The organism is Roseateles sp. GW821-FHT09H10, assembly GCF_059415865.1.
Window position 1 is genome coordinate 388,131 of sequence record NZ_JBWKOB010000005.1, and the last position, 56,078, is coordinate 444,208.

Annotated in this window: 51 protein-coding genes (2 of these 51 cut by a window edge); 19 read left to right on the forward strand and 32 right to left on the reverse strand. The window is 68.5% G+C overall.

Translation table 11 applies throughout. The annotated features are described in order from the left end of the window. Together AC07OY_RS22970 and AC07OY_RS22975 are read left to right on the forward strand one after the other, a co-directional pair. Positions 1-440 carry the 3' end of a quinone-dependent dihydroorotate dehydrogenase gene (locus AC07OY_RS22970; protein WP_495044894.1) on the forward strand. Its footprint begins 601 nt before the window's first position, so only the last 440 of its 1,041 coding nucleotides appear in the window; its start codon lies off the left edge, out of view; it ends in the stop codon at positions 438-440. An 8-nt stretch (positions 441-448) separates the two neighbouring features. Continuing rightward, positions 449-946 (forward strand): outer membrane protein assembly factor BamE, encoded by a 498-nt coding sequence (locus AC07OY_RS22975; protein WP_495044895.1) that lies wholly within the window; start codon positions 449-451, stop codon positions 944-946. Between the two features lie 139 nt (positions 947-1,085). Here AC07OY_RS22975 and AC07OY_RS22980 read toward each other — a convergent pair whose 3' ends face one another. The 6 genes from AC07OY_RS22980 to AC07OY_RS23005 all read right to left on the reverse strand — a co-directional run bounded on the left by AC07OY_RS22980 (position 1,086) and on the right by AC07OY_RS23005 (position 8,462). Then, entirely contained in the window at positions 1,086-1,559 is a 474-nt protein-coding gene (locus AC07OY_RS22980) for an FxDxF family PEP-CTERM protein (RefSeq protein WP_495044896.1), read from the reverse strand. Between the two features lie 201 nt (positions 1,560-1,760). Continuing rightward, positions 1,761-4,097, reverse strand: coding sequence for a DNA topoisomerase IV subunit A (gene parC, locus AC07OY_RS22985; RefSeq protein ID WP_495044897.1), 2,337 nt, complete (start codon positions 4,095-4,097; stop codon positions 1,761-1,763). Beyond that, positions 4,094-4,747: a lytic transglycosylase domain-containing protein gene (locus AC07OY_RS22990; protein ID WP_495044898.1), complete on the reverse strand. Its 654-nt coding sequence runs from the start codon at positions 4,745-4,747 to the stop codon at positions 4,094-4,096. The genes parC and AC07OY_RS22990 overlap by 4 nt, the downstream gene beginning before the upstream one ends. Continuing rightward, positions 4,744-5,268 carry a GNAT family N-acetyltransferase gene (locus AC07OY_RS22995; protein WP_495044899.1) on the reverse strand — a complete coding sequence of 175 codons (525 nt, stop codon included), beginning with the start codon at positions 5,266-5,268 and terminating at the stop codon, positions 4,744-4,746. Before AC07OY_RS22995 ends, AC07OY_RS22990 begins: the two co-directional genes overlap by 4 nt. Continuing rightward, positions 5,265-6,296, reverse strand: a complete 1,032-nt coding sequence (locus tag AC07OY_RS23000) for a histone deacetylase family protein (protein ID WP_495044900.1) — start codon at positions 6,294-6,296, stop codon at positions 5,265-5,267. Before AC07OY_RS23000 ends, AC07OY_RS22995 begins: the two co-directional genes overlap by 4 nt. A gap of 171 nt (positions 6,297-6,467) precedes the next feature. After that, positions 6,468-8,462 (reverse strand): DNA topoisomerase IV subunit B, encoded by a 1,995-nt coding sequence (locus AC07OY_RS23005; RefSeq protein WP_495044901.1) that lies wholly within the window; start codon positions 8,460-8,462, stop codon positions 6,468-6,470. Positions 8,463-8,539: 77 nt separating this feature from the next. Between AC07OY_RS23005 and AC07OY_RS23010 the strand changes: the two genes are divergently transcribed. The 7 genes from AC07OY_RS23010 to AC07OY_RS23040 all read left to right on the forward strand — a co-directional run bounded on the left by AC07OY_RS23010 (position 8,540) and on the right by AC07OY_RS23040 (position 14,735). After that, positions 8,540-9,910 carry an amidohydrolase family protein gene (locus tag AC07OY_RS23010; protein ID WP_495044902.1) on the forward strand — a complete coding sequence of 457 codons (1,371 nt, stop codon included), beginning with the start codon at positions 8,540-8,542 and terminating at the stop codon, positions 9,908-9,910. A 13-nt stretch (positions 9,911-9,923) separates the two neighbouring features. Further along, a complete protein-coding gene (locus AC07OY_RS23015) occupies positions 9,924-11,141 on the forward strand; it encodes an MFS transporter (RefSeq protein ID WP_495044903.1) in 1,218 nt (405 codons plus the stop codon). Beyond that, on the forward strand, positions 11,138-11,263 hold the full coding sequence (locus tag AC07OY_RS23020) for a hypothetical protein (protein ID WP_495044904.1): 126 nt from the start codon (positions 11,138-11,140) through the stop codon (positions 11,261-11,263). The genes AC07OY_RS23015 and AC07OY_RS23020 overlap by 4 nt, the downstream gene beginning before the upstream one ends. Then, on the forward strand, positions 11,260-11,766 hold the full coding sequence (locus tag AC07OY_RS23025; protein WP_495044905.1) for a class I SAM-dependent methyltransferase: 507 nt from the start codon (positions 11,260-11,262) through the stop codon (positions 11,764-11,766). Before AC07OY_RS23020 ends, AC07OY_RS23025 begins: the two co-directional genes overlap by 4 nt. A gap of 30 nt (positions 11,767-11,796) precedes the next feature. After that, positions 11,797-12,678, forward strand: a complete 882-nt coding sequence (dapA, locus tag AC07OY_RS23030; RefSeq protein ID WP_495044906.1) for a 4-hydroxy-tetrahydrodipicolinate synthase — start codon at positions 11,797-11,799, stop codon at positions 12,676-12,678. 70 nt (positions 12,679-12,748) lie between these two features. Continuing rightward, positions 12,749-13,924: an NlpB/DapX family lipoprotein gene (gene bamC / locus AC07OY_RS23035; protein WP_495044907.1), complete on the forward strand. Its 1,176-nt coding sequence runs from the start codon at positions 12,749-12,751 to the stop codon at positions 13,922-13,924. A gap of 31 nt (positions 13,925-13,955) precedes the next feature. Then, positions 13,956-14,735, forward strand: coding sequence for an MBL fold metallo-hydrolase (locus tag AC07OY_RS23040; protein ID WP_495045056.1), 780 nt, complete (start codon positions 13,956-13,958; stop codon positions 14,733-14,735). Positions 14,736-14,863: 128 nt separating this feature from the next. On the opposite strand, the gene AC07OY_RS23045 is transcribed toward AC07OY_RS23040, so the two are convergent. The 3 genes from AC07OY_RS23045 to AC07OY_RS23055 form a co-directional block, all read right to left on the reverse strand. Further along, positions 14,864-15,067, reverse strand: a complete 204-nt coding sequence (locus AC07OY_RS23045; protein WP_477933732.1) for a hypothetical protein — start codon at positions 15,065-15,067, stop codon at positions 14,864-14,866. A 165-nt stretch (positions 15,068-15,232) separates the two neighbouring features. Beyond that, positions 15,233-15,727, reverse strand: a complete 495-nt coding sequence (locus AC07OY_RS23050; protein WP_495044908.1) for a hypothetical protein — start codon at positions 15,725-15,727, stop codon at positions 15,233-15,235. Continuing rightward, positions 15,724-16,839, reverse strand: a complete 1,116-nt coding sequence (locus AC07OY_RS23055; RefSeq protein WP_495044909.1) for a JmjC domain-containing protein — start codon at positions 16,837-16,839, stop codon at positions 15,724-15,726. Before AC07OY_RS23055 ends, AC07OY_RS23050 begins: the two co-directional genes overlap by 4 nt. A gap of 40 nt (positions 16,840-16,879) precedes the next feature. Between AC07OY_RS23055 and AC07OY_RS23060 the strand changes: the two genes are divergently transcribed. Further along, positions 16,880-17,398 carry an FKBP-type peptidyl-prolyl cis-trans isomerase gene (locus tag AC07OY_RS23060; RefSeq protein WP_495044910.1) on the forward strand — a complete coding sequence of 173 codons (519 nt, stop codon included), beginning with the start codon at positions 16,880-16,882 and terminating at the stop codon, positions 17,396-17,398. Between the two features lie 168 nt (positions 17,399-17,566). Here the strand turns inward: AC07OY_RS23060 and dut are convergent, their stop codons facing one another. The 12 genes from dut to AC07OY_RS23120 all read right to left on the reverse strand — a co-directional run bounded on the left by dut (position 17,567) and on the right by AC07OY_RS23120 (position 29,282). Continuing rightward, the gene (dut, locus tag AC07OY_RS23065) at positions 17,567-18,016 is read right to left on the reverse strand and encodes a dUTP diphosphatase (RefSeq protein WP_495044911.1); all 450 of its coding nucleotides are present in this window, start codon (positions 18,014-18,016) and stop codon (positions 17,567-17,569) included. Next, a complete protein-coding gene (gene coaBC, locus AC07OY_RS23070; RefSeq protein ID WP_495044912.1) occupies positions 18,016-19,224 on the reverse strand; it encodes a bifunctional phosphopantothenoylcysteine decarboxylase/phosphopantothenate--cysteine ligase CoaBC in 1,209 nt (402 codons plus the stop codon). Before coaBC ends, dut begins: the two co-directional genes overlap by 1 nt. After that, entirely contained in the window at positions 19,224-19,931 is a 708-nt protein-coding gene (trmB, locus tag AC07OY_RS23075; RefSeq protein ID WP_495044913.1) for a tRNA (guanosine(46)-N7)-methyltransferase TrmB, read from the reverse strand. Before trmB ends, coaBC begins: the two co-directional genes overlap by 1 nt. After that, complete coding sequence (gene deoA / locus AC07OY_RS23080; protein ID WP_495044914.1) at positions 19,931-21,241, reverse strand: thymidine phosphorylase; 1,311 nt, start codon at positions 21,239-21,241, stop codon at positions 19,931-19,933. Before deoA ends, trmB begins: the two co-directional genes overlap by 1 nt. A gap of 3 nt (positions 21,242-21,244) precedes the next feature. Continuing rightward, positions 21,245-22,009: a deoxyribose-phosphate aldolase gene (deoC, locus tag AC07OY_RS23085; protein WP_495044915.1), complete on the reverse strand. Its 765-nt coding sequence runs from the start codon at positions 22,007-22,009 to the stop codon at positions 21,245-21,247. Beyond that, entirely contained in the window at positions 22,006-22,842 is an 837-nt protein-coding gene (locus AC07OY_RS23090; protein WP_495044916.1) for a purine-nucleoside phosphorylase, read from the reverse strand. Before AC07OY_RS23090 ends, deoC begins: the two co-directional genes overlap by 4 nt. A gap of 8 nt (positions 22,843-22,850) precedes the next feature. After that, positions 22,851-23,267, reverse strand: coding sequence for a cytidine deaminase (gene cdd / locus AC07OY_RS23095; RefSeq protein ID WP_495044917.1), 417 nt, complete (start codon positions 23,265-23,267; stop codon positions 22,851-22,853). After that, on the reverse strand, positions 23,267-24,232 hold the full coding sequence (locus AC07OY_RS23100) for an ABC transporter permease (protein WP_495044918.1): 966 nt from the start codon (positions 24,230-24,232) through the stop codon (positions 23,267-23,269). Before AC07OY_RS23100 ends, cdd begins: the two co-directional genes overlap by 1 nt. Beyond that, the gene (locus AC07OY_RS23105) at positions 24,232-25,335 is read right to left on the reverse strand and encodes an ABC transporter permease (RefSeq protein ID WP_495044919.1); all 1,104 of its coding nucleotides are present in this window, start codon (positions 25,333-25,335) and stop codon (positions 24,232-24,234) included. The genes AC07OY_RS23100 and AC07OY_RS23105 overlap by 1 nt, the downstream gene beginning before the upstream one ends. Continuing rightward, a complete protein-coding gene (locus tag AC07OY_RS23110) occupies positions 25,332-26,864 on the reverse strand; it encodes an ABC transporter ATP-binding protein (protein ID WP_495044920.1) in 1,533 nt (510 codons plus the stop codon). The genes AC07OY_RS23105 and AC07OY_RS23110 overlap by 4 nt, the downstream gene beginning before the upstream one ends. 5 nt (positions 26,865-26,869) lie before the next feature. Continuing rightward, positions 26,870-27,844 (reverse strand): BMP family lipoprotein, encoded by a 975-nt coding sequence (locus AC07OY_RS23115; RefSeq protein ID WP_495044921.1) that lies wholly within the window; start codon positions 27,842-27,844, stop codon positions 26,870-26,872. Positions 27,845-27,932: 88 nt separating this feature from the next. Next, positions 27,933-29,282: an MATE family efflux transporter gene (locus AC07OY_RS23120; protein WP_495044922.1), complete on the reverse strand. Its 1,350-nt coding sequence runs from the start codon at positions 29,280-29,282 to the stop codon at positions 27,933-27,935. 50 nt (positions 29,283-29,332) lie between these two features. On the opposite strand from AC07OY_RS23120, the gene acnA reads away from it, so the two are divergent. The 7 genes from acnA (at position 29,333) to AC07OY_RS23155 (ending at position 38,425) form a co-directional block, all read left to right on the forward strand. Continuing rightward, the gene (acnA, locus tag AC07OY_RS23125; RefSeq protein ID WP_495044923.1) at positions 29,333-32,074 is read left to right on the forward strand and encodes an aconitate hydratase AcnA; all 2,742 of its coding nucleotides are present in this window, start codon (positions 29,333-29,335) and stop codon (positions 32,072-32,074) included. Between the two features lie 191 nt (positions 32,075-32,265). After that, positions 32,266-33,345, forward strand: a complete 1,080-nt coding sequence (locus tag AC07OY_RS23130; RefSeq protein WP_495044924.1) for a M35 family metalloendopeptidase — start codon at positions 32,266-32,268, stop codon at positions 33,343-33,345. 131 nt (positions 33,346-33,476) lie between these two features. After that, positions 33,477-33,983: a hypothetical protein gene (locus AC07OY_RS23135; RefSeq protein WP_495044925.1), complete on the forward strand. Its 507-nt coding sequence runs from the start codon at positions 33,477-33,479 to the stop codon at positions 33,981-33,983. A 76-nt stretch (positions 33,984-34,059) separates the two neighbouring features. Then, positions 34,060-35,163 (forward strand): acyltransferase family protein, encoded by a 1,104-nt coding sequence (locus tag AC07OY_RS23140; protein ID WP_495044926.1) that lies wholly within the window; start codon positions 34,060-34,062, stop codon positions 35,161-35,163. After that, positions 35,160-35,603, forward strand: a complete 444-nt coding sequence (locus tag AC07OY_RS23145) for a helix-turn-helix transcriptional regulator (protein WP_495044927.1) — start codon at positions 35,160-35,162, stop codon at positions 35,601-35,603. The genes AC07OY_RS23140 and AC07OY_RS23145 overlap by 4 nt, the downstream gene beginning before the upstream one ends. A 39-nt stretch (positions 35,604-35,642) precedes the next feature. After that, a complete protein-coding gene (locus AC07OY_RS23150) occupies positions 35,643-36,053 on the forward strand; it encodes a VOC family protein (protein WP_495044928.1) in 411 nt (136 codons plus the stop codon). Positions 36,054-36,055: 2 nt separating this feature from the next. Then, positions 36,056-38,425 carry an ATP-binding cassette domain-containing protein gene (locus tag AC07OY_RS23155; protein ID WP_495044929.1) on the forward strand — a complete coding sequence of 790 codons (2,370 nt, stop codon included), beginning with the start codon at positions 36,056-36,058 and terminating at the stop codon, positions 38,423-38,425. Here AC07OY_RS23155 and AC07OY_RS23160 read toward each other — a convergent pair. The 3 genes from AC07OY_RS23160 to AC07OY_RS23170 form a co-directional block, all read right to left on the reverse strand. Continuing rightward, entirely contained in the window at positions 38,403-40,061 is a 1,659-nt protein-coding gene (locus AC07OY_RS23160) for an ATP-binding protein (RefSeq protein ID WP_495044930.1), read from the reverse strand. The two genes, AC07OY_RS23155 and AC07OY_RS23160, sit on opposite strands and share 23 nt — an antisense overlap. A gap of 9 nt (positions 40,062-40,070) precedes the next feature. Then, complete coding sequence (locus AC07OY_RS23165; RefSeq protein WP_495044931.1) at positions 40,071-41,045, reverse strand: ABC transporter substrate binding protein; 975 nt, start codon at positions 41,043-41,045, stop codon at positions 40,071-40,073. Between the two features lie 63 nt (positions 41,046-41,108). Further along, the gene (locus AC07OY_RS23170) at positions 41,109-43,184 is read right to left on the reverse strand and encodes a TonB-dependent receptor plug domain-containing protein (RefSeq protein ID WP_495044932.1); all 2,076 of its coding nucleotides are present in this window, start codon (positions 43,182-43,184) and stop codon (positions 41,109-41,111) included. Between the two features lie 23 nt (positions 43,185-43,207). Here AC07OY_RS23170 and AC07OY_RS23175 point away from each other — a divergent pair, with 23 nt between their 5' ends. After that, the gene (locus tag AC07OY_RS23175; protein WP_495044933.1) at positions 43,208-45,535 is read left to right on the forward strand and encodes a TonB-dependent receptor plug domain-containing protein; all 2,328 of its coding nucleotides are present in this window, start codon (positions 43,208-43,210) and stop codon (positions 45,533-45,535) included. Between the two features lie 136 nt (positions 45,536-45,671). Further along, positions 45,672-47,783 carry a TonB-dependent receptor plug domain-containing protein gene (locus tag AC07OY_RS23180; RefSeq protein ID WP_495044934.1) on the forward strand — a complete coding sequence of 704 codons (2,112 nt, stop codon included), beginning with the start codon at positions 45,672-45,674 and terminating at the stop codon, positions 47,781-47,783. A 27-nt stretch (positions 47,784-47,810) separates the two neighbouring features. Here the strand turns inward: AC07OY_RS23180 and AC07OY_RS23185 are convergent, their stop codons facing one another. The 8 genes from AC07OY_RS23185 to AC07OY_RS23220 form a co-directional block, all read right to left on the reverse strand. Then, positions 47,811-48,629, reverse strand: a complete 819-nt coding sequence (locus AC07OY_RS23185) for a citrate/2-methylcitrate synthase (protein ID WP_495044935.1) — start codon at positions 48,627-48,629, stop codon at positions 47,811-47,813. Then, positions 48,626-49,450 carry a citrate synthase family protein gene (locus AC07OY_RS23190; protein ID WP_495044936.1) on the reverse strand — a complete coding sequence of 275 codons (825 nt, stop codon included), beginning with the start codon at positions 49,448-49,450 and terminating at the stop codon, positions 48,626-48,628. Before AC07OY_RS23190 ends, AC07OY_RS23185 begins: the two co-directional genes overlap by 4 nt. Further along, positions 49,447-51,213: a thiamine pyrophosphate-binding protein gene (locus tag AC07OY_RS23195; RefSeq protein ID WP_495044937.1), complete on the reverse strand. Its 1,767-nt coding sequence runs from the start codon at positions 51,211-51,213 to the stop codon at positions 49,447-49,449. The genes AC07OY_RS23190 and AC07OY_RS23195 overlap by 4 nt, the downstream gene beginning before the upstream one ends. A gap of 341 nt (positions 51,214-51,554) precedes the next feature. Continuing rightward, a complete protein-coding gene (locus tag AC07OY_RS23200; protein WP_495044938.1) occupies positions 51,555-52,796 on the reverse strand; it encodes a M20/M25/M40 family metallo-hydrolase in 1,242 nt (413 codons plus the stop codon). 9 nt (positions 52,797-52,805) lie between these two features. After that, positions 52,806-53,696: a DUF6929 family protein gene (locus AC07OY_RS23205; protein ID WP_495044939.1), complete on the reverse strand. Its 891-nt coding sequence runs from the start codon at positions 53,694-53,696 to the stop codon at positions 52,806-52,808. Between the two features lie 195 nt (positions 53,697-53,891). Further along, a complete protein-coding gene (locus tag AC07OY_RS23210; protein WP_495044940.1) occupies positions 53,892-54,371 on the reverse strand; it encodes a carboxymuconolactone decarboxylase family protein in 480 nt (159 codons plus the stop codon). 49 nt (positions 54,372-54,420) lie between these two features. Beyond that, positions 54,421-55,371 carry an RNA polymerase sigma factor SigJ gene (gene sigJ, locus AC07OY_RS23215; protein WP_495044941.1) on the reverse strand — a complete coding sequence of 317 codons (951 nt, stop codon included), beginning with the start codon at positions 55,369-55,371 and terminating at the stop codon, positions 54,421-54,423. A 57-nt stretch (positions 55,372-55,428) separates the two neighbouring features. After that, positions 55,429-56,078: the 3' portion of a glycoside hydrolase family 9 protein gene (locus tag AC07OY_RS23220; RefSeq protein ID WP_495044942.1), read on the reverse strand. 1,162 nt of this gene lie beyond the right edge of the window; 650 of the gene's 1,812 nt are visible here — the last part of the coding sequence; its start codon lies beyond the right edge, outside the window — the gene reads right to left on this strand; its stop codon occupies positions 55,429-55,431.

Consider the following 56,078-nt stretch of genomic DNA (forward strand, 5'->3'; position numbering starts at 1 on the left):
TCAGCGCCTTGCAGCAGCGCAAGCAGCAGCTCGACAGCCAGAGCGGCCGGCGCGTGCCGATGTTCGTCAAGATCGCGCCCGACCTGGAGGAAGACCAGGTCGCCGTCATCGCCCAGACGCTGAAGGCCAATGGCATCGACGGCGTCATCGCGACCAACACGACGATTGCCCGTGACAAGGTCCAGGGCCTGGCGCACGCCAACGAAATGGGCGGCCTGTCGGGCGCACCGGTCTTCGAGGCGAGCAACCGCGTCATCCGCCTGCTGCGTGCGGCCCTGCCGGCCGGCTATCCCATCATCGGCGTGGGCGGCGTCATGAGCGGCGCCGACGCGCGCGCCAAGGTCGAGGCGGGGGCCGATCTTGTGCAGATCTACACCGGCCTCATCTACAAGGGTCCGGCCCTGGCCAGCGAATGCGCGAGGGCCCTGGCCCAACGCTGAGATTTCAGATGCGCCTCGCCGCCCTCGCCCTCTGTACCGTGCTGCTCGCCGGCTGCGCGACGCCGGACCGCGACGCGCGGCTGCAGGCAGGCCAGAGCCGGGAAGCGGATGTGGTCGCGATCTACGGCCAGCCGGGGCGCGTCTGGCCCGAGGCTGACGGCGGCCGCACGCTGGAATATTCGACCCAGCCCATGGGCCGGCATGTCTACATGGTCCGCCTGGCAGCTGACGGCCGGCTGGCTGGCGTCGCGGACGGCCTCTCGCCCGCCGGCCGCGCCCGCATCCAGCCCGGCATGACGCCCGAACAGGTCAGCCGCCTGCTGGGCCGCGAGCGCACGCGCGTCTTCTTCCGCAACAGCGGCGAGGACGTCTGGGACTGGACCATCGAGCCCGACCAGGCCGGCTACGGCATGCGCTTCAATGTGCACTTCAAGGACGGTGTCGTCTTGCGCACCACGCAAAGCATGGTCTTCCCAAGCAGGCTCTTCCCAGGCTTTGACGACTAGGGCTGGTTCAGGCAGCGGGGGCCGTTGCTTTGAAGAGAAGCGCCCATGAAAAAGCCCTGGCGCCGTGAGGCGGCCAGGGCCGGGATGCCGTCCCCACTGCCAGCAAGCCCTCCTGGGCATGCTGGCAGCGGGGGCAGGATCAGTCGCGGCGACGGCGCGAGGCCAGGAAGCCGATGACGCCCAGACCGGCGCCCAGCAGGGCATAGGTCTCGGGTTCCGGCACCGGCGCCGTGGCCGAGGCAATCACGTACGAGGCATTGCCGACGGCACCGCCCAGCACGGAGTAGTAGTAGTTGCCGGCCGTCAGCGACACGGTGTTCGTGCCGCCGAAGGTCCAGGCGCCGATACCGACGTCGTCACCGCCGCCGATCACGCCGTCACCACCGGCGGAGTAGAGGCTGTAAGCCCCACCCACGACGGTGCCGAAGGACAGGACGCCGCTCGACACGCTGGCACTGCTGCCGAGCGAGAACGAGAAGGTGTCGAAGATCGCCCCGGTGACCGTGTTGCTGCCCAGTTCGAGCGGGTCATGGGCATTCCAGTTCCAAGACGCGGCTTGGCTGCTGAGTGCCGTTAGCGTCGCCACTGCGGCGACGATGGTTTTCAATTTCATTGCGTAGCTCCTGACTTGACGGTCAAGCACAACCGCCGGAATTCATTGTGCAGTGCAGCGAAGCCTCTCAGAGGCTTTGGATACCCTTCGGTTTAGGGAGGTCGCGGGGGCATCTTGTAGCAGGATGTAAACGATTCACCAGCGTCTGTCAGATGTGCACCAAGTCACGCCCGGGTGACACCATTGTCGAGCGCATGCACCTTATTCGGCCGTCAGGCGCGCCACCTTCTGCAGACCGTCGACAGCCTTGCCTTTTCGGGCACGCTTGCCGGCATGGGCCGCCAGGGACTGGTTCTTCAGCAACTCCTCGCGCGGCTTGCCGCCGCGGCCGCTGCCGTGGACCCGCAATTGGGTCGTGAAGCAGGCGACGGAGGCGATGCTGTCCTTGGCCTCCAGATCCATCAGCGTCAGGCCCTTGCCACCCTTGGGCTGGTGCTTGAGTTCCTCCAGCGGGAAGCTCAGCAGCCGCCCTTCGGCGCTCAGCACGCCCAGCTGGAGGGCGACCACGCCGTCAGGCACCACAGCCAGCAGGGGCGCTTCCCCCTCGTCCAGTGCCAGGAAGGTCTTGCCGGCCTTCTGGCGGCCGACCAGGTCGCCGATCTGGGCGATCAGGCCGTAACCCGTCGATCCGGCGAACACCAGGCGCTGGGCGGGCGCTCCCGCGACGTAGTGGGCGATCTGGCTGCCGGTCTCCAGCTCGATCATGGTCGTGATGGGCTGGCCGTCGCCCCGCCCGCCAGGCAGGGTCGACACCGGCACGGAATAGACCCGGCCATTGCTGCCCACGACGATCAGCGGGTCGACGCTGCGGCAGCGGAAGGCCCCCCACAGCGCATCACCGGCCTTGAAGGTCTGGGCAGCGACGTCCACCTCGTGGCCCTTCAGCGCCCTCACCCAGCCCTTCTGGCTGACGATGACGGTGACCGGCTCGTCAACGATCTTGACCTCGGCGACGACGCGCTTCTCGGCCTGGATCAGCGTGCGGCGGTCGTCGCCGTATTGCTTGGTGTCGGCCTCGATCTCCTTGATGACCGTGCGGCGCAGTGCGGCGGGCGAACCGAGGATGTCCTCCAGCTTGGCGCGCTCGTCACGCAGCTTGGACAGCTCCTGCTCGATCTTGATGGCCTCCAGGCGGGCCAGTTGGCGGAGGCGGATTTCAAGGATGTCTTCGGCCTGGCGGTCGCTGAGCTTGAAGTGCTCGATCAGCGCCGGCTTGGGCTCGTCCGACTCGCGGATGATGCGGATCACTTCCTCGATGTTCAGCAGCACCAGCTGCCGGCCTTCGAGCACATGGATGCGGTCGTTGACGTGGGCCAGGCGGTGCTCGGTGCGGCGGCGCACCGTCGTCTGGCGGAAGCCCACCCACTCGGTCAAGATCTCGCGCAGGCTCTTCTGCGTCGGCCGGCCGTCGGCGCCGATCATGGTCAGGTTGACCGAGGCGCTGCTTTCCAGGCTGGTGTGGGCCAGCAAGGCGTTGATGAGGTCCTGCTGCTCGACCGTGCGGCTCTTGGGCTCGAAGACGATGCGGACCGCCGCGTCCTTGCTGGACTCGTCGCGCACGCCGTCGAGCACCGCCAGCAGGCTGGCCTTGAGCTGCAGCTGGTCGGCGGTCAGCGTCTTCTTGCCCGCCTTGACCTTGGGGTTGGACAGCTCCTCGATCTCTTCCAGCACCTTCTGCGCGCTGGTGCCGTGGGGCAGCTCGGTGACGACGAGCTGCCACTGGCCGCGGGCCAGGTCCTCGATCTTCCAGCGCGCGCGCAGCTTGAGGCTGCCGCGGCCCGAGGTGTAGGCGGCGCGGATGTCTTCCGGTGCGCTGATGAGCTGGCCTCCACCGGGAAAGTCGGGGCCGGGCACCAACTCGAACAGCGCGTCGTCGGGCAGCTTGTCGTCCTTCAGCAGTGCAACAGCCGCGGCCGCCACTTCGCGCAGGTTGTGGCTGGGGATTTCGGTCGCCAGGCCCACGGCGATGCCACTGGCGCCATTCAGCAGCGCGAAAGGCAGGCGGGCCGGCAGCTCGACGGGTTCCTGCAGGCGGCCGTCGTAGTTGGCACGGAAGTCGACCGTGTCCTCGTCGATCTCGTCCAACAGCAGGCGAGCGATGGGGGCCAGGCGCGCTTCCGTGTAACGCATGGCTGCCGCGCCGTCGCCGTCGCGGCTGCCGAAGTTGCCGTGGCCGTCGATGAGCGGGTAGCGCAGCGAGAAGTCCTGGGCCATGCGCACCAGGGCGTCATAGACGGACTGGTCGCCATGCGGGTGGAAATCGCCCAGCACATCGCCCACCACCTTGGCGCCCTTGACGGGCTTGGCGCCGGAATTGCCGCTCCAGCCCAGGCCGAGCTGCTTCATCGCGTACAGGATGCGGCGCTGCACCGGCTTCTGGCCGTCAGCATAGGAGGGCAAGGCCCGACCCTTGACGACGCTGAGCGCGTATTCGAGATAGGCCTGCTGGGCGTAGGCCGCCAGCGTCAGCGCGTTGCTGTCATCGCCGCCACCGCCATCGGTGGGGCCGTTGAAGTCGATCGTGGTCTGGGAACTCATGGATGCAAGGTCAAGCGCTGCGCGCGGGCCGGCTGGCTCTGCTGCAGCAGGGCCCAGTACAGCTCGAGCACGAGCTGCACATGGGCCTGGGTTTCGTCGATATCGGGAACACGGTTGCCGGCGCGGCGCACGGCGCCCTCACCGGCATTCCAGGCCGCGAGTGCCGCGTCGATGCGGCCGAAGCGGCGCATCAGGTCGGCCAGCATGCGGGCGCCGGTGTGGATGTTGATGCGCGGCTCGATGAGCCTCGCGGCGTCGGCCGGCGTCGCGTAGCGGCTGGCCGTCTCGGGGGTGATCTGCATCAGCCCGGTGGCGCCCCGCGGCGACACGGCATTGCGCTGGTAGCCGGACTCGACGGCGATGATGGCCTTCAGCAGATCGGCGTCCACGCCATGCTGGGCCGCGGCCTCGCGCAGCCAGGGCTGCACGGCCTTCACCTCCGGCGCGATGTCCAGCCAGTTCAGCAGGGCCAAGCCGGCGTCGGTCTTGCCCGGCACGCGCTGCATGCCGACGCTGCCCAGCACGGGCTTGTAGCGCTCATCCAGCTGGCGTGGCGCGAAATGGGCAATGCCGGCCGCGTCGACATAGCCCCACAGCTCGGCATGGGCCGGCAGCGCAAGAGCTAACAGCAGCCAGACGAGCTTGGTCATGCCGCCTCCAGCCCGAGGGCCACGCGGGCCTGGTACTCGCGGTCCAGCAGGGACATGACGATCAGCGAGTCATAGCCGTCGGCGCCGTCTGTCGTCACGCGCACGCTCTCGCGCAGCCGGCCTTCCTCGACAAAGCCTTCGCTTTGATAGAGCTTGAAGGCGCGCGTGTTCAGCCCCTTCACGTCCAGCCAGAAGCGGTGGGACTTGAACTGGGTGAAAGCCATGGCCTTGAGCAGGCGCACCGCGGCCCGCCCCAGGCCGCGGCCCTTGGGCTGCAGCACCAGGCGCTTCAATTCGACCGAGCCATTCGGGTTGCGGCAGCCCTGCAGGATGACAAAGCCGATGCGCTCCAGGGCATCGCCCTCTTCCAGAATGAAGTGGCGCGAGTCCGGAAAGCGGATAGCGCCTTCGTGCTGCGTGCGGTCCCAGGGCGTGATGAAGGGCAGGTTGGCGCCGTCGCGCTCCAGCGAGACGACCCAGTCCAGGTCGGACAGCATGGTGGGGCGCAGGCGCAGGCTCATGCGTCCTCAAACCCGCTCAGCACGGCAACGACATTGCGGCCGATGGCCTCGGTCGCATAGCCGCCTTCCTGGATGAAGAGGGTCGGCGCGCCAAAGGCGGCCAGACGCTGCCCCATGCGGCGGAACTCGGGCTCGTCCAGCTTGAAGTGGGAGATGGGGTCGCCGCCATAGGTGTCCACGCCCAGCGACACGATGAGCAGTTCGGGCCGGTAGGCCGTCAGCTGGGCAAGCGACTGCTCCAGCGCCGCGAACCAGTCCTCGTTGGCCACGCCCACCGGCAGCGGGAAATTGGCATTGAAGCCCACGCCCTCGCCTGCCCCGGTCTCGTCGGCATGGCCGAGGAAGAAGGGGAATTCGGTGCGCGGGTCGCCATGGACGCTGGCGTAGAAGACGTCGGCGCGGTCGTAGAAGATGGCCTGGGTGCCGTTGCCGTGGTGGTAGTCCACGTCCAGGATGGCGACGCGCTTCAGGCCTGCGTCGCGTGCCGCTTGCGCCGCCACGGCGGCGTTGTTGATGAAGCAGTAGCCGCCGAAGAAATCGGCGCCGGCATGGTGGCCCGGTGGACGCGTCAGCACATAGGCCGAGCGCTGGCCGCCCAGCACGAGATCCAGCGCCGTCAGCGAAGCCTGGGCGCCCGCATAGGCGGCGGCCCAGCTGCCGGACGTCAGCGGTGTGCCGCTGTCCATGGAATACAGGCCCATGCGGGCGGCGAAGCTCGCCGGCTCGACGTCACTGCGCAGCGAGCGCACGGGCCAGACGGCCGGGAAGGCATCACCCTCCCCGCCCGTGGCCAGCCATTCGGCATGCGCACCCTGGATGAAATTCAGGTAGCGCGCAGCATGCACGCGCTCCAGCGGCGCACGGCCATGGTCGACCGGCGCGATCACCTCGCCCAGCCCAGCGCCCTGCAGTGCCTGCAGGATGTAGTCGGCTCGCGCCGGGATCTCGAACGCCGGCACCAGACGGCCGCGGAAGAACTCATGCGACGCCGCATGGGCCGCGTGTCCGGCGTTGTAGACCGTCTGCATATCAGTTGCCCATTCCGCGTTCGCCGGGGTATTCCGGGCCGAGCGCTGGGCCGCTCCCGAGCCGGCCCGCTTGGGCGATGTGCTTGCGGCTCGATGCCGCAAGCATCGCCGTCCCCTCGGGGGACCGGTCAGACGCACCGCGTTCAGCGGCGTGCGGCTGGACGAGGGGCCTCATACATCCACCTCGATGCTGTCGCCGTGCAGCTCCATCAGCTCGCGGCGCGAGGCGGCCTCGCCCTTGCCCATCAGCTTGTTGAAGGCGTCCACCGTGGCGGCGAAATCGAGCTGGCCGTACTCGACGCGCGACAGGCGGCGCGTCTCGGGGTTCAGCGTCGTGTCCCAGAGCTGCTCGGCGCTCATCTCGCCCAGGCCCTTGAAGCGGCTGATGCTCCAGCTGCCTTCACGGGCGCCTTCCTTGCGCAGCTTGTCCAGGGTCGCGGTCAGTTCGCCCTCGTCCAGCGCATAGAGCTTGGCAGCCGGCTTCTTGCCCCGGGCCGGCGCATCGACGCGGTAAAGCGGCGGGCGAGCCACGTAGACATGGCCGGTCTCGACCAGCTTGGGGAAGTGGCGGAAGAAGAGCGTCAGCAGCAGCACCTGGATGTGGGAGCCGTCGACGTCGGCGTCCGACAGGATGCAGACCTTGCCGTAACGCAGGCCGGACAGGTCGGGGCTGTCATTGGGGCCGTGTGGGTCCACGCCCAGGGCCACCGAGATGTCGTGGATCTCGTTGTTCTTGAACAGCAGGTCGCGCTCGACCTCCCAGGCATTCAGCACCTTGCCGCGCAGCGGCAGGATGGCTTGCGTCTCCTTGTCGCGGCCCATCTTGGCGCTGCCGCCGGCGGAGTCGCCCTCGACGAGGAAAACCTCGTTCAGCGACAGGTCGCGGCTTTCGCAGTCGGTCAGCTTGCCCGGCAGCACGGCCACGCCCGAGCCCTTGCGCTTCTCGACCTTCTGGCCGGCGCGCTGGCGGGTCTGGGCCTGCTTGATGACGAGCTCGGCCAGCTTCTTGCCGTGCTCGACATGGTGGTTGAGCCACAGCTCGAAGGCCGGCTTCACATAGGCCGACACCAGGCGCAGCGCGTCGCGCGAGTTCAGCCTCTCCTTGGTCTGGCCCTGGAACTGCGGATCCAGCACCTTGGCGCTCAACACGAAGCTGGCGCGCGAGAACACGTCGTCGGGCATCAGCTTGACGCCCTTGGGCAGCAGCGAATGCATCTCGATGAAGCCCTTGACGGCGCCGAACAGGCCGTCCTTGAGGCCGGACTCGTGCGTGCCGCCGGCCACAGTCGGGATCAGGTTCACATAGCTTTCGCGCAGCGGTGCACCGTCTTCGGTGAAGGCGACGCACCAGGAAGCGCCCTCGCCTTCCGCGAAGTTCTCGCTCTCGCCGGCGGTGGCGAAACCCTCGCCCTCGAAGGCCGGGATGATGGGATCAGCCGTCAGGGCCTGGGACAGGTAGTCGCGCAGGCCGGCCTTGTACTGCCAGGTCGTGACCTCGTTGGTCTTCTCGATCTTCAGCGTGACGATGACGCCCGGCATCAGCACGGCCTTGGAGCGCAGCAGGTGCACCAGCTCATGCCGGGGCAGCTCGGCGCTCTCGAAATACTTGGCCTCGGGCCAGACGCGCACGGTCGTGCCCTGCTTGCGGTCGCCGCTGGCGGCCGGGCGGGTGACGACCTGCTGGACGACGTCGCCATGCTCGAAAGCGATGCCGGCCACCTGCTTGTCGCGCCAGACGGCCACTTCCAGGCGCTTGGCCAGGGCATTGGTGACGGACACGCCGACGCCGTGCAGGCCGCCCGAGAAGCTGTAGGCGCCGCCCGAGCCCTTGTCGAACTTGCCGCCGGCGTGCAGGCGGGTGAAGACGATCTCGACCACGGGCACGCCCTCTTCCGGGTGCAGGCCGAAGGGAATGCCACGGCCGTCGTCGGCCACGGAGACGGAGCCGTCGACGTGCAGTGTCAGGTCGATGCGCTTGCCGAAACCGGCCAGCGCCTCGTCGGCGGCGTTGTCGATGACTTCCTGGATGCAGTGCAGCGGGTTGTCGGTGCGGGTGTACATGCCCGGCCGTTGCTTGACGGGCTCCAGGCCCTTCAGAACACGGATGGAGGCTTCGCCATACTCGGCGGTTTTGGTGGCAGGAGTGACGGGGGGACGGCTCGACATAGGGGCGGGATTCTAAGAAGTAGGATTCGCGGCCCTCGAAACCCGAGTTCTGCCGCTTGAGATTCCTGATCGTTTGCTTGGCGCTTGCCTGTAGTTTTTCACAGGCCCAGACCACGCCGCCTCCGCAGCAGCCCTACCAGGCCAGCGCCCCGCTGTCCTGGGAGCTGAAGAACGCCCGCTGGTTCGACGGCCGCCAGATCCAGCGCGGCAATCTCTATGTCGCGGACGGCGTTTTCGTCGCCAAGAAGCCGGCCCAGGTCAACCGCAAGATGGACCTGCGCGGCCAGCAGGTCCTCATCCCGCCACTGGCCGAGGCCCACAACCACAACCTGCAGACGGCCTGGGGCTGGGGCCAGTACGCCGACAAATACATCGACGAGGGCGTGTTCTACGCCGCCATGCTCTGCGGCGACCCGGCCGGCGTGGCCGAGGTCAAACCCCTCGCCGCCACGCCCGCCGCGCCCGACGTCAGCTTCGTGACCGCCTGCATCACCTCGCCCGACGGCTATCCGCTGGCCGCCGTGCTGCCCGAGCCCAGTGCCGAGGCGGCGGCGGCGCAGAACCAGATCGTGCTGGTCGACAGCCCCGAGCAGGCGCGCAGCGCCTGGCCGGCCATCAAGGCGCGCGGCGGCAGCTGGCTGCGCATCGTGCTGGCCCACAGTGAAAGGCCCGAACTGCGCCAGCAGCCAGCCCTGTTCGGCCATCTGGGACTGAGGCCCGACGCGGCCAGCGAGCTGACGCGCCTGGCCCATGCCGACGGCCGGCGCGTCGTCGCGCATGTCGAGACGGCCGCCGATTTCAACGCGGCCCTGGCCGCCGGCGTCGACGCCATCGCCCACCTGCCCGGCTATGCCAACACGCTGGACGAGGCGCCCGAGCACTTCGCCATCACCGAAGCGGCCGCGGCCCTGGCGGCCCGCCAGCACACCGCCGTCATCACGACCACGGCGGCCACCGCCCTGTTCAAGCTGGAGCCGGCGGCGCTGGCCGCGATGCGCGAGGTGCAGCGCGCCAACCTGGCCCGGCTGCAGGCGGCCGGCGTGGCCCTGCTGGTCGGCTCCGACGTCTTCATCGGCACGGCCCGGGCCGAACTGCATGCGCTGGAGGACCTCGGGCTGGACCGTGCCACGCTGCTGCGCCTGGCGACCCAGGACACGCCGCGCGCCCTGTTCCCCAGGCGCCGGCTGGGCTGCTTCGAGCCGGGCTGCGAAGCCAGCTTCCTGGTGCTGGGCGGCGACCCGCTGGCGGACCTCGCCCAGGTCGACATGCCGCTGCTGCGCGTCAAGCAGGGCCGGCTGCTGACCCGGCTGGCGGAGGTGGCAGCTTCCAGTTCGCAGGCCAGCGCGTCGACGGCCGATGCGCCCCGCAAGGCCTCGGCCAAGAAGAAGGCGGGCGCCGCGAAGTCCAAGCCCCAAACCAAGGCACCCAGCAAGGCCAAGCGGCGCTGATTACAGTCGCCGCATGAACACCGCCCGCCCCGCCTCCACTGGACTGTCCGTCCAGCAAGTGCTGCTCTGCGGCGCCATGATCGTCACGTTGTCCATGGGCATCCGCCATGGCTTCGGCTTCTGGCTGCAGCCCATCATCACGGAGCGGGGCTGGACGCGGGAGACCTTCTCCTTCGCCATGGCCGTGCAGAACCTGGCCTGGGGCGCCGCCGGGCCCATCGCCGGCATGCTGGCCGACCGCTTTGGCGCCTGGAAGGTGCTGGTCATGGGCGGCGTGACCTATGCCATTGGCCTGCTGCTGATGGCCGTGACCAGCCATCCGCTGAGCTTCACCCTCGGCGCCGGCGTGCTGATCGGCATCGCCCAGTCGGGTTCGACCTATGCCGTCATCTACGGCGTGCTGGGCCGCACCGTGTCGCCGGAGAAGCGCTCCTGGGCCTTCGGCGTCGCGGCGGCTGCCGGCTCCTTCGGCCAGTTCGTCATGATCCCGATCGAGACCTGGCTGATCAGCCACCTCGGCTGGCAGACCGCCCTGTATCTGCTGGCCGGTGCGGCCCTGCTCATCGTGCCGCTGGCCCTGGGCGTTCGCGAGCGCAGCGTGGCGGCCTTCAGCGGCGCCCACCAGAGCATCGGTCAGGCCTTGCGCGAGGCCTTCGGCTATCGCAGCTTCCAGCTGCTGATGCTGGGCTATTTCGTCTGCGGCTTCCAGGTCGTCTTCATCGGCGTGCACCTGCCCAGCTACCTCAAGGACCATGGCCTGGGTATCGGCGTGTCGACAGGCGCCCTGATGCTGATCGGCCTGTTCAACATCTTCGGCACCTATGCAGCCGGCATGCTGGGCCAGCGCTTTCCCAAGCGCTATCTGCTGTCGGCCATCTATGGCCTGCGTGCCGTCGCCATCGTCATCTTCATCTCGGTGCCGCTGACGCCGATGAGCGTCTATGTCTTCGCCGCCGTCATCGGCTTCCTGTGGCTGTCCACGGTGCCGCCGACCAATGCCGTCGTCGCGCAGATCTTCGGCGCACAGCACCTGTCCATGCTGGGCGGCTTCGTCTTCTTCAGCCACCAGATCGGCAGCTTCCTGGGCGTCTGGCTGGGCGGCAAGCTCTACGACGCCACCGGCAGCTATGACGTCGTCTGGTGGCTGGCCATCGCGCTGGGCATCATGGCCATGCTGGCCAATCTGCCGGTGCGCGAGGCGCCCATTGCGAGAGGAGCGCAGCCGGCATGAAGCTGCGCCGCTGGCTCTGGCCGACGCTGGCCGTCGCCGTGCTAGCGGCCACGGTGCTGGCCTACCGCCATCCGGCCGTCATGGTCCAGCTCAGCGAGCAGATCTGGGCCTGTTTCGGATGAACGGCACGCCGTCGGCCTGGTTGCAGCGCTTTGCGCCCACGCCGCCCGGCACGGCGCTGGACGTGGCCTGCGGCTCGGGCCGCAATCTGCGCTGGTTGGTGGACACCGGCTGGCAGGTCACCGGCGTGGACCGTGACACCGCCGCCACGGCGCCTCTGCAAAGCCTTGCAAAGATCGTCGGTGCCGACGTCGAAAACGGTCCATGGCCAATGCCGCAGCAACAGTTCGACCTGGTCGTCGTCTGCAACTACCTGTGGCGGCCGCTGTTCGACACCATCAAGGCAGCCGTCAAGCCCGGCGGATGGCTGATCTGGGAAACCTTTGCCGACGGCCAGCAGACCATCGGCCGGCCGTCTCGGCCCGACTTCCTGCTGCAGCGGGGCGAGTTGCTGCGCGTTTTCGGCGACTGGCGCATCGTGGCTTACGAAGACCTGTTCGAAGAGGGCGTCAACCCACGCTTTGTCCAGCGCGTTGCCGCGATCCGGCCGCCGTCGGCAGCCTAAAATCGCAAGATTCCTCCAGACATTCCCACCATGAAGCCCATTCTTGGCAGCATCGTCGCCCTCGTCACCCCGATGAACGAGGATGGCAGCATCGACTACCCCGCCCTGCGCCGCCTGATCGACTGGCATGTCGAGTCCGGCACCGCCTGCGTCGGCGTCGTCGGCACGACCGGTGAGTCGCCCACCGTCAGCATGGAAGAGAACCGCGAAATCATCCGTGTCGCGGTCGAGCATGCCAAGGGCCGCATCCCCATCCTGGCCGGCACCGGCGCCAATTCGACGGCCGAGGCCATCGAGCTGAGCCGCTACGCCAAGGAAGTGGGCGCCGATTGCACGCTGTCCGTCGTGCCCTACTACAACAAGCCCTCGCAGGAAGGCATCTACCAGCACTTCAAGGCGATTGCCGAGGCCGTGGACATCCCCATGATGCTCTACAACGTGCCGGGCCGTACCGTCGCCGATATGGCGCCCGAGACGACGCTGCGCTGCGCCGGCCTGCCCGGCGTTTTCGGCATCAAGGAGGCCACCGGCAACATCGAGCGCGCCGCCTTCCTGATCAAGCACGCGCCCCAGGGCTTCCATGTCTATTCGGGCGATGACGGCACCGCCGTCGCGCTGATGCTGCTGGGCGGCCATGGCAATGTCAGCGTGACGGCCAACGTCGCGCCGCGCGAGATGGCCGAGATGTGCCGCCTGGCCATCGAAGGCAACGCCGCCGAGGCCCGCAAGGTCCATTTCAAGCTGCTCGGCCTGCACAAGCAGCTGTTCTGCGAACCCAGCCCCGGTCCGGCCAAGTGGGCCCTGTCCCGCCTGGGCCGCTGCGGTGGCGCATTGCGCCTGCCGATCACCCCGCTGACGGCCGCCGGCCAGGCCAGCGTCGGTCAGGCCATGGTCGAAGCCGGATTGCTCTGAAGGCTCTGGTCTAATGCGCGGCTGCGCCGGCCATGCCCGGCGTTCTAGTTCCCCGGAGATTTCCAGCGTGATGTCTGTTTCCTCGCTCCGCCCCACGGCGACCCGTCTGGCCTGCACGGCCTTTGTCCTGTCGCTTGCCGGTTGCAGCACCATCGACAGCCTCTTCTCGACGGACAAGGTCGACTACCGCGCGGCCTCGCGCCAGACCCAGGGCCTGGACATTCCGCCCGACCTGACCCAGCTCGCCAAGGACAACCGCGCCCAGGTGCAGGGTGGCTCCATCACGGCCTCGGCCCTGTCGGCCGCCAAGCCGTCGACTGCGACCAACGCCCAGTCCCTGGTGGCAGGCAGCGTCGCGGCCGGCACCGCGGGCGATGTGCGCCTGGAGCGCAGCGGCACCGACCGCTGGCTGCACACCTCGGCCACGCCCGAGCAGCTCTGGCCGCAGATCCGCACCTTCTGGCAGGAACGCGGCCTGGAGGTCCTCAAGGAGCAGCCCGAGATCGGCACCATGGAGACCAACTGGGGCGAGAACCGCGCCAAGCTGCCGCAGGACTTCATCCGCTCCACCATCGGCAAGGTCTTTGACGGCCTGTATTCCACCGGTGAGCGCGACATGTACCGCACCCGCGTCGAGCGCAGCGCCACGGGCACCGACATCTTCATCAGCCACCGCGGCATGCAGGAGGTCTACACCTCCCAGGGCCGCGAGTCGACCGCCTGGCAGAACCGCCCGGCCGACCCCTATCTCGAAGCCGAGATGCTGTCGCGCCTGATGCTGAAGCTGGGCGGCAAGGAAGACGAGGCCAAGACCATCGTCGCCGAAGCCGGCAAGCCCGCGCCGGCCGCCACGCCGAGCACGCTCAAGGTCGGTGGCGAGACCCAGACCGCCCGCCGTCCGCTGTCGGAAGTGCCGGAAAGCCTGAGCGTCAACGACGGCTTCGACCGCGCCTGGCGCCGTGTCGGCCTGTCGCTGGACCGCCATGGCTTCACCATCGAGGACCGCGACCGCGCCGCCGGCCTGTTCTATCTGCGCTATGCCGACCCCGAGCAGGCCGGCAAGGACGAGCCCAACTTCTTCCAGCGCCTCTTCGGCGCCAAGTCCTCGACGCCGGTGCGCTATCGCGTCTCCGTCAAGGCCGATGGCGTCAAGAGCGTGGTGCGCATCCTGGACGACCGCGGCCAGGCCATCTCGGACGACAACGCCAAGCGCATCCTGTCGCTGCTGATGGACGATCTGAAGTAAAGATCGCTCCCGCACGGAAGTCGCTGCCGTGATGCGCTTTTGCAGCCTCGGCAGCGGCAGCGGCGGCAACTCCACGCTGATCGAAGCCAGCCAGGGCATCACGAGCACGAGGTTGCTCGTCGATGCCGGCTTCAGCGTGCGTGAACTCGTCAGGCGCCTCGCCCGCAGCGGCTGCGCGCCCGAGGATGTCGACGCCGTCTTCATCACCCACGAGCACGGCGACCACATCGGCTGCGCCCTGGCCTTCGCCATGCGCTACCGCCTGCCCCTCCTCATGAGCCGCGGCACCTGGCGGGCGGTCGGCAACGCCGACTTCGATCCCGCCCTGCTGCGCATCGCCAGGGACGGCGAGGCCCTGCCCCTGGGTGACATGGAGCTCCAGCCCTTTGCCGTGCCTCACGACGCCAAGGAGCCCCTTCAGCTGGTGCTCAACGACGGCGCGCGCCGGCTGGGCATCGTCACCGACCTGGGCTGCGCGCCAGACAGCGTCTCGGCCGCATTGGCGGGCTGCCAGGCCCTGCTGCTGGAATGCAACCATGACGAAGGCCTGCTGCGCAGCGGCCCCTATCACCCGGCGCTGAAGAAGCGCATCCTGGGCAGCCACGGCCATCTGTCCAATGCCGCCGCGGCCGACCTGCTGACCCGCTGCCTGCACGCGGGGCTGGAGACCATCGCCGCCGCCCACCTCAGCGAGCACAACAACACGCCGGAACTGGCGCGAGCCTCGCTGTCCGAAGTTGTCGGCAGCGGGAAATCAGATATTCGCGTCGCCCATCCGACTCTGGGTTTGGACTGGCTGGCGCTGAACTGAGCCGCCCCGCGGAATCGCCTGGCGCAAAGTTTTGTAACCGTACCGGCCAACCCCGTCAAAACGTCGCAAAAAAGAAAAAAGCCGTCGCTGCTTGCGCAGCGACGGCTTTTTCCGTGGGGACGAAGTGATTACTTCGAAGCGGCGGACGCAGCAGCGTCGGCAACGGCGCTGGCAGCGGCCGAAGCGGCGTCGGCGACAGCCGAAGCGGCTTCCGAAGCGGCAGCGGCGACGGGGGCAGCCACGGGGGCCTCAACCTTGGGTTCTTCCTTCTTGCTGCAAGCGGTCAGAGCAGCAACGGCCAGCAGGGAAGCCAACAGGATCGACTTATTCATTACTTGTCCTCAAACGTTTAAACGACGGTGCACACCATAATTTTGGGGTCGTGCGCCAGTGCTTTTTGCACACTGACGGCCGACCCCGACAGAACAAGACGCGGAAAACCTCGAGCGCTTCCCTCGCCTAGCCCGCGATTATAGGGGTTTGCACGCCGCTAGCGCTCACAACCCCAAAGTCGTGGGCGCAAATGCGTCGCTGGAGCGTTGTGCGAGGGCATCAAACCATTCCAGGCCGCGCAGGCGCTCGCCAGGCTCCAGGCTGAGCTCGCCCCGCCATAGATGACGGTCGAACAGGCGCAGCGTCACGCTCGACTCCGGTCCGACCGCCAGCAGCAGGCTCTGCGGCGCCGCTTCCAGCCTCAGTTCGGGCTCCAGGGCCCGGGCCGTCACGCAATGGGCGAAGTCGCGGCGCCAGCGCACGAAGCGGGGGTGGCGACGCACGACGTCGTCGTACTGCAGGGCCAGCAGATGCAACTGCCGCCCCTGCCGCGCCCAGTCCGTCAGCGCGGCCAGCGCGGCGGCTTCGGACAGCGGCCAGTCGACGAAGCTCGCATCCCAGGCATGCAGTTCGCGGCAGCCCTGCTCGCTGGCCCAGGCGAGGGTTTCGGCAAGCAGGCGCTGGAAGTCGGCACGGCTGGCAAAGTTCTGTGCATTCATGGCGTCTGCGGCTGAATCCAGCCGTCCTCGGTCCATTGATCCAGCAATTCGCGTGCGTCGGGCGACAGGCGCGCCACTTCGCCGGCGCTCAAGACCCGGTTGTCGGCCAGCGTGCGCATCAGGGCGGCATCGCGGCCGCCGGCACGGAAGCTCTCGCCGTTCAGGAAGACATGGGCCGCGTCGTAGAGCATGAGGCTGCGACGGTCCAGCACGGCGCCCTGCCCTTCCAGCAGGGGCTCGCCAGGCTCGAACCAGACGGTGGCCTTGGGCTCGGTCAGCGCCTCGCCCAGAGCGCGCTCCAGGGCCTGGGGCCGCTGCACGGCGGCCTCGACGGCGCGGCGGGCGAAATCCAGCAGCGCGGCCGGAATGCAGGCCGGCTCGGCAGTCGCTTCCTGACGCGGGTCGGCATAGAGGCGGCTGGCGCTCTCGACATCGTCCAGCAGGCGCGGCAGCAGCTCCGCGGCCAGGCCTTCCACGGTGGACGCACGGAAACCGACAGAGCCGGTGATGCAGCCCGGCCCCACGGCGACGCCGTCATGGGCCCAGCCGGGCGGCAGGTAGAGCATGTCGCCCGGCTCCAGCACGAACTCTTCCTCGGGCTTGAAGTTGGCGATGATCTTCAGAGGCACGTCATCGCGCAGCACGGCGTCGCGCTGGGCGCCAATGCGCCAGCGGCGCTGGCCGGCGAGCTGGATCAGGAAGACGTCATAGGAATCGAAATGCGGGCCGACGCCGCCGCTGTCGCTGGCGACCGACAGCATCAGATCGTCCAGGCGGGCATCCGGGATGAAGCGGAACAGGTCGAGCAGGGCGCGGGCCTCGGCCAGGTGCTGGTCCAGGCCCTGCACCAGCAGCGTCCAGCCGGGCTTGCTCATGGCTGGCAGGCGGGCGATGGGGCCTTGCTTGAGCTTCCAGTCGCCGTCGAAGGCCGTGACGAGGCGCGATTCGACATCGTCGCGGGCCGCGAGGGCGGCCAGCTCCTTCAGCGAAGCGGGCGGCGTGGCGGCCTCGAAGGCCTGGCGCACCAGCAGCGGCTTTTTCTGCCAGTGCTTGCGCATGAACTGCGCCGGGCTGAGGCCGGCCAGCAGGGGGGTGGGAAGTGCAATCTGCATGCAGGCATTGTGCCGAGAGCGCTGTGGGAAAATTGCCGCCATGCAAGTGACCCGCCCCTGTGTTGTCTCCCTGCGCTGGAGACTCGAAGACGCCCAGGGCCAGCTCATCGATGAGTTGGCCCAGCCCATGGAATTCCTGTTCGGCGGTGACGACCTGTTCGCCAAGGTCGAGGCCGCGCTGGAAGGCCAGGAAATCGGCTTTGAGGCCGACCTTGCGCTGCAGCCCGAGGAAGCCTTCGGCGACTACGACTCCAACCTGGTCTGCTTCGAAGCCCGCGGCCTGTTCCCGTCCGACGTCGAGCCGGGCATGCAGTTCGAGGGCATGCCGGAGGGCGCCGTCACCGAAGGCATGCCGGACGCCGTCTACACGGTCACCGAGGTCTATCCCCAGCATGTGGTGCTGGACGGCAACCACCCTCTGGCCGGCATCGGCCTGCGCATGCACCTGACGCTGCTGGACGTGCGCGCGGCCACCGAGGAAGAGGTCCAGGCCGGATCAGTCGGCGAGCCCATCTTCATGGTGCAGACCGGCGCGCCGCCGGAAGAGCCATTGCACTGAAGCCCCTCGCCCAGTCTGGCGTCGCTGAACGCGCGCGAGCGTGGTCGGTCCCCCGAGGGGACGGCGATGCTTGCGGCATCGAGCCGCAAGCACATCGCCTCGCGGGCCGGCTAGGGAGCGGCCCGGCGCTCGGCCCGAAATACGGATCAGCGGGCGTGTCTTGGGCCCTTATGCCTTGCCGGTAGAGCCGAAGCCACCTGCTCCGCGTTCGGACGAGTCGAAGCTGTCGACGCGCCGGAACGTCGCCTGCACGACCGGCACGATGACCAGCTGGGCGATGCGCTCGAAGGGCTGGATGGTGAATTCCGCCTGGCCGCGGTTCCAGCAGCTGACCATCAGCTGGCCCTGGTAGTCGCTGTCGATGAGGCCCACGAGATTGCCCAGCACGATGCCGTGTTTGTGGCCCAGACCGGAGCGTGGCAGGATGATGGCCGCCAGGCCCGGGTCGGCGATATGGATGGCCAGGCCGGTGGGGATCAGCGTCGTCTGGCCCGGGGCCAGCTGAACAGCTTCGTCGAGACAGGCGCGCAGGTCGAGGCCGGCGCTGCCGGGCGTGGCGTAGGCGGGAATCTGCTCGGCCATGCGGGCGTCGAGCACTTGCAAATCAATCGCGTGCATCAGGAAAGTCTTTTGGAGAGTTCGGCCATCAGCTCGCGCGCAAGGCTGAGCTTGTCCGCGCGGGGGAGTTCACGCTGACCGCTCTCGTCGATGAGCAGCAGCGCGTTGTCGTCGCGGCCGAAAGTGGCCGGGCCGAGATTGGCGACGATGAGGGGAATGCCCTTGCGGCGGCGCTTGGCGTCGGCATGCTCGGCCAGCTTCTCGCTCTCGGCCGCAAAGCCGACGCAATAGGGCGGTTGGGGCAGCCTGGCGACGGCAGCGAGGATGTCGGGGTTCTCGGTCATGGCGATGGTCGGTGCGGTCACGCCGCCCTCGGCCTTCTTCATCTTGTGCTCATGCGACTGCGCCGGGCGCCAGTCGGCGACGGCAGCGCTCGCGATGAAGGCATGCTGGTGGGCCGCCAGCGGCAGCACCGCATCGAACATCTGCTGGGCGCTTTGCACATTGATACGCTGCACACCGCGCGGCGTGGGCAGGTGCACCGGGCCAGCCACCAGCGTGACCTCGGCGCCGGCCTCGGCCGCGGCGCGGGCAATGGCGAAACCCATCTTGCCGCTGCTGTGGTTGGTGATGCCACGCACCGGGTCGATGGACTCGAAGGTCGGACCGGCGGTGATGAGCAGCTTCTTGCCGACGAGGGTCTTGGGCGCCAGGAAGGCCTCGACGTCGTCGAAGATCTCCTGGGCCTCCAGCATGCGGCCGTCGCCGATCTCGCCGCAGGCCTGGTCGCCGTTGGCCGGGCCGATGACGGTCGCGCCGTCCGCCTTGAGCTGGGCCACATTGCGCTGTGTGGCCGGATGGGCCCACATCTCGCGGTTCATGGCCGGCACGACGAGCAGCGGGCACTCGTGGATGCGGCGCGCCAGCGCGGTCAGGCTGATGAGGTCGTCCGCCCTGCCCTGCGCCAGCGCAGCGATGGCATCGGCGCTCGCTGGCGCCACCAGCATCACATCGGCCTCGCGGCTGAGGTTGATGTGGGCCATGTTGTTGTCGGGCCGCGCATCCCACTGGCTGGTGTAGACCGGCCGACCGGACAGGGCCTGCATGGTGACGGCAGTGATGAACTGCTCGGCGGCCTCGGTCATCATGACCTGCACGGTCGCACCGCCCTTCACGAACAGGCGCGTCAGCTCGGCGATCTTGTAGCCGGCGATGCCGCCGGTCATGGCGAGGAGGATGTGTTTGCCGTGAAGAGGGCTTGTCGTCATCAACGCTTCCTGAACACCAGGTCCCACACACCATGTCCGAGCTTGATGCCGCGGTTCTCGAACTTGGTCAGGGGACGGTAGGCGGGCTTGTCAGCGTAACCCGTTGCAGCCGCGGTGTTCAGGAGATGGGGCTCGGCCGTCAGTACTTCAAGCATCTGCTCGGCATAAGGCTGCCAGTCGGTCGCGCAGTGCAGATAGCCGCCGGGCGCGATGTGCTGCACCAGCTTGGCGACGAACTCGGGCTGGATCAGGCGGCGCTTGTTGTGGCGCTTCTTGTGCCAGGGGTCGGGGAAGAAGATGTGCACGCCGGCCAGCAACTCGGGGCCGACCATGTCGCGCAGCACTTCCACCGCGTCATGCTGGACGATGCGGATATTGGGGATCTGCTTCTCGTCGATGAGCTTGAGCAGCGCGCCGACACCGGGCTCGTGCACCTCGCAGCCGATGAAATCGTGGTCAGGCAGCGTCTGGGCGATCTCGGCCGTGGCACCGCCCATGCCGAAGCCGATCTCCAGCACCAGCGGGGCCTTGCGGCCGAACACCGCCTCGGCGCTGATGCGCTCGGGCTTGTAGGGCAGCACGAACTTGGGGCCCAGCTCGGCCAAGGCCTTGATCTGGCCCGTGCCCATGCGGCCGGCGCGGGTGACGAAGCTCTTGATCGCCCGGCGTGGCGGATCCTGCGGCGGCTGGCCTTGCTCTTCGCTCATCAGCCCACCTCGGCCATGACCATGGGGGTTGCGGCCACGTCGGCATCACCCAGCGTGCAGGCGGCCAGATAGGACGCGATGGCACGGTCGGCAGCGGCTTCGTCGGCGGCGTGGATGAGCGCCAGCGGCTGGCCGGCGGCAACGCGCGTGCCGATGGGCTGGACCTCGGAGAAGCCGACACGCATATCGATGGCGTCGCCGGCCTTGCGGCGGCCACCGCCCAGCTCGACGATGGCCACGCCCAGGTCACGGGTCGACATGGTGGTGATGACGCCGGCGCGCGGCGCAGCCACGGGCTTCACGACGGGGGCAGCCGTCAGATGGACTTCAGGTCGCTCCATCAGATCGGCCGGGCCGCCCAGGGCGACCACCATCTGGGCGAACTTCTCGGCGGCGGCGCCGGAGTCCAGCGAGGCCTGCAGCTTGACGCGCGCGGCGGCGGTGTCGGCAGCCAGGCCGCCCAGCACCAGCATCTCGGCGCACAGGGCCAGCGTGACCTCGTGCAGGCGCGGCTCGCGATGTTCGCCCTTGAGATAGCGGATAGTCTCGATGACTTCCAGCGAGTTGCCGACATCGGTGCCCAGGATCTGGTTCATGTCGGTGATCAGCGCGCGGGTGCGCAGGCCGGCACCGCCGGCAACGGCGACGATGCTCTCCGCCAGTTCCTTGGCGAACTCGGGCGTGGACGCGAAAGCGCCGTTGCCGCACTTGATGTCCATGGCCAGGCCTTCGAGGCCGGCGGCCAGCTTCTTGGACAGGATGCTGGCGGTGATCAGCGGCACGCTCTCCACCGTCGCCGTCACGTCGCGCGTGGCGTAGAAGCGCTTGTCGGCGGGCGCCAGGTCGGCGGTCTGGCCGATGATGGCGCAGCCCAGGGAGCGCACGATCTGGTCGAACTTGGCCGGGTCGGGCGTCGTCGTGTAGCCCGGAATGGCTTCGAGCTTGTCGACCGTGCCGCCGGTGTGGCCGAGGCCCCGGCCGGCGATCATCGGCACATAGCCGCCGCAGGCCGCCACCATGGGTGCCAGCATCAGGCTGACCTTGTCGCCCACGCCGCCGCTGCTGTGCTTGTCCAGCACCGGGCCGGGCATGTCGGGCCAGCGCATGACGCGGCCGGAATTCATCATCGCGCGGGTCAGCAGCACGGCTTCGTCGCGGCCCATGCCCTTGAGGAACACGGCCATGCCGAGGGCGGCCACCTGGCCTTCGCTCCAGGAGTTGTCGACGAGGCCGCGGACGAAGTGGCTGATCTGCGCTTCGTTGAGCGCCTGGCCGTCGCGCTTGGCGCGGATGATTTCTTGGGCAAGCATGGTTCAGTAGGCCGCGGTGACGGCGGCGGATTCAGCGCCGGACAGGACGGCTTCAATATCGGTCAGCAGGCCGCTGGCGCCAAAGCGCAGGCGCTGCGGGTTGAGGGCTTCTTCACCGAGGGCGGCACGGGTCTGCTCGATATAACCGGCGGCATCCGCCACCGAGCGCACGCCGCCCGAGGCCTTGAAGCCGGCGGCGGACAGGCCGCTCGCGGCGATTTCCTTCAGCATGACGGCGGCGGCGGCGGACGTGGCGCCGGTCTTGGTCTTGCCGGTGCTGGTCTTGATGAAGTCGGCACCCGCCGCGAGCGCCAGGCGCGTGGCCTGGGCAATGCGCTCGGGCGTGGCCAGTTCACCGGATTCGATGATGACCTTGAGCGTCAGCGGGCGGCTGGCAAAACGGACTTCGGACAGGAACTCGCCGACCTCGGTGCTGTCGCCGGCGATCAAGGCCTTGTAAGGCAGCACCACATCGACCTCGTTGCCACCGGCCTGGGCAATCTCGGCCACATCAGCCAGCGCCCGTTGCAGGTCGAGCGAACCGTCGGGGAAGTTGGCGACCGCGGCGACCTTGATGGACGCCGGCAGCGCCGCACGCGCCTGGGCAACGAAGCGCGGCCAGACGCAGACCGCCGCGACGGGGCCATGCACCGTCTGCGCACGCTGGCACAGCGCCTCGATGTCGGCGGCCGCGTCGGCGTCGTTAAGGCTGGTGAGGTCCAGGCAGGCCAGCGCCGTACGGGCCGCTGCCTTGAGGTCGGTGGTCACAGCTCGACGTCCTTGAAGCTGGCGATCAGCGCGGCCAGGAAGCTGGCGGCACGCTCGCCCGAAATCTGGGCCTGTTTCAGCGTCAGGTCATGCGTCAGCGCCTCGGCGGACAGGCCGGCGGCCATGTTGGTCATCAGCGCAATGCCCATGACCTTGAGGCCGGCATGGCGGGCCAGGATGGTCTCGGGCACGGTGCTCATGCCGACGGCGTCGGCGCCCCAGGCCGCGAACATGCGGATCTCGGCGGCCGTCTCAAACTGCGGGCCCAGGGCCCAGCAGTAGGTGCCCTCACCCAGCATCAGGTTCTCGCGCTTGGCCAGGGCCAGCGCATGCTTGCGCAGCTCGCCGTCATAGGCATTGACCATGTCGACGAAGCGGTGGCTGCCCTGCTCGCCCACCAGCGGGCTGCGCTGCGGCGAGTTGATGTGGTCGGCGATCAGCATCAGGCTGCCCGGCGGCATGTGGCCGCGCAGGGAACCGGAGGCATTGGTCTGCACCACCAGCTTCACGCCCCAGCGCTTGAGCGTGCGCAGCGCGCCGGCCATGCCGGTGCAGTCGCCGCTCTCGTAGGTGTGGGCGCGGCCGCGCAGGAAGATGACGCGCTGCTCGCCGATCTGGCCGACGACGATCTCGTTGACATGGCCCTCCACCTTGGGCTGCGGGAAAGCCGGCAGCTCGGTATAGGGCAGGTTCTTGGCGTCCTGCACATGGCTGACGGCGCCGGCCCAGCCGGAGCCGAGCACGACGGCGACTTCAGGGGCGTTGCCGAACAGGGATTGCAGCTTCTCGACGCTCGCGGTGATCGCGGGGTCGAGCTTTTGGTTGTCGATCATGGGAAACCTCAGAAATTCAGATGGGAGGGCCCGAAGCTGTGGGGCAGCAGTTCGGCCAGGGTCCAGCGTTGGCGGATGCCGCCAGGATCGCCGGCAATGATGACGAGCTCTTCGGGCTCGGAGAACTCGCGCAGCTTCTGGCGGCAGCCGCCGCACGGGGTGATGATGCCCGGGCCGGGGCCGGTCACCAGCGCCACCAAGGCCCGCTTGCCGCCGGCCATGATCATGGCCGTCAGCGCCGAGGGTTCGGCGCACCAGCCCTGCGGGTAGGAGGCGTTCTCCATGTTGGCGCCAACATGGATTTGGCCCTGTTCGTCGAGGATGGCCACGCCAACCTTGTATTGGGAATACGGCGCATGCGCGAGCTCGCGGGCGCGCAGCGATTCGGCAAGCAGGCGGTCCAGCAGGTCTTGGCTCAATTCCATCAGCGCTCCTTCACATAGGGGCGGCCGAGGGCCTTGGGGGCGATGGCAGAGCCAATGAAGCCAGCCAGAAGGACCACAGTCAAGATATACGGCAAAGCCTGGATCAACTGCACGGGTACTTCGCCGATGCCGGGGAGATGCACGCCCTGCATGCGGATGGCCACCGCATCCAGGAAGCCGAACAGCAGACAGGCAGCCATGGTCGGCAGCGGCTTCCACTTGCCAAAGATCATCGCGGCCAGCGCGATGAAGCCGCGGCCGGCCGTCATGTTCGGAGAGAACGAGGCGTTCTGCGCCAGCGTCAGGTAGGAGCCTGCCAGGCCGCAGAGCACGCCGTTCATCAAGAGGGCCTGGTAGCGCAGGCCTTGCACCGACATGCCGGCGGCTTCCACCATGGCCGGGTTCTCGCCGACCGCGCGCAGGCGCAGGCCCGGGCGGGTGCGCTCCAGGAAGAACCACACCGCCGCCACCATCAGGAAGGCCACATAGACCAGCACGTTGTGGCTCAACAAGCCATGGCCGAAGACGGCGGCGAACCAGTTGCCCGCCTGAGGCTCGGCAAAGCCCTTGGCGAGGGCCGTCAGGCGCACATCGGGGGCTATGGGTGGCGTCTGGCCGCCCTGCTGGAACCAGGCGATGCCCAGCACCACGGTCAGGCCGGCGGCGATCATGTTCAGCGCGACGCCGGAGACGACCTGGTCGCCGCGGTTGCTGACGCAGGCGAAGCCATGCAGCACGGACGCCGAGCAGGCCACGGCGATGGCGGCCAGCATGCCGAAGGCGGCGGAATGGGTGACGGAAGCGGTGGCCGCGGCCGCGAAGGCGGCGAACAGCATCTTGCCTTCCAGGCCCAGGTCGACGACACCGGCGCGCTCGGACAGCACGCCGGCCATCGCGCACAGCAGCAGGGGCGCACTGACCCGCAGCGTGGACGCCAGCACCGAGGCAATCAGGACTTCATCCATCAACGGCCTCCCTTGATGGCAGCGTAGGCACGCGCGAACAGCGGCGCGCTGACCGTCGCCATGGCGCCCGAGAACAACACGATCAGGCCCTGGGCCGTCACGACCATCTCACGCGAGAAGCCTTGCAGTTCGAAGCTCACCTCGACGCCGCCCTGGTAGAGCACGCCGAAGAGCAGCGAGGCGAGCACGATGCCGATGGGATGGTTGCGGCCCATCAGCGACACGGCGATGCCGGTGAAGCCGGCGCCGGCGACGAAGTCCAGCGTCAGCTTGCCCTGCACGCCCGAGATCTCGTTGACGCCCACCATGCCGGCCAGGGCGCCGGAGATGGCCATGGCGATCAGCACCTGGGCGCGCGGGCGGATGCCGGCGTAATGGGCCGCGCGCGGCGCGCTGCCCACGGCGCGCACGGCATAGCCGGCGGCGCTCTTCCACAGGAACCAGCCGACGAAGACGCAGGCGACCAGGGCGATGACGAGGCTGAGATTCAGCGGTGACGAGGGAAGCTCGTAGCCCAGCGCAGCGGCCATCTGGTGCAGGGCCGGCATACGGGCGGATTCGGCGAACTCGGCGGACTCGACCGACATGCTGCCGGCCGGGCGCAGCCAGTTCACCAGCAGATAACCGTTCAGGCCGGCGGCAAGGAAATTGAACATGATCGTCGTGATGACGATATGGCTGCCGCGCCAGGCCTGCAGATAGGCCGGCAGGGCCGCCCACAGCATGCCGAAGAAGGCCCCAGCGAGGACCAGCAGCGGCAGCATGACGAGGGCCGGCAGCTTGGTGCCCAGCCACAGCGCGACCAGGGCCACGCCCACGCCGCCCAGGGTTGCTTGGCCCTCGCCACCGATGTTGAACAGACCGGCATGGATGGCCACCGCCACCGCCAGGCCCGTGAAGATGAAGGTCGTCGCGTAATAGAGGGAATAGCCCAGGCCGCGCACGCTGCCCAGGGCGCCGTTGAGCAGCACCGTCAGCGCCTGCCAGGGGCTGTGGCCGATGACCATGACGACGAGGCCGGCCACGACCAGGGCGATGGCCAGGTTCCACAACGGCAGCAGGCCGATGTCGATCCAGCGGGGGAGAGACAGGGGTTGGCTCATGCAGCCGCTCGTTCTTCTTGTGCGGCCATCAGGAGGCCGAGGCGCTTCTCATCGCATTCTTCGATGGACAGCTCACCGGTGATGCGCCCGCAGTTCATGACGACGACGCGGTCGGCCAGGGCCAGGATCTCGTCCAGCTCGCTGCTGACCAGCAGCACGGCGCAGCCGGCGTCGCGCAGGGCGCGCAGCTGGTGGTGGATGAATTCGATGGCGCCGATGTCGACGCCGCGGGTGGGTTGGCCCACCAGCAGCACGGTCGGCTGCTCGCCGATCTCGCGCGCCAGGATGAGCTTCTGCTGGTTGCCGCCGGAGAACTTGGACGAACCCAGGTTCTCGTCGCGCGGCCGCACGTCGAAGCGTTCCTGCATCTGCTTGGTCGCTTCACGCATGGCGGCGTGGTTCATGGACGCGCCCTTGCGGTATTTGGGCAGCCCCTGGTAGCCCAGCACGGCGGATTCCCAGGCCGGGAAGCTCATGACGAGGCCGACGGCGTGCCTGTCCTCCGGCACGTGCGCCAGGCGCAGCGGCCGGGCCTGGGCGGTGTCCAGCCAGGCCTCGGGCGAGAAGGACTGGCCGCCGAGTTCCAGGCGGCCGTCCTCGGGCGCGCGCAGGCCGGACAGCACCTCCAGCAATTCGCTCTGGCCATTGCCCGACACGCCGGCCACGCCGACGATCTCGCCGGCCTTCAGCGTCAGGCTGACGTCCTTCAGCGCCGGCACGCCGTTGGCATGCTTGAGGCTGAGCCCGCTGGCCTGCAGACGCACTTCGCCGGCATGCACTTCCAGGCCCTCGGGCCGGCCCAGCGTGACCTTGCGGCCGACCATCGATTCAGCCAGCGACTCTTCGCTCCACTGCTCGATGCCGCGCGTTTCGACCACCTGGCCGGCGCGCATCACCGTGACGGCGCTGCACAGGCTCATGACCTCACGCAACTTGTGCGTGATGAGGATGAGCGTCGTGCCGCGCTCCTTCAGTTTGCGCAGGGTGACGAAGAGCTGGTCGGTCTCCTGGGGCGTCAGCACGGCCGTCGGCTCGTCCAGGATCAGGATCTTCGCGCCGCGATAGAGGGCCTTGAGGATCTCCAGGCGCTGCAACTCGCCCACCGGCAGGTCGGCGACGACGGCGTCCAGCTGCACCTGCAGGCCGGTCTCGGCCATCAGGGCCTGCAGCTTCTCGCGCACCTTGGCCTTGGAAGGCGTCAGGAAGAAGCCGCCCTCGGCGCCCAGCATGATGTTTTCCAGGCAGGTCAGCGTGTCGACCAGCATGAAGTGCTGGTGGACCATGCCGATGCCCAGGCCAATGGCCTGCTGGGAGTTGGCGATGTGGACCTGCTGGCCGTTGACCTCGATATGGCCGGCGTCCGCGTGGTAGTAGCCATACAGGATGGCCATCAGCGTGCTCTTGCCGGCGCCGTTCTCGCCGACCAGGCCATGCACCGCGCCCGCGGCGATGTCGAAGGACACCTCGCGGTTGGCTTGGACTGCGCCGAAGCGCTTGGAGATCGCCTGGAGGCGTACCGCGGGCGTCATGCCGCTCAGAACTTACAAGCGTTGTCCGCCATGTAGTCGGCGACCTTGACCTTGCCGGCAATGATGTCGGCCTTGACGGCGTCGACCTTGGCCTTCAGCGCCGGGTTCAGCAGCTTGGCATTGTTCTCGTCGGCCGCGTAATCCACGCCGCCTTCCTTCAGGCCCAGCACCTGCACGCCGGGCTTCCAGCCCTTGAGCGTGTTGTAGACGGCCACGTCCACGCGCTTGACCATGGAGGTCAGCATGGTGCCGGGCTGCACATGGTTCTGGTTGCTGTCGACACCAATGGCGAGCTTGCCGGCGTCCTTGGCAGCCTGGTAGACGCCCACGCCGGTGCCGCCGGCGGCGGCGAAGACGACATCCGAGCCCTTGGCGAACTGGGCCTTCGCCAATTCACCGCCGCGGGTGGGGTCGTTCCAGGCCGTCGAGGTGGTGCCGGTCATGTTCGAGAACACCTCGATCTTGGCGTTGGTCGCCTTGGCGCCCTGCTCGTAGCCGCACTGGAACTTGCGGATCAGCGGGATGTCCATGCCGCCGACGAAGCCGACCTTGCCGGTCTTGCTGACCATGGCCGCCATGGCGCCCACCACATAGCTGCCCTCATGCTCCTTGAAGAGCGTGGACTGCACATTGGGCAGGTCGACCTTGGCGTCGATGATGGCGAACTGGGTCTTGGGGAAGTCCTTGGCGACCTGCTGCAGGGCCGAGGCCTGGGCGAAACCGATGCTGATGATGGGGTTGGCGCCCCGCTCGGCCATGCGGCGGATGGCCTGCACACGCTGGGTGTCGTTGCTGATCTCGAACTCGAGATAGGTCTTGCCCGTCTCCTTCTTCCACTGCTCGGCACCCTGGTAGCCGGCCTGGTTGAAGGATTTGTCGAACTTGCCGCCCATGTCGAAGATCACCGCGGGCTGCTGGGCATGCGCGGCGCCGCAGGCGAGCGTCAGGGCCAGGGAAAAGCTGGTCAGGGCGAACTTCATGGGATTGGCGTGGGCAAGGCGAAAGGGGCGCATTGTAGAAAACATCCCTCAAGTTTTACTGGGTAGGAAAATACGGATTCCCCGCGACTCAGTGGGCCCGACCGTGGCGCAGCCGCCGGTGAGCCGCCCGGGCATGGGGCAACCACCCCAGTGTCGCCCATCGACGCCACATCAGCAGGCCTCGAATCCACTCATCCGCTGCATAGGCAATCCAGACGCCGACCAGGCCCCAGCCGAGGTGCACGCCCAGGAACCAGCTGCCCCCGGCCAGCACGATGGCCATGGAGGCCGAGCCCACCATCACCGGGTAGCGCGCGTCTCCCGCGGCCCGCAGCGCATTGATGACGACGAGGTTGAAGCTGCGCCCGGGCTCGACCAGCATGGTCCACCACAACAGGGTGCAGCCCAGCGTGACGATGTCGGGATCGGACGTGAAGCGGGTCAGCAGCCAGGGCCCGGCCAGCGCAAAAGCGCTGGAAACCACCAGGGCGAGCGCGATGCCCAGGGCCAGTGAGCGCCGCACCAGCCGGTTGGCCGCATGCAGCTTGCCGGCGCCGATCATGTGGCCGACCATGATCTCGACCGCAAAGCTGATGGCCAGGCTGAACATCAGGATCACGTGCAGGAACTGCATCGTGTAGGCGTGCGTGGCCAGCGCATGGGCGCCGAGCTGGGCAATGGCGGCCAGGCTGGTCATGAAGGCCAGGCGCCAGGAGATGTTCTCGGCGGCGCCGGGAATGCCGATGTGCAGCACCGTCTTCAGCGGCGCCCGCACCAGCCGCCACCAGTCGGCCGCGCGCAGGCGCAGGTCCAGCCGCGAGCGCCACAGCAGGATGTGCGCCGCCAGGCCCACACCGCGGCCCAGCGCACAGGCCAGCGCATAGCCCACCAGCCCCATGCTGGGCATGGCCATCAGGGCCACCACCAGCGTGATGACCTGGATGACGATGACCACGGCCAGCGCCTCGCGGCTGCGCAGGTGCGAGCGCATGACGCTGGACATGTTGGCATTCCAGGCGTCCAGCATCAGCGCCGGCGCCAGGGCCTGCAGCAGCGTCTTGGCCAGCGGCGCCACCTCGGGCGGCGCGTTCACCAGCGTCAGCAGCGGGCCGGCGGCCAGCAGCGCCACCACCGCCCCGCCCACGCCCAGCCAGGTGCTGGCGCCCACCACGGCGCGCGCCACCGCATCGGCCTGGTCGCGCCGGCCGGCGCCCAGCGCCTGGGTGACGGCCACGCTGACGCCGGCGCCGATGACGCGAAACAGCACGAAGACCGCGGCGAACACCTGGTTGGCCAGGCCGAAGGCGGCGCCGCTGTTGTCGGACAGCCGGGCGGCCAGGCCCGTGCCGATGACGCCGATGCCGATGCCCAGCAGCAGCTCGAGCAGCATCGGCCAGGTCAGCGCAAACAGGCGCGGGCGAGCGGACAAGGTCGTCATGACCGAGCGCTAAAGGCGGAAATCACACAAGTCACGACAAGCTCGCCAGAATGGCCCGGAATCCTAAAGGAGTAACCGTGCCGAAACCTGCCTCAGCCCACGCCTTTGCCAACACCCAGGCCAGCTTCAAGACCGCCTCCGGCAAATCGGGGCAGTTCTTCTCCCTGCCCCAGCTCGCCAAGACCTTCCCCAATGTGGCGCGCATGCCCGTCTCCATGCGCATCGTGCTGGAGAGCGTGCTGCGCAACTGCGACGGCAAGAAGGTGACCAAGGAGCACGTCGAGCAGCTCGCCAACTGGAAGCCGACGGCCGCCCGCGTCGACGAGATCCCCTTCGTCGTCGCCCGCGTCGTGCTGCAGGACTTCACCGGCGTGCCCCTGCTGGCCGACCTGGCCGCCATGCGCAATGTCGCCGCCAAGCTGGGCAAGAACCCCAAGACCATCGAACCCCTGGTGCCGGTGGACCTGGTCGTCGACCACAGCGTGATGATCGACCACTACGGCACCAAGAAGTCCCTGGACCTGAACATGAAGCTGGAATTCGAGCGCAACCGCGAGCGCTACGAGTTCATGAAATGGGGCATGCAGGCCTTCGACACCTTTGGCGTCGTGCCCCCGGGCTTCGGCATCGTGCACCAGGTGAATCTCGAATACCTGGCGCGCGGCGTGCACAAGGGCAAGGACGGTGTCTTCTATCCCGACAGCCTGGTCGGCACCGACAGCCACACGACGATGATCAACGGCATCGGCGTCGTTGGCTGGGGCGTGGGCGGCATCGAGGCCGAGGCCGGCATGCTGGGCCAGCCGGTCTACTTCCTGACCCCCGACGTCGTCGGCTTCGAGCTGACCGGCCAACTGCGCGAGGGCGTCACGGCCACCGACCTGGTGCTGACCGTCACCGAGATCCTGCGCAAGCACAAGGTCGTCGGCAAGTTCGTCGAGTTCTTCGGCGAGGGCACCCGCACGCTGGCCCTGCCCGACCGCGCCACCATCGCCAACATGGCCCCCGAGTACGGCGCCACCATGGGCTTCTTCCCGGTGGACGACAAGACCGTCGACTACTTCAAGGGCACGGGCCGCAGCAAGGCCGAGATCGAGGCCTTCGAGGCCTACTGGAAGGCGCAGAAGATGTTCGGCGTGCCCAAGGCCGGCGACATCGACTTCACGTCCGTCGTCTCGCTGGACCTGGGCACCGTCGCACCCAGCCTGGCCGGCCCCAAGCGCCCGCAAGACCGCATCGAGATCACCCACCTGGCCAGCAGCTTCGGCGAGCTCTTCAGCAAGCCCATCGCAGAGAACGGCTTCAACCAGCCGGCCGAGAAGCTGGCCCAGCCTTTCGTCACCGAATCCGGCATCCCGGTGAAGAACGGCGATGTGCTGATCGCGGCCATCACGTCGTGCACCAACACCAGCAACCCGGGCGTGCTGCTGGCCGCCGGCCTGCTGGCCAAGAAGGCCGTGGAGGCCGGCCTCAAGGTCGCGCCCCACATCAAGACCTCCCTGGCCCCGGGCTCGCGCATCGTCACCGAGTACCTGGAGAAGGCGGGGCTCCTGCCCTATCTGGAGCAGCTCGGCTTCAACGTCGCCGCCTATGGCTGCACGACCTGCATCGGCAACGCCGGCGACCTGACGCCCGAGCTGAACAAGCTCATCCAGGACAACGACCTGGTCTGCGCCGCCGTGCTGTCGGGCAACCGCAACTTCGAGGCCCGCATCCATCCCAACCTGAAGGCCAACTTCCTGGCCAGCCCGCCGCTGGTGGTCGCCTATGCCATCGCCGGCAACGTCACGCGCGACCTGATGACCCAGCCCGTCGGCTACGGCAAGAAGGGCCAGCCGGTCTTCCTCGGCGACATCTGGCCGACCAGCGACGAGATCTACAAGCTGATGAAGTTCGCCATGGACGCCAAGGCCTTCAAGGAGAACTACGACAAGGTCGCCAGGAAGCCCGGCAAGCTCTGGGACGCCATCAAGGGCGTCAGGGGCCAGGTCTACAACTGGCCCAAGAGCACCTATATCGCCGAGCCGCCCTTCTTCGAGAGCTTCACCATGGTGCCGCCGGCGCTGGTGTCGGGCGTCAAGGGCGCCAAGGTCATGGCGCTGTTCGGCGACTCCATCACGACGGACCACATCAGCCCCGCCGGTTCCTTCAAGGAGACCACGCCGGCCGGCAAGTTCCTGACCGAGAACGGCGTGCTCAAGGCCGACTTCAACTCCTACGGCGCCCGCCGCGGCAACCATGACGTGATGATGCGCGGCACCTTCGCCAATGTCCGCGTCAAGAACCTGATGCTGCCACTCAAGGAGGACGGCTCGCGCGAGGAAGGCGGCTACACGCTCAAGGCCGGCGTGAAGACGACCATCTACGACGCGGCCATGGAATACATCGCCGAGGGCACGCCCACCGTCATCTTCGCCGGCGAGGAATACGGCACGGGCTCCAGCCGCGACTGGGCCGCCAAGGGTACCCAGCTGCTGGGCATCAAGGCCGTGGTGGCCAAGAGCTTCGAGCGCATCCACCGCAGCAACCTCATCGGCATGGGCGTGCTGCCGCTGCAGTTCAAGTCCGGCGTCAGCTGGGAGACCCTGGGCCTGACCGGCGCGGAGACCATTGACATCACGCTGGCCAGCGAGATCAAGCCCCAGGGCGATGCCGCCATGACCATCACGCGGGCGGATGGCAGCACGCAGACCGTGGTGCTGACCCTGCGCATCGACACCGCCATCGAGGTGGACTACTACTTCCACGGCGGCATCCTTCCCTTCGTGTTGAGGCAGCTGCTCGCGGCCTGACAAGCGGTCAAGGCCCCAAGCCTAGGGAGCCAGCGCATCAGCGCTGGCTTTTTTCATGGTTCACCCTGTCTAGACAATTACGCAGCCCGTTCAGGGGACAGGCTTGTCCCAGCGTGCAGAGCGCCCGCAGCTCACCAGAATCCGCGGCTTCTTCAACCCAGTGCCCCGACCGGGGGCCGACAGGAGCTTGCATGAAGACCTGGTTCAAGCTGACCGCTGCCACCTTTGCCGTTGCTGCCATGAGCAGCAGCCATGCCGCCCCCAGCACCGAGTGCCTGGATGTGCGGGTGAGCAATGCCTCGCCCGTTGTCAACGGCGACGTGGACGTGCATGTCGATGTCGCCGTCACCAACCGCTGCCGCTCGGCCGTGCAGGTGCTGCGCTGGCAGCTGCCCGGCGACACCATGAGCGGCTCGCTGTTCTCGGTGACCCGCGATGACCGCCCGGTGCGCTACACCGGTGCCGTCATCAAGCGCGCCGCGCCCTCGGCCAAGGACTATGTCGAGATCGCCGCCGGCGCCACGCTGAACTACAAGGTCGAACTGACCGGCCACTACGACTTCAGCAAGAACGGCCGCTATGCCGTCGAGTTCCACAGCGACCGTGGCACCCATGGCTCGGGCGCCCAGTCCATGCACAGCGCCGCAGCCACCTATCTGTGGACGCAAGGCCGCAACGAGAAGCTGGACGCGGCCGCCGACGACGACGGCCCCACCATGCGCGCCCAGGCGACCAACGTCACCGCGGCCGCCGCCAGCATCTCCTACACCGGCTCCTGCACCAGCAGCCAGAAATCGACGCTGGCCTCGGCCGTCACCGCTGCCACCAACTACTCGGTCAGCTCGGCGTCCTACCTCAGCGGCACGCCGTCGGCCACGCCGCGCTACACGACCTGGTTCGGCGCCTACAGCTCGTCGCGCTGGAACACGGCCAAGGACCATTTCGTCAAGGCCCGCAACGCCTTCCAGAGCGCCGCATTGACGCTGGACTGCAGCTGCAAGGAGAGCGGCACCTACGCCTATGTCTACCCGACCCAGCCCTACAAGATCTATGTCTGCGGCGCCTTCTGGAGCGCGCCGATGACGGGCACCGACAGCAAGGCCGGCACCCTGGTGCACGAAATGATGCACTTCAATGTCATCGCTGGCACCGACGACTGGGCCTATGGCCAGAGCGCGGCCAAGAGCCTGGCCAGGTCCAACCCGACCAAGGCGCTGGACAACTCGGACAACCACGAATACTTCGCCGAGAACACCCCGGCACAGAACTGATTCCGCACGAAAGCCACCGTCCGCCCCCCCGGGGCGGTGGACATGAGATCCCTCGTGTTGGCGCCGCCTCAGTGCGGCGCCTTTTTTCATGGGGGGCTGCCGACGGCGCGGCCCTCGGCTAGGCTCTCACCATGCACCGCTCTTTCCTCGCAGCCGCCACGCTGCTCTCCGCTTGCCTGTCGCCCATGGCCCATGCCGCCTCGCCCACCCAGCCCGCAGAACTGAGCTGCCAGTTCCAGGCCACGCCCAGGCCCGACGGCCAGGTGGTGCTGCAGTTCAAGCTCAGCAACAGCGGCAAGCGCGACTTGCAGCTGCTGCGCTGGGGCAGCCCCTTCGAAGGGGGCTGGTTCGGCCCCTTCGTGCAAGCCAGCACCCCGCAGGGTGAACTGGCCTTCCAGGGCGCCATGCGCAAGCGCGGCGATCCGTCGGCCCAGGACTATCTGCACCTGCCCGCGGGCCAGAGCCTGACGGCCAGCCTGACGCTGAATGACGCCTTCGCGCTGCCGGCCACGGGCGCGCTGAAGCTCAGGGCCAGCTGGCATTGGCATGACGTGATGGCCAGCGGCAAGCCGCCGCGGCCGCGCGACCGCCATCAGGGCCGGGACCAGGCCTGCGGCGAAGTCACGCTCAACCGCTGAGGCGCGCCGCCGCCTGACCAACGGCTACGCGCAAGAGCGGCGTTACGCTGCCGCCTCCTGCCCTTTCCTGCCTCCCATGCCCCGCCTTCCCGGCCTCGACCTGCTGCGCAGCATCGCCATCGTCTGGGTGATGTTTTTCCACACCTTCCTCATCGGCGGCCTAGGGCCGGACTGGGACTGGCTGACCCGCTTCGGCTGGATGGGCGTGGACATCTTCTTCGTGCTCAGCGGCTTCCTGATCGGCTCCCAGCTGCTGCGCAAGCTGCAGCGCGGCGAGGCCCTGCAGCTTGGCGGCTTCTACTGGCGCCGCGCCTGGCGGATCCTGCCGGCCTTTGCCGTCATGCTGGCCGTCTACGTCTTCTTCCCGGTGCTGCGCGAAGAGCCCAACCTCGAAGCATGGTGGCAGTTCGCCAGCTTCACGCTCAACCTGCTGATCGACTACGGGCACAACCAGGCCTTCTCGCACGCCTGGTCGCTGTGCGTGGAGGAGCACTTCTATCTGTGCTTCCCCTTGCTGGCCTGGTGGTTCACGCGCCGGCCTTCGGCGGCGCGCTTCATCAGCCTGTGTGCCCTGCTGGTGCTGGGCGGCATCGCGCTGCGTGGCGGCATCTGGCTGCACTTCGATGCCCTCAAGCCCCAGCGCCCCTGGTTCATCGAGGACCTCTACTACCCGACCTGGACGCGCCTGGACGGCCTGCTGGCAGGCGTCATGCTGGCAACCGTGCATGTCTACCGGCCCGCGCTGTGGGCCCGGTTGCAGGCGCGTGCCGGCGTCATGCTGGGCGGCGGCCTGAGCCTGGTGGGCATCGCCATCTGCCTGTTCCACGACCGCACCGGCCTCATCGCCAATGCCATTGGCTGGCCGCTGCTGTCCTGGGGCCTGGGCCTGCTGATGCTGGCCGCCAGCTCGCCGCGGATCTGGTGTGTACCCGGCACGGGCTGGCTGGCCGCCACCTCCTACAGCCTCTACCTGAGCCACAAGATAGCCATGCACGCGGTCTACGTCTGGATCGCACCCGCCCTGCCACTGCAGGGGCTGGCGCTGTTCCCGGTCTATGCCGCCGTCATCCTGGCCGTGGGCGCTGCCCTGCACCACCTCGTCGAGAGGCCGGGCCTGCAGTTGCGTGACCGGCTGGCCCGCTCGCCGCGAGGCGTCGAAGCTGGCAGCATGCCGGCATGACGATCAAGCCCGGCTCCGAGCTGCATCTGCGCGACCTCGCGCGCCTGCGCCGCGTGCGCGACCGCATTGACCGCGAGTACGCGCAACCGCTGGACGTCGAAGCCCTGGCCCGCGGCGTGCACATGTCGGGCGGCCACCTGAGCCGCCAGTTCCGCCAGGCCTATGGCGAGTCGGTCTACAGCTATCTGATGACGCGCCGCATCGAGCGCGCCATGGCCCTGCTGCGCCGTGGCGACCTGAGCGTCACCGAGGTCTGCTTCACGGTCGGCTGCTCGTCCCTGGGCACCTTCAGCACCCGCTTCAGCGAGCTGGTGGGCCAGTCGCCCAGCGCCTACAAGCGCGACCAGGCCCAGGCCACGGCCGGCATGCCGGCCTGCGTGGCGCGCCAGGTCACCAAACCGATCAGGAATCGAGAAGCGTCCGAAGAAAGCGAAACCTAGACTGCTTTCCGTGCCCTAACCACTGACGGAGACTGACCAATGGACATCAGCATTCACTCGAGCTTCCTGCCCCAGACCGACCCCGAGGCGTCGCTGGCCTTCTACCGCGACACCCTCGGCTTCGAGGTGCGCAATGACGTCGGCTACAACGGCCTGCGCTGGATCACCGTCGGTCCCGCCGGCCAGCCGGGCACCTCCATCGTGCTGCACCCGCCGGCGGTGACGCCCGGCATCACCGAGGACGAGCGCCGCACCATCAGCGAGATGATGGCCAAGGGCACCTTCGGCATGCTCATCCTCGCCACCGCCGACCTGGACAAGGCCTTCGCCAAGCTGCAGGCCGACGACGCCGAGATCGTCGAGGAGCCGACGATGCAGCCTTACGGGGTCAGGGATTGCGCCGTGCGCGACCCGGCCGGCAACCTTCTCCGCATCCAGGAACGCAACTGAAAATGAGCGCTGCCGACAACCACGACCGCATCCGCGTGCAGGGTGCACGCGAGAACAACCTCAAGGACGTCAGCGTCGACCTGCCCAAGCGGCGGTTGACGGTCTTCACCGGCGTCTCGGGCTCGGGCAAGAGCTCCCTGGTCTTCGGCACCATCGCGGCCGAGTCGCAGCGCCTCATCAACGAGACCTACAGCGCCTTCGTGCAGGGCTTCATGCCCACGCTGGCCCGGCCCGAGGTGGATGTGCTGGAGGGCATCACCACAGCCATCATCGTCGACCAGGAGCGCATGGGCGCCAACGCCCGCTCCACGGTCGGCACGGTGACGGACGCCAACGCCCTGCTGCGCATCCTGTTCAGCCGCATCGGCAAGCCCCAGATCGGCCCGCCCAGCGCCTTCGCCTTCAATGTGCCGTCGGTGCAGGCGACGGGCGTCATCACCGTCGACAAGGGCGGCGCCAGCCAGGCCGTCAAGCAGACCTTCTCGCGCACCGGCGGCATGTGCCCGCGCTGCGAGGGCATGGGCCATGTCAGCGACTTCGACCTGAATGAACTCTATGACGCCAGCAAGTCCATCAACCAGGGCGCCATCAGCATCCCCGGCTACAGCATGGAAGGCTGGTACGGCCGCATCTTCCGCGGCTGCGGCTTCTTCGACCCCGACAAGCCCATCGCCAAGTACACCAAGCGCGAGCTGCACGACCTGCTGCACAAGGAAGCGACCAAGATCAAGGTCGAGGGCATCAACCTGACCTATATGGGCCTGATCCCGTCCATCCAGAAGTCCTTTCTCTCGAAGGACGTGGACGCGCTCCAGCCGCATATCCGCGCCTTCGTCGACCGCGTCATCACCTTCCAGACCTGCCCCGAGTGCCAGGGCACCCGCCTCAGCGAGGCGGCTCGCAGTTGCAAGATCGGCAAGCACAGCATCGCCGACGCCTGTTCCATGCAGATCAGCGACCTGGCTGACTGGGTGCGCGGCCTCAAGGGCGCCGAGGTGGCGCCGCTGTTGAAGGGCTTGAGCCATCTGCTCGATGCCTTCTCCGAGATCGGCCTGGGCTATCTGTCGCTGGAGCGGCCCAGCGGCACCCTCTCCGGCGGCGAGGCGCAGCGCGTCAAGATGATCCGCCACCTCGGCTCGGCGCTGACCGACGTCAGCTATGTCTTCGACGAGCCGACCACCGGCCTGCATCCGCACGACATCCAGCGCATGAACGCGCTGCTGCAGCGCCTGCGCGACAAGGGCAACACCGTCCTCGTCGTCGAGCACAAGCCCGAGGTCATCGCGATTGCCGACCATGTCGTCGACCTGGGTCCCGGCGCCGGTTCGGCGGGCGGCGAGATCGTCTTCGAGGGCGACGTCGCGGGCCTGCGCAAGAGCGGCACGCTGACGGGCAAGCATCTGGACGACCGCGCCCAGCTGAAGGACAGCGTCCGCAAGTCCAGGAGCGCGCTGAAGGTGCGCGGGGCCAGCACGCACAACCTGCAGAAGGTCAATGTCGACATCCCGCTCGGGGTGCTCTGCGTCGTCACCGGCGTGGCCGGCTCGGGCAAGAGCTCGCTGATCCACGGCTCGGTGTCCAAGGGAGACGGCGTCGTCGCCATCGACCAGGCCGCCATTCGCGGCTCGCGGCGCAGCAACCCCGCCACCTACACCGGCCTGCTCGACCCCATCCGCAGCGCCTTCGCCAAGGCGAATGGCGTCAAGCCGGCCCTGTTCAGCGCCAACTCCGAGGGCGCCTGCCCGACCTGCAATGGCGCCGGCCTGATCTTCACCGACCTCGGCCCCATGGCCACCGTATCGACGGTCTGCGAGGACTGCGGCGGCAAGCGCTTCCAGGCCGCGGTGCTCGAGTACAAGCTCGGCGGCAAGGACATCAGCGAGGTGCTGGCCATGTCGGTCGCCGAAGCGACGGCCTTCTTCTCCAAGCTGACGCCAGCGGCCCATGCCATCCTGGAGCGCCTGTCTGACGTCGGCCTGGGCTATCTGAGCCTGGGCCAGCCGCTGACGACGCTGTCCGGCGGCGAACGCCAGCGCCTGAAGCTCGCGACGCAGATGGCCGAGAAGGGCGACATCTATGTGCTGGACGAGCCGACGGCCGGCCTGCACCTGGCCGACGTCGAACAACTGCTGGGCCTGCTGGACCGCCTGGTGGACAGCGGCAAGTCCGTCATCGTCATCGAGCATCACCAGGCCGTCATGGCCCACGCCGACTGGATCATCGACCTCGGGCCCGGTGCCGGCCACGATGGGGGCAAGGTCGTCTTCGAGGGCACGCCGGCCGATCTGGTCAAGGCGCGCAAGACGCTGACCGGCCAGCACCTGGCCGACTATGTCGGCGCCAAGCCCGTCAAGCCTGCAAAGGCACGCTGATCTCGAACCAGAACCGGCTGCCCTGGGCCAGCCGGCTTTCCAGCTGGATCTCGCCGCCCATCATGCGCACCAGCTGGCGGCTGATGGCCAGGCCCAGGCCCGTGCCGCCGACGCGCTGCTCGGCGCTGCCGGCCTGCTCGAAGGGCTCGAACAGGCGCACGGCCTGGTCCTCGGCGATGCCGACGCCGGTGTCCTGCACCTCGAAGCTCAGGCGCACATGGCCCGGTTCCGTATCGGCCGTCGGTGCCAGGGCGCGCACCATCAGAAGCACACCACCCACATGGGTGAACTTGACGGCATTGCCGAGCAGGTTGAGCAGGATCTGATTCAGCCGCTTCTCGTCGGCCTGCACGACGGCCGGCAAGGCCGGGTCGAGCTGCAGGTCCAGCGTGATGTGCTTGTCCTCGGCCATCACGCGCACGATGTCGATGACAGCCTGCAGGCGCGGCACCAGCTCGACCGGGCCGATGCGCAGCTCGGCCTTGCCGGCCTCGATGCGCGACAGGTCCAGGATGTCGACGATCAGCGTCAGCAGGTGCTGGCCGCTGCTGTGGATGATGTCCAGGCCGTTGCGCTGCTTGGGCGTCAGGCCGTTGTCCATCTTCAGGATCTGGGCATAGCCCATGACGGCGTTCAGCGGCGTGCGCAGCTCGTGGCTCATGCGCGCCAGGAACTGGCTCTTGGCGCGGCTGGCGATCTCGGCGCGCTCCTTGGCGTCGCTGAGTTCCAGCGTGCGCTCGCGCACCAGGTCCTCGAGGTGGTCGCGGTGAGCGCCGAGCTCGGCCTCGCGCTCCTGCAAGACGTCGATCATGCGGTTGAAGGTGTGGGCCATCGCCGCGATGTCGCGCGGGCCGCCGGCCGGTGCACGCGCATTGCTGTCGCCCGCTTCGACCTTTTCCATGGCCTGTGACAGGGCGCCCAGCGGCCGGGTCAGGCGCAGGATCAGGAAGCGCACCGCCAGCAGGAAGACGGTCGCGAACAGCAGGGCCACGCCGAAATTGGCGAGGAAGAGCGAGGTCTGGGTGCGGTGCAGCGTGGCCTTGCTCTGGATGACGCGCACATGGCCCAGCAACTGGGCGGGGCGCAGCGTCACATCGAAGGGCGAAGCCTCGGGGCGGGTCCAGACCGGCGCGGCGAAGGCCCAGCTGTCCTCGGTCTCCAGGTCCAGCCAGGGTTCGCTGGCGGCCGGGTCCGGTGCGGCCGGCGCGGCAGGCAGGCGCCCCCGCTCGGGCCCGAGCGCCAGCAGCAGGCGGCCGCGCGTGTCACGGATCTCGATCGCCAGCACGTCGGGAAAGGACAACGAGGAGCGTACGGCCTCGTCGGCATTGTCGGCTGCCGCATACAGCAGGGCCAGGGAACTGTTGGACGCGAGGTTGGCGGCCACGCGGCCGCCCTGCTCCAGCAACATGGCCCGCACCTGGCGGCCGCCCTGCCAGGCGTTGACCCCGGCCATCAGCAGGGCGAGGAAGAGCGTGCCCAGCGCGACGGCGACGCTGAGGTGGCGCCGGAAGGAGGTTTCACGCAGCCAGCGCGAGTAGACGCGCAGCAGCCAGGGGCGCTGCGGCGCAGCCGGGGCCGCCTCATCGTCCCTGAGAACGACGGGCGACTGGCTGTCGAGTGGAAGGGGTGGCGTCACTCTGGGACCTCAGCTGGAGGGATAGACCAGATCGAATCCGGACTGCACGGCGGCCACGTCGATGCCGAGGTGGGCCGCGGTGCGGATGTTGATGGCGGCGCGCGCCTGGCGCAGCGGCAGCACGCCGACGGCACCGCCCTTGGCACCACCCGCCAGGCGCTGAGCGGAGGTGGCCAGCGTGCGGCCGAGCTCGTGGTTGTCGGGGTAGAGCGAGAACAGCGCGCCGCGCTTCACATGGGCGAGATGGCTGGAGAACACGGCGATGTTGCGATTCCAGCCCTCGCGCAAGACCAGGGGCAGCACGGTGCCGTCGTCCACCGACGTCGGGTCCTGGGGCAGCCACAGAGCGTCGCGGGCGGGGTCGGCCGAAGCCAGCAGCTGGGTGTAGGCGCGCAGGGCCTCGGCCTGGTCGGCAGCCTCCTGGGCCAGCAGCTCCAGGCCTTCGCTGCGCGCGGCCTCGCGGGCCAGCTTGACCAGCCAGGCGTTGAGCTTGGGGTCGTAGACCAGGTGCACGCGCCGCGTCGCCGGCCGCAGCTTCTTCAGGCGGGCCAGCAGCAACGCCGGGTCCGGGGCCAGCGTGTGGATGGGGAAGCTGCGCGCCTCCGACTCCTGCACCGACACGACGCAGCCCACCAGCACGGCCAGTTCATCGGCCATGGCGGCGGCCACGCGCATGCCGCCGCGGCCCAGGCCGATCAGCACCTTGGCGTCGCGCTTGCGCACGTCCTCGGCCACCTGGGCCGGGTTGGCGTTGTTGGCGACGGCAAAGCTGGTCACCGCAGCGCCGAGCTTGTCTTCTATGCCCGCGATGATGGTCGTGAAGACCTGGCGGAAGGGCTCGCCCAGCTCGGGATAGACGACCACCAGCGAGCGGCCGAGTTCGGCCGCCGCCGCCGTGCCACCGGCCAGCGCCACGGCACCCGCCAGGCCCTGTCGCAACAGGGCGCGGCGCGTGGCGTGGGTGGGGCAGCCGGGTTCAGTCAATTGAAGCGCGCTCTGTAGCGGGTCCAGCAGGGGTGGGCGGCATTATGCAAAGGCGGATCGGGCTCAGAAGCGGGCCATGGCCTGCAAATAGGCGGCCCGCGGATAGACCGGCAGGTCGTGGACGATGCCGCCGCCGGCGAGACTGGGCTCGCGGGCATCGGCGTTGAAGAGGTTGCGCAGCATCAGCGACAGTTCCCAGTCCGAGCTGCCGAGGCGGCTGCGCGCGGACAGGTCCAGCGTGGTGTAGTCCCGGGTGGCGGGCCGCAGATCACCTTCGGGCCGGTGGCGGCCGGCCACATGGTTGAGCTGTCCGCTGAGGCTGGCGCCGCGCGCCAGCACCCAGTCGGCCTGCACGAAGGCGTGTCGCCGCGGCGCATAGCCGGCGTCCTGGCGCGTCGCCGCATCGACGGAGCGCTGGAAAGCCCAGTTGCCCGAAATGCGAAGGCTGCGCGAGGCATCCCAGACGAATTCCAGCTCCCCGCCCTGCCCGTCCTGGCCACCCCGGTTCTGGACCAGGCTGGCCGGCGGCGCCGCAGCGTTGGGGGCACCGCGGATGATGTCCCGCATGGCATAGCGGAACAGGCTGAGGTTGAACTGCAAGCCCTCGGAGGCACCCCAGGCCAGCGCGGCCTCGACGGTGCGGATGGTCTCGGGCTGAACGGCCGGGTTGCCGCCCAGCACGGGGTTGTTGATGCTGTACTGCTCGGTGAAGGACGGCGCCCGGAAGGCCTGGCCGTACAGCAGCTTGGCGGTCAGGTTGTAGGCCGCGCTCCACACCAGGGCCAGGCGCGGATTGGTCGTCGAGCCGAAGTCGGAATAGCGGTCGTGGCGCAAGCCGGCGGTCAGCACCCAGTCCGGTTGGAAGCGCCATTCGTCCTGGACATAGGCATAGCTGACCTGGCGCCGGTGCGGCAGCATGAACTTCAGCAGCGTGGCCGAGAAGTCGGTGACATCGGCGAACGAGCCGGTGCCGATGCGGCTGTAGTTGGGGTTGAAGTTCTTGTTCTCGGTGGTGGCATAGAGGTCGAGGTCGTCATGGCCGACACCGACGCGGATGCTGTGCCCGCTGAAGCCGGCGTAGGACGCGAACGCCGACAGCCTCGTCTGCCGCTCCCATTTGTTGGGCCCGCCGATCAGGCCGTCGGTGAAGACATTGCCCGGGCCCAGCGTCGTGCCGGCAGGCAGCAGCACATAGTCGACGGGCGTGGTCTCGACATAGCGCAGGAAACTGGCCTGCAGGCCGGCGCCCCAGTCGGCGCTCAGCCTGGGTTCGGTCCAGGACAGGTCGGCATGCGTGCGTTCGCTGCGGCTTTTACCCGTGGGGTCGAGGGCCGAGGCCACGCCCGCGGCGGTGCCGACGTCACTGCGCAGCTTGTAGCCCAGGCGGGCACGCCAGGCACCATGGCCGAGTTCCAGATTGCCGTCCACCGCGTCATGGCCGAGGTTCAGCGGACCCGGCGCGCGGCTGACGGCAGGCTGGGCCGCATCCTTCTCGATGAGGCTGCGCGCGCCGTCGGTGCGGCCCACGCGCAGATAGGCCGAGACCTCCAGCGGTCCCAGTTTGCCGCCGTGCAGCAGCCAGCCATCCTGCGTGCCGAATGACCCGCCACGCAGGCCGACCCGCGTGCCGGGCGCGTCGGCCGCCGACTTGGTGATGATGTTGATGACGCCCGCGAAGGCGTCCGCGCCATACAGGGCGGAGCCCGGCCCGCGGATGACCTCGATGCGCGCGATGTGCTCGACGGGATAGCCGGCCCAGACATTGCCCTTGTTGCCGACGAACAGCGTCGTCATCGGCACGCCGTTCTGCAGCACCAGGGTCTGGGGCGTGAACTGGCTGTAGATGCCGCGGAAGATGTAGAGCGGCATGTACTGGTTGGCCGCGCGCCCGACATGCAGGCCGGCCACCGACTCCAGCACCTCGTCCAGGTCGACGGCGCCCATCGCCTTGATGGCCTCGGCCGTGATGACGCTGGCCACCGCCGGCGCCTGGCGCAGCGGCTGGCGCGTGCCGGCGGCGATGCTGACGGTGCGCTGGTCGCCGTAGGCGAGCGTCAGTTCGTCCTCATCGGTCTGCGCCATGGCCGCGCCCGGCATCGCCACCAAAGCCACGGCCGCACTGCCCAAGACGAGTCCCAACAGGGCATGGCGAAGAGCTTGTGATGGACAACCGGGAGCAATCAACTTTGATTCAGGACAGTGCGACGCCGGGCGAAGCGTGGAGCATTATGCAGACGCCTCCCGTCACGACCCTTGCGCACCCCAGGCGCGCCAGCTCGTTTCGCTGCCGCGCCACAGTCTCTCCTGCCGCCCCTTGGAGCGCGCCTCACCGCCACCACAATGCAGCTCCATTCACCGCGCACTTGAAAGACGCTGGCATGAGACCTCTCCTTGGCGGGGTGATTCTGGGAAGCGCCTGCTGGACAGCAGGGCTGCCGGTCGCCTTTGCGCAGGCGCCCAGCGAAGAGGAAGAACTCGCACAGATCTACGGCGACAAGACGACCATCAGCATCGCCACCGGCGCGGCCCAGGCCCTGCGCCGCGCGCCGGCCGTCGCCACCGTGATCACGGCCCAGGACATCGCGGCCATGGGTGCGACGGGCATCGATGAAGTGCTGGAGAGCGTGCCCGGCATCCACGTGAGCCGCAGCAGCAATACCTTTGCGCCTCTCTACCTCGTTCGAGGCATCCACAGCGAATTCAACGCGCAGACATTGATGTTGCTCAACGGCGTGCCGTTGACCACCCTCTTCGTTGGCAACCGCGGCCTGGGTTGGGGTGACATGCCGGTGGAAAACATCGCGCGCATCGAGATCATCCGCGGGCCTGGTTCGGCGCTCTATGGCGCCGATGCGTTTTCAGGCGTCATCAACGTCATCACCAAGACGGCGGCCGACATCGGCGGCGCGGACCTCGGCCTGCGCGTGGGCTCGTTCAAGAGCCGCGATGGCTGGCTGCAGTACGGTGGCAAGCTGGGCGGCTATGACGTGGCAGCCTACGTGCGTGCGGGCAGCACCGATGGCCAACGCGAGACCGTCGGCGCCGACCAGCAGAGCTTTCTGGATGGCCTCTTCGGCATCCGGGCCAGCCTCGCCCCAGGGCCCATGAATGTGGGCTTCAAGGCCCTGGATGCCAGCGCAGAGATGAGCCGCGACAAGCTGCGACTGCGCGGCAGCTACAAGCTGCGCGATGACCTGCAGACGGGTGCCGGCGTCGCCGGCGCGCTGGACCCGGTCGGGCGCTACCGGATCGAGCGGGTCACTTCGGACCTGTCCTGGTCGGACATCGAACTCGGCGGCGATTGGCGGGGCACGGCAACAGCCAGCTATCTGCACTACAAGCAGACCTTCAACGTGCCGCTGCAGCTTTTCCCGCCGGGCGCCTTCGGTGGCTCGTTCCCCAAGGGCATGCTGGGTGCACCCAACACCTGGGAAAAGCAGATCCGCCTCGCGGCGGTGGCGTCCTACGGCGGCTTCAAAGGCCACAGCGTGCGCATCGGTGTCGGCCACGACGACCTCGACATGTACCGCACGCAGGAGTTCAAGAACTTCACCATCATTCCCAGCGGCCCCGCCATCGGCCTCCCCGTTCCTCTGCCCACCGGCCAGGTCCAGGAATTCCCTAGCGCGCAGTCCTTCGCCGAGCCGCACCGGCGCACGGTGAGCTATCTGTATGCGCAGGACGCATGGCGCATGGCCAAGGACTGGACGCTGACCGCCGGCCTGCGCCATGACCGCTATTCCGACTTCGGCACCACCACCAACCCGCGCGCAGCGCTGGTGTGGGACGCCAACCTCGACCTCACGGTCAAGGTCCTTTACGGGCGAGCCTTCCGCGCGCCGGCCTTCACAGAGCAGTACAGCATCAACAACCCCGTCATCCGGGGCAACGCCGCGCTCAAGCCCGAGACGATCAGCACCTGGGAGGCCGCGTTCTCCTGGCAGGCCCGGCCGGACACCCAGCTCAACCTGAGCCTGTTCCGCTACGACATGAAGGACATCATCCGCACCACCGACAGCGGCGGCGGCGGGGCTCAGTTCAACAACATCGGCGCCCAGCACGGCAGCGGCTTGGAGCTGGAAGCGCAATGGGACGTGAGCCGCAAACTGCGCCTGAGCGGCACCCTCGCGCTGCAACGCTCCATCGAGGACATGACGGGCACCGACGCAGGCTATGCCCCGCGCCAGCACCTGAATGCCCGGGCCGACTGGAGCATCACCCACGGTTGGCTGCTGAGCGGGCAGGTCAACCACGTGGCCGAACGCAAGCGCTCCGCCGGGGACGCTCGCGCGCCGATTCCCGACTACACCACCGCCGACCTCACCTTGCGCACCGGCAAGAGCAGGGGCCAATGGGATTTCGCGTTCTCGGTGCGCAATCTGTTCAACGCCGACGCCCGCGAGCCCAGCATGGCACCCGGGCTCGGCCTGCCGCAAGACATTCCGCTGGCGCGGCGTTCGCTCTACGTCCAGGCGGCCTACCACCTTTGAGCCTTTGAAGAGCGCAGCGGGTCGCGCGTGCAGAGTTCACGAAACGCGCCCCCCTACCCTCACGCGGCTGCACTTGGGCCCCATGGCAGCGACATCACAATACGCGCCCACCACCCCCTCCTCGGAGAAGCTGGCAATGCGACGTTCCTTTGGCCTGGTGTTCCTCGGCGGCGCTTGCTGGGCGGCGTCGCTGCCCGCTGCCCTCGCGCAGACACCGAGCGAAGAAGACGAACTGGCCCAGGTCTATGGCGACAAGACCACCGTCAGCATTGCCACGGGCGCCGCGCAATCGCTGCGCCGCGCGCCGGCGGTGGCCACCGTCATCACCGCCCAGGACATCGCCAACATGGGCGCCGTCGACCTGGACCAGGTGCTGGAGACGGTCCCTGGCCTGCACGTGAGCCGCAGCAATCTCGCCTACTCGCCGCTCTATCAGATCCGCGGCATCGTCAGCGAGTTCAACCCCCAGGTGCTGATGCTGCAGAACGGCGTGCCCATGACGACGCTTTACGTCGGCAGCCGCGGCGTCGTCTGGGCCGGGCTGCCGGTGGCCAACATCGCCCGCATCGAAGTCATCCGCGGCCCGGGCTCGGCGCTCTACGGGGCCGATGCCTATGCGGGCGTCATCAACATCGTCACCAAGGGCGCGGCCGACATTGCCGGCACCGAGGTCGGCGCCTCGCTGGGGTCGTTCTCGACGCGCGATGTCTGGTTCCAGCACGGCGGCAAGCTCGGCCCGGTGTCGGTAGCCGCCTTCCTGCGCAGCGGCCGCAGCGATGGCGCCCGCGAGGTGATTCCAAGCGATGCCCAGACCGGCTTCGATGCCCTCTTCGGCACACACGCCAGCCTGGCCCCCGGCCGCACCAGCCTGGGCTATGACGCGCTGGATGCCGGCCTGGAGCTGGCGCTGGGCGAGTGGCGCCTGCAGGCCGGCCACAAGCGCCGCACCGACGTGGGCACCGGCGCCGGCGCTTCCGGTGCGCTGGACCCGGTCGGCCGTGTGGCGTCCCAGCGCAGCCACGCCAACCTCGCGCTCAACAACCTGGCGCTGGGCCAGGACTGGCGGCTCAACCTCAATGCCAGCGCGCTGAGCTACGTCCAGCAACTGCCGGCGCCGGTGGTGATCTTTCCAGCCGGGGCCTTCGGCGGCGCCTTCCCCAACGGCATGCTCGGCTCGCCCAACACCTGGGAGCGGCAGACCCGCCTGGGCGCGGCGCTGGTCTATGCCGGATGGTCGGGCCACCAATGGCGCATCGGCCTCGGCCATGACGACCTCAACCTCTACCGCACCCGCGAGTACCGCAATTTCTCCCTCATCACCTCGGGACCGCTCACCGGCCTGCCCATCCCGTTGCCCAGCGGCCAGGTCGAGCTGGCGCCGGTGGCCGAATCCTTCCTCGCACCGCACCGGCGCCGGGTCAGTTATGCCTATGTGCAGGACGAATGGAGCTTCGCCAAGGACTGGACCCTGACCGGTGGTGTGCGGCACGACCGCTACTCCGACTTCGGCAGCACCACCAACCCGCGGCTGGCGCTGGTCTGGGACGCCAGCCTCGATGTCACGGCCAAGCTGCTCTATGGCAGCGCCTTCCGCGCCCCGTCGTTCGACGAGCAGTACGGCGTCAACCCTGTCACGGCCGGCAATGCCAACATCCAGCCCGAGCGCATCAAGACGCTGGAGGCCGCCGTGCAATGGCAGCTGCAGCGCTCGCTGCAGGTCGGCGTCAACCTGTACAGCTACCGGATGAGCGACCTCATCAAGACCACGCCCAACCCGGCACCCGCACCCGGCGCGACCTACCGCAACGCCTTCGAACGGCGTGGCCATGGGGGCGAGCTGGAGTGGACCTGGGACGCCCAGCGCGACCTGCGCCTTGCCGGCGGCTATGGCTACCAGCGATCCATCGAGTTGCAGACCGACACCCCGGCCGGCTACGCGCCGACCCATCATCTGAACGCCCGCGCCGACTGGGCACTGCGCAACGGGTTGAACATCAACGCCCGCATCAACCACGTGTCTGCGCGTGCCCGTGCCGCGGGCGACAACCGCCCGCCCGTGCCCGGCAGCACGACGCTGGACCTGACCTTGCGCCTGCCGGCGGTGCGTGAAGGCTGGGACCTGAGCCTGGCTGCGCTCAACCTCTTCGATGCCGATGTGCGAGAGCCCAGCCGCCCCAGCGCGGGCATCGCCGACGACCTGCCCCTGCCGCGGCGCGCCTTCCACCTGATCGCCAGCTACCGGTTCTGAGCGCCCCCAGCCCGCCTTCCGAGGGGGTCAAGACAACTTGGGGCGGCCCGGCGTTTTCTTGTGAGCCCGCCCGGGCCAGGCGCGCTTGGGCACGCCCTCGTAGCGGATGTGTTCGCAGGACAGCGGGAACAAGGCGCCTGCCGGGCGCTCGGCCGCCTCGACGGCACAGGGCGGTATGCCGGCCATCGCCATGGGCACCTGGAAATGGTGGAACTCCACCACGCTGAACCCCAGGTCGGCCGCCAACGCGGCAGCCATGGCCGCGTAGTTCATCTTCAGCCGCGGATCGCGTGCGCACAGCAGCGCCTCGACCTGCCGGGCCAGCGCGAGGTGCGGACCGTCGGCCAGCCCCTGCTCGCGCGCGATCTCCTGCAGCCATGGCAGCCGCTCGTCGGTGGCATGGATCGGGCGGCCGTAGCCGTAGATCCGGCGCTCGGCCAGCTCGGCCGCCACCACGGACTCCAGGGCCTCCCCCCGCGCCACCCGTTGGCAAGCACTGCGCAGGAAGTCGATGGCGCGCACGCAGGGGTGGCCGCCGTAGACGGTCGCCTCGCACATGCCCAGCGCCGCCGCAACGGCCAGCGACGGCGTGCTGCGCGCTGAAGCGGCCAGCCCGGCCACGCGGTTGTTCCACAGCCGCACATCGGCGTAGCTGGTGCCGACCCAGAGCGCATGCATCAGCTTGAGCGCCGCCGGCCCGTAGCGCCGCCCGGTGATGCCGAACACGAACAGGTCCATCCAGTCCGCGCGGCCGAGGTCGGCGTGCTGGTCATGGCCACGGAACACGGCCCGCGTGCCGACGAAGGCCTTGCCGGCCCAGCTCGGCGGACGGTCGGTGCTGTTCATGCGGCCTCCCGGCCCAAGGGGTCGTTGACGAGGTCCAGATCGAAGAAAGGGAATTGCTTGGGCCCGAGCGCCTGCTGCTCCAGCGCATGCGCGACCGAGCCCGGCAGGCGCAGCAGCAGATGCAGCATCTCGGCCTGGGCGGGCGTGAAGCCCAGGTCGGCCAGCGCCGCGGCGGCCACGCCGGTCATCGCCAGGGGCGCCTGTGCCGCCGCTTCCAGGGCCGCGCGGTGCGCCAGCAGCCAGTCCAGGCAGGCACCGCCCCCGAGCGCCACCAGGCGCTCCAGCGACGCCCCGATCCACGGCGACGCCGCCGTGGCCGTGGGGTCGAAACCCGGCACGTGCTCGGTGCGCGGCCAGATGCTCGCCACGCCGGGCGCCGCTCCACGCCGCGCCTCGCAGGCCGCCTGCCAGCCGCCGAGATCGCGGCCGAGCTGCTGCCAGGCCGTCACCGCGGCATGGACCTCGCGCGCGCCGCCGAGCTGGCCCGCGCCCACGGCCAGGGCAGCCATCAGCGTGGCGGCGGCCGTAGACCCGGTGCTGCCGGCGCACATCGCCGCGTGCACGGCGGGGTCACGCGGCCCCGGGTTGGCCAGCAGCACGGCCAAGGCCTCCAGCAGCCGCACCTGAGACGCGTCGGGAGCTTCGCCGCGCAACAGCAGGAAGAGCATCTCCACCCAGCCCGCCCGGCCCAGCAGGTCGCCGGCCACGTCGTACCCATGGCAGTAGGCCGCCTGCGTGACGCCGGGATGCCCAGGCACGGCGTCCTCTAGCCAGATGCGCGTGCGCAGCTGCGGCCGCACCACGTCGCCGACGGCGCTCACCGCGCCGTCCCGAGGGTGCGCATGCGCAGATTCATCGGCGGCACTTCCTCGCCGTCGATGCGGATGTCCAGCAGCGTCGGGCCCTGGCGCGACAGCAGCGCGTCGAAGTCCAGCGCGTCCAGCTCGGCCGAAGAGCGCACGACGATGCCCGGGATGCCCATGGACTGCGCCATCAGCGCGAAGTCGACCTTGGGCAGCTGGAAGCCGATGGGCTCGGCGCCGGCCAGGCGCTGGCCATGCTTGACCATGCCCAGCGCGCCGTCGTTCAGCACCACATAGAGGACCGGCAGGCCCATCTCGGCGGCGACGGTGATCTCCTGGCCGTTCATCAGATAGCTGCCGTCGCCGGTCAGGCAGACGACCGGGCAGCGGCGGTTGGCCATGGCGATGCCGACGGCCGAACCGATGGCCCAGCCCATGGGCGCGAAGTCCATCGTCACGCGCAGCCAGCTCGAGGTGCGCGTGCGCCTCTCCTTGCCGGCCGGCAGATAGGCGCTGCCCGGCATGCGGGCGCGCTGGTCGTGGGGCGCGAGGTAGTGCACGGCCCAGGCGGCGCTGTTGCCGGCGTCGGCGACGAAGCGGGTCTGCGGCGGGCAGCGCTCGCCCAGCGTGGCGACGAGGCGCTGCGGCTTGACCGGCGCGCTGTCGCTGTGCAGGGCCTCGGGGCTGTCGACCATGGCCTCGTAGGCCTGGCGGGCGACCTGCGGATGCATGAAGGGCAGCAGCTCAGCGTCCTGGGGCGAGTTGAGCAGGGCCAGCAGTTGCTCGCAGACCGACTTGATATGGCCGCGCACATGCAGGCGGGCCATCGGCGAGCGCATCAGGTTCTCGTCGCTGTCGTCCACATGGACGAGGCGGCTGTTCAGCAAGGCCGTCGACCAGCCGCCGCTGTTGAATTCACCGAAGCCCGTGCCCAGCGCGACGACGAGGTCGGGCTCGCCCTGCAGCAGCTCGGCCGCGCTGGCGTGGCCGCCGAAGCCGAACACGCCGCGGAAGCGCGGATGGCGCGGATTGATGAAGCCCTTGCCGTCGGGCGTCGTGATGAAGTTGCCGTCGGTGCGCTGCACCAGCTGCATCAGGTCGCCGGCGGCCTCGCCGCAGCCGTCGCCGATCAGCCAGACGGGCTGACGGGCCGAGAACAGCTGCCGGGCCAGCTGGCGCACGGCGGGCAGGTCCACCAGGGCCGGCGCACGGCGCAGCAGGCCAGCGAAATCTGGGGTTTCCATGTCGCTGGAAATAGGGGCTCGCAGGATGTCCACGGGAATGGACAGGTGGCTCGGGCCGCTGGGCGAACGCTGGGCCTGCATCAGCGCATTGAAGAGCTTGGTGGGCAGCTGTTCCGCATGCGAGACCAGGGAGTTGTAGCGCGTGCAGGGGCGGAACATCGCCATCGTGTTGATGCCCGTGCAGCTGGACTCCTGCAGCGCGCCCTTGCCGAAGTTCTTGATCGGCGGCTGGCCCGTGATGACCAGCATGGGCACGTTGTTGTCATAGGCGCAGGCCACGCCGGTGATCAGGTTGGTGGCGCCCGGCCCCGAGGTGGCGATGCACACGCCCAGCTTGCCGGTCTCGCGGGCATAGCCATCGGCCATATAGGCCGCGCCCTGCTCGTTGCGGGCCACGATGGCCTGCGGGCCGCCGCGGCGGGCGCTGCGCGCCAGCGCGTTGTACAGCGGCTCGATGGCGCCACCCGGCACGCCGAAAACATATTCGACGCCCAGCGCCGCCAGTGCGTCGACCAGCAGGTCGGCAGCGTCACGCACGAGGGGCTCATGTCCCGAAACGGACGAAGAGTCTTGCGCCTCGGTATAGAACGGGGCGAGAGCAGTGTTGGATTCCACGGTGCAGCAGGCGATGGACTTCGTAACAGGCCGCAGGCCCGTACGAGGTCGGGGGAAACAAAAGAGCCCACCAAGGTGGACTCACGGATGGCCGTGGACACAAGGCCCGAACGGCTCGCTCCCCCCTGCTGCGCGCATGGGCTCAAGGCCCTGCGTCATCTATTTGGTGATGCATGAATGCGTTTACATCCAGCGATCGCGACTGTATCCAATTGATACATTTGCTACATCCCCCGAATGCGGGCAACCCCGACCCCTCGGGGTCAGGGCTTGACCCGCGCTCCCGTAAGTTGGGCGACAGCTGCAAGTGTTGTCTGCGCCGCGTTGAGGCCGAGCAGGAAGTCCTTGTCCGAGTAGGTCGAGTACAGGTCGGTGGGCTGATGCCAGTGCGGATTCCAGCCCGCGCCGATCTGCATGCCGCGCTCGTTCTCGCGCACGGAGATGGCCGGCGCGTGGTCCATGAAGGGGACGGAGTCGGTGTTGGTCATGCGGTTGCCCACGGCCGCCGGATAGTCGGTCGCGTATTTCTCGTTGGCCGCACGCATCGCCCACGCCAGCTTGGCGGCGCCGTCCGCGAACTTCGAGTTCACCTGGAACTCGACATTGACATCCGCCTCGGCGCGCTGTTCCTTCGGCGCGGTGTAGACGGGCTGGCCGCGGGCATCCAGCACCGGCTTGCCGGCGGCGTCCAGCTTCGGAATGGGCATGCCGTGGTCGAAGAGCAGCATGTCGTGCTGGATCACGCCCAGCCACTTGGGCTCCGGATAGCGGCCCGAGCCCTTGGGCGACTCGATGCCCTGCAGGTCCTTGCGCTGCTCGACATAGGCGTGGGCGCCATTCAGGCCGGTCTCCTCGTTGTTCCAGAGGATGAAGCGGATGGAACGCTCCGTCGTCACGCCGGGCGCGTTGAAGATGCGCGCCAGCTCCATGACCAGGGCCGTGCCCGAGCCATCGTCGTTGGCCGCCTCGCCGAAGCCGATGCCGTCCATGTGGGCGGACACGATGACCATCTCGTCGGGCCGGGCCGTGCCGACCTTGGTGCAGTAGACGCTCTCGCGCGGCGAGGTGCCCAGCTGCGTCTGCTCGGCGTTCAAGGCGCGCAGACGCTCGTCCGGCTGGGCCAGGGGGTCGGTGTTGACGCCGATGGGCGCGCGCTTGCCGAACAGGGTGCCGCCGCCCTGGGCCGCCGGACCGGCGGCACGCACGGGTTGCAGTTGCACGGGGCCGCGCTTGGCGGGCTCGGTGAAGTCATAGCGCAGGCGTTCGGTGTTCGTGCAGCCATGGCTCTTGAGCTGGGCCTCGATCCAGTCCAGGGCCGCGCGGTTGCGCGCCGTGCCCTGGCGGCGATCGCCGAACTGGGTCAGGCCCTTGATCGTGGCCTTGTACTTGTCCAGCTCGAGCTGGTTGACGAGGGTGGCGACGGGGTCGGCCTCCACGGTTTGAGCGTGCACTGAACCGAGGGCGGCGAGCAGCGCGGTGAGAGCGAGAGCGTTCTTGAGAATCATGGGCGCATCCTAGATGGGCAGGTTCGCCGACAGCAGCAATGCTGGCTCCCCGCGATCGTCGGGGTCGGTGACGATCAGCAGCTCCAACGTGCCGCCCTCGACCCGCGCCACGATCCCCTCGGCCTTGCAGCGCAGGGCCAGCGGCCAAACGCCCAGCAGCAGACCGTCTGCCGCGACGAGGCCGACAGCCGAGCCGCGGCAGGGGCCATCGGCATAGTTGTCGTCGGTGGCTTCGGCCGCGGCGCAGAACACCCAGCCGCCATCGGGCAAGGCGGTGCCGTCGGTGAAGCACAAGGGCACGCCGTCGATGTCGCCGAGCTCATAGGGTGTGCTGGACAGGGCCGCCGGCAGCGGCCCGCCCGTGAGCCAGGCCTGCGCCGCCGCCCAGTCGAAGGCGATCATCAAGTTGTCGGGTTTGGCCGCGTTGCCGCGCTGAAGCAGGCAGAACCGGCCGGCGCTGACAAAGCCGCCCTCGATGTTCAGCTGCGCGTGCCGGACGTGCAGGGGCTCGTACAGCGGCGCCAGGTCGATCTCCCGCGCCGGCCGCATCAGCTCACCCACCGGCCCCAGCTCCAGCAGGGCCGCGCGCTGGCGCTGCGGGCGTGAGCCTGAGCCCAGGGCCAGCAGCCCGCCATCCGGAAAAGCGCCGCAGACGGGCAAGGCCACCAGCGCCTCCAGGTCAGGCTTGGCATCCTTGCGTGCCTTGGCCTGCTCGGGCAATTCACCAGCGAACAGCGGAATCAATGCGCCCCCGCCCTGCCCTGCCATGTCGAACACGCCGAGACTGTGCTCGTCGTCAGCCACGACATACAGGCGCGGCCCGACGCGAGCCACGCCGCTGGCGGCGCTGAGGTGGCCCGATTCCAGCGACAGCGTCCGCACCACCTTCACATCCAGCATCGCGCCTCCCGCAGCCTTGCGAGCCATCCTAGCCGCCCCATTCCAGAGGGATTCCCGGCCTTGTCCTCTCGCGGGCCGCCCACAGCTGACGGGCCATGTTCTTCTTCCGACACCCTCGACCCGTCGTCGACCCTCGGCCGGTGGCCGAGCAGCACGTGCAGGTCAAGCTGGCGGTGCTGCCGGCGCTGACCGAGCTCAGTTCAGGCCAGCTTTGTCCAGGCCGAAGGACTTGTCCATCGAGCCCGGCGCATTGCGAACCGCCACATTCATGCGGTTCCAGCCGTTGATGGCGGCGACGCGCCAGGTCAGCTCGGACAGCTCCTCGGGCGAGAAATGCTCGCTGACCTCGGCATAGGCGGCGTCGGAGACGCCCTCGGCCGGGATCTGGGTCAGCAGTTCGGTCCAGGCCAGGGCGGCACGCTCCTTGGGCGTGAACAGCGTCGACTCGCGCCAGATGGCCACATGGTGCAGGCGCAGTTCACGCTCGCCATGCATCTTGGCCTGCTTGACGTGCATGTCCAGGCAGAAGGCGCAGCCATTGAGCTGGGAGGCGCGGATGTCGATCAGCACGGACAGGGTCTTGTCCATGTTGAAGGCCATGCTGAAGGCCATGTACTTCTTGGACAGGTCGGCGGACTGGCGGAAGTAGTCGAGGCGGGCGGTGTGCGTGCTCATGGCGATGTCCTTGGGTGTGGCGGGCCGGCGGAAGTCGCCGGCCTCACACTCAAGACGGATCAGCTTCGCCGTTTGTGACACGCATGCGGATGCCACTGAGCTTGTCAGGGTTGCGCTGGATGTAGACGGCACCCACCTGGCCTGCTTGCGCGGCCGGCGCGAGGGCAATGGTCTGTACCAGGCGGCCGCCGTTGGCGTCGTCGATGATGAGCACGCCCGGCAGGCCGTTGACATTGGTGGGCACCATGCGCCAGCCGCGGCTGGTGGGCATCTGCGCAAAGCCGATGAAGATGCGCGCCACCTGGGCGCCACCGTGCAGGGGCTTGGGCACGGCAGCGACCTTGCCGCCGCCGTCGGCCATCATGACGGCATCCTCGCTGAGCAGCTGGGCCAGGGCCGACACGTCCTGGCTGCGCACGGCATCCATGAAGGCGCCGACGAGGCGGTCCGCCTCCTCCTTGGCCACCTCGCGCCGCGCGTAGTCGGCCTTGATGTTCTTGCGCGCCCGGCTGATGAGCTGGCGGCAGGTCGCCTCGTTGCGATCGAGATGGCGGGCGATCTCGTCGTAGTCCATGTCGAACACATCGTGCAGCAGGAAGGCCGCGCGCTCCAGCGGCGACAGCCTCTCCAGGGCCAGCATGAAGGCGATGGACACATCCTGGGCGAACTCGGCCTGCTTCTCGGGGCCGGGCGCCCAGCCGAACAGGGCCTCGTCCTCCAGCATGGGCTCGGGCAGCCAGACGCCGACGTACTGCTCGCGCTGCACGGCGGCCGAGCGCAGCCTGTCCAGGCAGAGATTGGTCACCAGGCGCGACAGGAAGGCGCCCTCGTGCTGGACGGTGGCCGCGTCCACCTCGGCCCAGCGCAGCCAGGCCTCCTGCACGATGTCCTCGGCCTCGGCGCGCGAGCCGAGCATGCGGTAGGCCAGCGCGCGCAGGCGGCGCGCATGGTCGCGGTCAAAGCGCAGCGCGCGGGCGGTCGGCGAGAGGTCGTCGGTCATGGCGGGAGTTTCGGGCCTGAACTCCCTCCTGACGGAACAGCCCCCACGTTTGTGACATCAACGCGCGGATTCGACTGCAGCCAGCAGCATCCATGTCGAATGCGGAATCCACTGCTCCACCCAGCGCCACTGCTCGCCGTCGGGCCCCGGACCGAAGGCGATGCCCTCGCCGGTGTCGCTGCCCACCGCACCGGTGATGCCATTGGAGATGCCGCCCGCGAACATGTCGCCGGCGCTGGACGCCACCGTCGGCGGGTTGCGCTTGCCAAAACCGTAGAGCATGGAGATGCCGTAGGGGTTGCGGCCCAGCGTCCAGTCGAGCTGCTCCTGTGCATAGGCCGCCCAGCCCTCGGGCATGCCGGCGCCGAGCTGGCGGCTGGCGGCGGCCATGGCCGTGGTCAGCGAAGCCAGGCGGGCACTCTCGCCCTGCCACCAGTAGCCGGTCTCGTTCTTGTGCGGGATGAAGAAGCCCTCCCTCACCTCGGCCTCGGGCTTGCCCCCCCGGCTGGCGAGCTGGAAGGACTGGCGGGCATAGCCATAGGGATTGGCCACGCGCCGCGTGATGGCGACTTCGTGCTTCAGGGCCGCGGCAATCGCGCCGACCGCCCGGTCGCGGCGGGCCTGCTGGGTCTCGATGTCCACGTAACGGGACAGGCTGAACACCGGCAAGCCGGCTTCGACCGCGTGGTAGTAGGGCCGTGATCCGC

What these genes read in the sequence shown, in the direction of transcription:
- AC07OY_RS22975 (WP_495044895.1), top strand. Translation starts at nt 449, where the DNA reads ATGCGCCTCGCCGCCCTCGCCCTCTGTACCGTGCTGCTCGCCGGCTGC.
- AC07OY_RS23175 (WP_495044933.1), top strand. Translation starts at nt 43,208, where the DNA reads ATGGACAACCGGGAGCAATCAACTTTGATTCAGGACAGTGCGACGCCG.
- AC07OY_RS23025 (WP_495044905.1), top strand. Translation starts at nt 11,260, where the DNA reads ATGAACGGCACGCCGTCGGCCTGGTTGCAGCGCTTTGCGCCCACGCCG.
- AC07OY_RS23020 (WP_495044904.1), top strand. Translation starts at nt 11,138, where the DNA reads ATGAAGCTGCGCCGCTGGCTCTGGCCGACGCTGGCCGTCGCCGTGCTA.
- AC07OY_RS23045 (WP_477933732.1), bottom strand. Translation starts at nt 15,067, where the DNA reads ATGAATAAGTCGATCCTGTTGGCTTCCCTGCTGGCCGTTGCTGCTCTG.
- AC07OY_RS23200 (WP_495044938.1), bottom strand. Translation starts at nt 52,796, where the DNA reads ATGATTCTCAAGAACGCTCTCGCTCTCACCGCGCTGCTCGCCGCCCTC.
- AC07OY_RS23040 (WP_495045056.1), top strand. Translation starts at nt 13,956, where the DNA reads ATGCGCTTTTGCAGCCTCGGCAGCGGCAGCGGCGGCAACTCCACGCTG.
- AC07OY_RS23185 (WP_495044935.1), bottom strand. Translation starts at nt 48,629, where the DNA reads ATGAACAGCACCGACCGTCCGCCGAGCTGGGCCGGCAAGGCCTTCGTC.
- coaBC (WP_495044912.1), bottom strand. Translation starts at nt 19,224, where the DNA reads ATGACGACAAGCCCTCTTCACGGCAAACACATCCTCCTCGCCATGACC.
- cdd (WP_495044917.1), bottom strand. Translation starts at nt 23,267, where the DNA reads ATGGAATTGAGCCAAGACCTGCTGGACCGCCTGCTTGCCGAATCGCTG.
- AC07OY_RS23000 (WP_495044900.1), bottom strand. Translation starts at nt 6,296, where the DNA reads ATGCAGACGGTCTACAACGCCGGACACGCGGCCCATGCGGCGTCGCAT.
- bamC (WP_495044907.1), top strand. Translation starts at nt 12,749, where the DNA reads ATGTCTGTTTCCTCGCTCCGCCCCACGGCGACCCGTCTGGCCTGCACG.
- acnA (WP_495044923.1), top strand. Translation starts at nt 29,333, where the DNA reads ATGGCCCGGAATCCTAAAGGAGTAACCGTGCCGAAACCTGCCTCAGCC.
- dut (WP_495044911.1), bottom strand. Translation starts at nt 18,016, where the DNA reads ATGCACGCGATTGATTTGCAAGTGCTCGACGCCCGCATGGCCGAGCAG.
- AC07OY_RS23115 (WP_495044921.1), bottom strand. Translation starts at nt 27,844, where the DNA reads ATGAAGTTCGCCCTGACCAGCTTTTCCCTGGCCCTGACGCTCGCCTGC.
- AC07OY_RS23105 (WP_495044919.1), bottom strand. Translation starts at nt 25,335, where the DNA reads ATGAGCCAACCCCTGTCTCTCCCCCGCTGGATCGACATCGGCCTGCTG.
- AC07OY_RS23100 (WP_495044918.1), bottom strand. Translation starts at nt 24,232, where the DNA reads ATGGATGAAGTCCTGATTGCCTCGGTGCTGGCGTCCACGCTGCGGGTC.
- AC07OY_RS23120 (WP_495044922.1), bottom strand. Translation starts at nt 29,282, where the DNA reads ATGACGACCTTGTCCGCTCGCCCGCGCCTGTTTGCGCTGACCTGGCCG.
- AC07OY_RS23015 (WP_495044903.1), top strand. Translation starts at nt 9,924, where the DNA reads ATGAACACCGCCCGCCCCGCCTCCACTGGACTGTCCGTCCAGCAAGTG.
- AC07OY_RS23140 (WP_495044926.1), top strand. Translation starts at nt 34,060, where the DNA reads ATGCCCCGCCTTCCCGGCCTCGACCTGCTGCGCAGCATCGCCATCGTC.
- AC07OY_RS23130 (WP_495044924.1), top strand. Translation starts at nt 32,266, where the DNA reads ATGAAGACCTGGTTCAAGCTGACCGCTGCCACCTTTGCCGTTGCTGCC.
- parC (WP_495044897.1), bottom strand. Translation starts at nt 4,097, where the DNA reads ATGAGTTCCCAGACCACGATCGACTTCAACGGCCCCACCGATGGCGGT.
- AC07OY_RS23005 (WP_495044901.1), bottom strand. Translation starts at nt 8,462, where the DNA reads ATGTCGAGCCGTCCCCCCGTCACTCCTGCCACCAAAACCGCCGAGTAT.
- AC07OY_RS23090 (WP_495044916.1), bottom strand. Translation starts at nt 22,842, where the DNA reads ATGATCGACAACCAAAAGCTCGACCCCGCGATCACCGCGAGCGTCGAG.
- AC07OY_RS23055 (WP_495044909.1), bottom strand. Translation starts at nt 16,839, where the DNA reads ATGCAGATTGCACTTCCCACCCCCCTGCTGGCCGGCCTCAGCCCGGCG.
- deoA (WP_495044914.1), bottom strand. Translation starts at nt 21,241, where the DNA reads ATGCTTGCCCAAGAAATCATCCGCGCCAAGCGCGACGGCCAGGCGCTC.
- AC07OY_RS23145 (WP_495044927.1), top strand. Translation starts at nt 35,160, where the DNA reads ATGACGATCAAGCCCGGCTCCGAGCTGCATCTGCGCGACCTCGCGCGC.
- AC07OY_RS23155 (WP_495044929.1), top strand. Translation starts at nt 36,056, where the DNA reads ATGAGCGCTGCCGACAACCACGACCGCATCCGCGTGCAGGGTGCACGC.
- AC07OY_RS23150 (WP_495044928.1), top strand. Translation starts at nt 35,643, where the DNA reads ATGGACATCAGCATTCACTCGAGCTTCCTGCCCCAGACCGACCCCGAG.
- AC07OY_RS23050 (WP_495044908.1), bottom strand. Translation starts at nt 15,727, where the DNA reads ATGAATGCACAGAACTTTGCCAGCCGTGCCGACTTCCAGCGCCTGCTT.
- AC07OY_RS23180 (WP_495044934.1), top strand. Translation starts at nt 45,672, where the DNA reads ATGCGACGTTCCTTTGGCCTGGTGTTCCTCGGCGGCGCTTGCTGGGCG.
- AC07OY_RS23210 (WP_495044940.1), bottom strand. Translation starts at nt 54,371, where the DNA reads ATGAGCACGCACACCGCCCGCCTCGACTACTTCCGCCAGTCCGCCGAC.
- AC07OY_RS23060 (WP_495044910.1), top strand. Translation starts at nt 16,880, where the DNA reads ATGCAAGTGACCCGCCCCTGTGTTGTCTCCCTGCGCTGGAGACTCGAA.
- dapA (WP_495044906.1), top strand. Translation starts at nt 11,797, where the DNA reads ATGAAGCCCATTCTTGGCAGCATCGTCGCCCTCGTCACCCCGATGAAC.
- trmB (WP_495044913.1), bottom strand. Translation starts at nt 19,931, where the DNA reads ATGAGCGAAGAGCAAGGCCAGCCGCCGCAGGATCCGCCACGCCGGGCG.
- AC07OY_RS23110 (WP_495044920.1), bottom strand. Translation starts at nt 26,864, where the DNA reads ATGACGCCCGCGGTACGCCTCCAGGCGATCTCCAAGCGCTTCGGCGCA.
- sigJ (WP_495044941.1), bottom strand. Translation starts at nt 55,371, where the DNA reads ATGACCGACGACCTCTCGCCGACCGCCCGCGCGCTGCGCTTTGACCGC.
- AC07OY_RS22980 (WP_495044896.1), bottom strand. Translation starts at nt 1,559, where the DNA reads ATGAAATTGAAAACCATCGTCGCCGCAGTGGCGACGCTAACGGCACTC.
- AC07OY_RS22995 (WP_495044899.1), bottom strand. Translation starts at nt 5,268, where the DNA reads ATGAGCCTGCGCCTGCGCCCCACCATGCTGTCCGACCTGGACTGGGTC.
- AC07OY_RS23135 (WP_495044925.1), top strand. Translation starts at nt 33,477, where the DNA reads ATGCACCGCTCTTTCCTCGCAGCCGCCACGCTGCTCTCCGCTTGCCTG.
- AC07OY_RS23205 (WP_495044939.1), bottom strand. Translation starts at nt 53,696, where the DNA reads ATGCTGGATGTGAAGGTGGTGCGGACGCTGTCGCTGGAATCGGGCCAC.
- AC07OY_RS22990 (WP_495044898.1), bottom strand. Translation starts at nt 4,747, where the DNA reads ATGACCAAGCTCGTCTGGCTGCTGTTAGCTCTTGCGCTGCCGGCCCAT.